The 57090-nt window shown below is 44.0% G+C and carries 59 protein-coding genes and 2 riboswitches (1 of these 61 only partly in view); of the genes, 21 read left to right on the forward strand and 38 right to left on the reverse strand.

What is annotated here, in order from left to right; all coding sequences use genetic code 11:
• Positions 1 to 218: 218 nt before the first annotated feature.
• Entirely contained in the window at positions 219 to 752 is a 534-nt protein-coding gene (locus NL646_RS00005; protein ID WP_193236591.1) for a dihydrofolate reductase family protein, read from the reverse strand.
• Positions 753 to 851: 99 nt separating this feature from the next.
• On the opposite strand from NL646_RS00005, the gene NL646_RS00010 reads away from it, so the two are divergent.
• From NL646_RS00010 to NL646_RS00025, 4 genes are all read left to right on the forward strand, one after another.
• Positions 852 to 1418, forward strand: coding sequence for a TetR/AcrR family transcriptional regulator (locus NL646_RS00010; RefSeq protein ID WP_029806399.1), 567 nt, complete (start codon positions 852 to 854; stop codon positions 1416 to 1418).
• A 212-nt stretch (positions 1419 to 1630) separates the two neighbouring features.
• A complete protein-coding gene (gene yghU / locus NL646_RS00015) occupies positions 1631 to 2488 on the forward strand; it encodes a glutathione-dependent disulfide-bond oxidoreductase (RefSeq protein WP_005477118.1) in 858 nt (285 codons plus the stop codon).
• Positions 2489 to 3908: 1420 nt separating this feature from the next.
• The gene (locus NL646_RS00020) at positions 3909 to 5078 is read left to right on the forward strand and encodes a D-alanyl-D-alanine carboxypeptidase family protein (protein WP_253663678.1); all 1170 of its coding nucleotides are present in this window, start codon (positions 3909 to 3911) and stop codon (positions 5076 to 5078) included.
• 286 nt (positions 5079 to 5364) lie between these two features.
• Positions 5365 to 5769 carry an SPOR domain-containing protein gene (locus NL646_RS00025; RefSeq protein WP_005499396.1) on the forward strand — a complete coding sequence of 135 codons (405 nt, stop codon included), beginning with the start codon at positions 5365 to 5367 and terminating at the stop codon, positions 5767 to 5769.
• A 44-nt stretch (positions 5770 to 5813) separates the two neighbouring features.
• Here NL646_RS00025 and NL646_RS00030 read toward each other — a convergent pair whose 3' ends face one another.
• The 5 genes from NL646_RS00030 to NL646_RS00050 form a co-directional block, all read right to left on the reverse strand.
• A complete protein-coding gene (locus tag NL646_RS00030) occupies positions 5814 to 6287 on the reverse strand; it encodes a peroxiredoxin (RefSeq protein WP_025637403.1) in 474 nt (157 codons plus the stop codon).
• A gap of 94 nt (positions 6288 to 6381) precedes the next feature.
• Entirely contained in the window at positions 6382 to 7395 is a 1014-nt protein-coding gene (locus NL646_RS00035; protein WP_025817682.1) for an adenosine deaminase, read from the reverse strand.
• A gap of 89 nt (positions 7396 to 7484) precedes the next feature.
• A riboswitch (purine riboswitch) is annotated at positions 7485 to 7584 on the reverse strand.
• Between the two features lie 297 nt (positions 7585 to 7881).
• Entirely contained in the window at positions 7882 to 8022 is a 141-nt protein-coding gene (locus tag NL646_RS00040) for a PA3496 family putative envelope integrity protein (RefSeq protein WP_005463370.1), read from the reverse strand.
• Between the two features lie 50 nt (positions 8023 to 8072).
• A complete protein-coding gene (locus NL646_RS00045) occupies positions 8073 to 8282 on the reverse strand; it encodes a hypothetical protein (protein WP_253663679.1) in 210 nt (69 codons plus the stop codon).
• 240 nt (positions 8283 to 8522) lie between these two features.
• Positions 8523 to 8735, reverse strand: a complete 213-nt coding sequence (locus NL646_RS00050) for a cold-shock protein (protein ID WP_005463371.1) — start codon at positions 8733 to 8735, stop codon at positions 8523 to 8525.
• 460 nt (positions 8736 to 9195) lie between these two features.
• On the opposite strand from NL646_RS00050, the gene NL646_RS00055 reads away from it, so the two are divergent.
• Positions 9196 to 10044: a pirin family protein gene (locus NL646_RS00055; RefSeq protein WP_005463372.1), complete on the forward strand. Its 849-nt coding sequence runs from the start codon at positions 9196 to 9198 to the stop codon at positions 10042 to 10044.
• Between the two features lie 166 nt (positions 10045 to 10210).
• On the opposite strand, the gene NL646_RS00060 is transcribed toward NL646_RS00055, so the two are convergent.
• On the reverse strand, positions 10211 to 11059 hold the full coding sequence (locus NL646_RS00060; protein ID WP_021821881.1) for a patatin family protein: 849 nt from the start codon (positions 11057 to 11059) through the stop codon (positions 10211 to 10213).
• Positions 11060 to 11294: 235 nt separating this feature from the next.
• Here NL646_RS00060 and dmeF point away from each other — a divergent pair, with 235 nt between their 5' ends.
• Both dmeF and NL646_RS00070 read left to right on the forward strand, forming a co-directional pair.
• The gene (gene dmeF / locus NL646_RS00065) at positions 11295 to 12209 is read left to right on the forward strand and encodes a CDF family Co(II)/Ni(II) efflux transporter DmeF (RefSeq protein ID WP_025534601.1); all 915 of its coding nucleotides are present in this window, start codon (positions 11295 to 11297) and stop codon (positions 12207 to 12209) included.
• Between the two features lie 2 nt (positions 12210 to 12211).
• Positions 12212 to 12628, forward strand: coding sequence for a MarR family winged helix-turn-helix transcriptional regulator (locus NL646_RS00070; protein WP_005463375.1), 417 nt, complete (start codon positions 12212 to 12214; stop codon positions 12626 to 12628).
• A 69-nt stretch (positions 12629 to 12697) separates the two neighbouring features.
• On the opposite strand, the gene NL646_RS23330 is transcribed toward NL646_RS00070, so the two are convergent.
• The 13 genes from NL646_RS23330 to NL646_RS00130 all read right to left on the reverse strand — a co-directional run bounded on the left by NL646_RS23330 (position 12698) and on the right by NL646_RS00130 (position 23266).
• Positions 12698 to 12826 carry a hypothetical protein gene (locus NL646_RS23330; RefSeq protein WP_005477316.1) on the reverse strand — a complete coding sequence of 43 codons (129 nt, stop codon included), beginning with the start codon at positions 12824 to 12826 and terminating at the stop codon, positions 12698 to 12700.
• Between the two features lie 36 nt (positions 12827 to 12862).
• Positions 12863 to 13204, reverse strand: a complete 342-nt coding sequence (locus NL646_RS00075) for a hypothetical protein (RefSeq protein WP_021451131.1) — start codon at positions 13202 to 13204, stop codon at positions 12863 to 12865.
• A 649-nt stretch (positions 13205 to 13853) separates the two neighbouring features.
• Positions 13854 to 14285: a YccF domain-containing protein gene (locus NL646_RS00080; protein ID WP_005463381.1), complete on the reverse strand. Its 432-nt coding sequence runs from the start codon at positions 14283 to 14285 to the stop codon at positions 13854 to 13856.
• A 187-nt stretch (positions 14286 to 14472) separates the two neighbouring features.
• Positions 14473 to 15687, reverse strand: coding sequence for an MFS transporter (locus tag NL646_RS00085; protein ID WP_253663680.1), 1215 nt, complete (start codon positions 15685 to 15687; stop codon positions 14473 to 14475).
• A gap of 12 nt (positions 15688 to 15699) precedes the next feature.
• The gene (locus NL646_RS00090; protein ID WP_005499370.1) at positions 15700 to 15849 is read right to left on the reverse strand and encodes a hypothetical protein; all 150 of its coding nucleotides are present in this window, start codon (positions 15847 to 15849) and stop codon (positions 15700 to 15702) included.
• Positions 15850 to 16003: 154 nt separating this feature from the next.
• Positions 16004 to 16939 carry a Gfo/Idh/MocA family protein gene (locus tag NL646_RS00095; RefSeq protein WP_253663681.1) on the reverse strand — a complete coding sequence of 312 codons (936 nt, stop codon included), beginning with the start codon at positions 16937 to 16939 and terminating at the stop codon, positions 16004 to 16006.
• Positions 16940 to 17060: 121 nt separating this feature from the next.
• Positions 17061 to 18716, reverse strand: a complete 1656-nt coding sequence (locus NL646_RS00100; protein WP_017447341.1) for a phosphoethanolamine transferase — start codon at positions 18714 to 18716, stop codon at positions 17061 to 17063.
• A gap of 21 nt (positions 18717 to 18737) precedes the next feature.
• Positions 18738 to 19094, reverse strand: a complete 357-nt coding sequence (locus NL646_RS00105) for a diacylglycerol kinase (RefSeq protein WP_005463392.1) — start codon at positions 19092 to 19094, stop codon at positions 18738 to 18740.
• Positions 19095 to 19271: 177 nt separating this feature from the next.
• Positions 19272 to 19661 (reverse strand): hypothetical protein, encoded by a 390-nt coding sequence (locus NL646_RS00110; protein WP_005463395.1) that lies wholly within the window; start codon positions 19659 to 19661, stop codon positions 19272 to 19274.
• Between the two features lie 172 nt (positions 19662 to 19833).
• Positions 19834 to 21120: an ATP-binding protein gene (locus NL646_RS00115; RefSeq protein ID WP_017447343.1), complete on the reverse strand. Its 1287-nt coding sequence runs from the start codon at positions 21118 to 21120 to the stop codon at positions 19834 to 19836.
• On the reverse strand, positions 21121 to 21834 hold the full coding sequence (locus NL646_RS00120) for a response regulator (protein ID WP_025542113.1): 714 nt from the start codon (positions 21832 to 21834) through the stop codon (positions 21121 to 21123). It lies immediately after the preceding gene.
• Positions 21835 to 22010: 176 nt separating this feature from the next.
• Positions 22011 to 22730, reverse strand: coding sequence for an SDR family oxidoreductase (locus tag NL646_RS00125; RefSeq protein WP_021449420.1), 720 nt, complete (start codon positions 22728 to 22730; stop codon positions 22011 to 22013).
• Between the two features lie 239 nt (positions 22731 to 22969).
• Positions 22970 to 23266: an isoamylase early set domain-containing protein gene (locus NL646_RS00130; protein ID WP_005477072.1), complete on the reverse strand. Its 297-nt coding sequence runs from the start codon at positions 23264 to 23266 to the stop codon at positions 22970 to 22972.
• Between the two features lie 182 nt (positions 23267 to 23448).
• Here NL646_RS00130 and NL646_RS00135 point away from each other — a divergent pair, with 182 nt between their 5' ends.
• Both NL646_RS00135 and NL646_RS00140 read left to right on the forward strand, forming a co-directional pair.
• Positions 23449 to 23823, forward strand: a complete 375-nt coding sequence (locus NL646_RS00135; protein ID WP_015313451.1) for a hypothetical protein — start codon at positions 23449 to 23451, stop codon at positions 23821 to 23823.
• Positions 23824 to 23905: 82 nt separating this feature from the next.
• Positions 23906 to 24505: a thiol:disulfide interchange protein DsbA/DsbL gene (locus NL646_RS00140; protein ID WP_005477286.1), complete on the forward strand. Its 600-nt coding sequence runs from the start codon at positions 23906 to 23908 to the stop codon at positions 24503 to 24505.
• Between the two features lie 52 nt (positions 24506 to 24557).
• Here the strand turns inward: NL646_RS00140 and NL646_RS00145 are convergent, their stop codons facing one another.
• The 8 genes from NL646_RS00145 to NL646_RS00180 all read right to left on the reverse strand — a co-directional run bounded on the left by NL646_RS00145 (position 24558) and on the right by NL646_RS00180 (position 31212).
• Positions 24558 to 24803, reverse strand: a complete 246-nt coding sequence (locus tag NL646_RS00145; RefSeq protein WP_005463406.1) for a hypothetical protein — start codon at positions 24801 to 24803, stop codon at positions 24558 to 24560.
• Positions 24804 to 24956: 153 nt separating this feature from the next.
• The gene (locus tag NL646_RS00150; protein WP_005477135.1) at positions 24957 to 25403 is read right to left on the reverse strand and encodes a DUF3429 domain-containing protein; all 447 of its coding nucleotides are present in this window, start codon (positions 25401 to 25403) and stop codon (positions 24957 to 24959) included.
• Between the two features lie 10 nt (positions 25404 to 25413).
• Positions 25414 to 25959 (reverse strand): glutathione peroxidase, encoded by a 546-nt coding sequence (locus tag NL646_RS00155; protein ID WP_140266172.1) that lies wholly within the window; start codon positions 25957 to 25959, stop codon positions 25414 to 25416.
• A gap of 105 nt (positions 25960 to 26064) precedes the next feature.
• Positions 26065 to 26721: a 3,4-dihydroxy-2-butanone-4-phosphate synthase gene (gene ribB, locus NL646_RS00160; RefSeq protein WP_005477276.1), complete on the reverse strand. Its 657-nt coding sequence runs from the start codon at positions 26719 to 26721 to the stop codon at positions 26065 to 26067.
• A gap of 113 nt (positions 26722 to 26834) precedes the next feature.
• A riboswitch (FMN riboswitch) is annotated at positions 26835 to 26975 on the reverse strand.
• A gap of 104 nt (positions 26976 to 27079) precedes the next feature.
• Complete coding sequence (locus NL646_RS00165) at positions 27080 to 27697, reverse strand: triacylglycerol lipase (RefSeq protein WP_253663682.1); 618 nt, start codon at positions 27695 to 27697, stop codon at positions 27080 to 27082.
• Between the two features lie 117 nt (positions 27698 to 27814).
• Positions 27815 to 29668 (reverse strand): MFS transporter, encoded by a 1854-nt coding sequence (locus NL646_RS00170; RefSeq protein ID WP_253663683.1) that lies wholly within the window; start codon positions 29666 to 29668, stop codon positions 27815 to 27817.
• A gap of 146 nt (positions 29669 to 29814) precedes the next feature.
• A complete protein-coding gene (locus NL646_RS00175) occupies positions 29815 to 30573 on the reverse strand; it encodes a helix-turn-helix transcriptional regulator (RefSeq protein WP_005463422.1) in 759 nt (252 codons plus the stop codon).
• Positions 30574 to 31212, reverse strand: a complete 639-nt coding sequence (locus tag NL646_RS00180) for an HD domain-containing protein (RefSeq protein ID WP_020838071.1) — start codon at positions 31210 to 31212, stop codon at positions 30574 to 30576.
• 434 nt (positions 31213 to 31646) lie between these two features.
• Here NL646_RS00180 and NL646_RS00185 point away from each other — a divergent pair, with 434 nt between their 5' ends.
• Complete coding sequence (locus tag NL646_RS00185; protein WP_005463425.1) at positions 31647 to 31829, forward strand: hypothetical protein; 183 nt, start codon at positions 31647 to 31649, stop codon at positions 31827 to 31829.
• A 59-nt stretch (positions 31830 to 31888) separates the two neighbouring features.
• Here the strand turns inward: NL646_RS00185 and NL646_RS00190 are convergent, their stop codons facing one another.
• The 5 genes from NL646_RS00190 to NL646_RS00210 form a co-directional block, all read right to left on the reverse strand.
• Positions 31889 to 33166 carry a cytosine deaminase gene (locus NL646_RS00190; RefSeq protein ID WP_025542104.1) on the reverse strand — a complete coding sequence of 426 codons (1278 nt, stop codon included), beginning with the start codon at positions 33164 to 33166 and terminating at the stop codon, positions 31889 to 31891.
• A 9-nt stretch (positions 33167 to 33175) separates the two neighbouring features.
• Positions 33176 to 34414, reverse strand: coding sequence for a cytosine permease (gene codB / locus NL646_RS00195; protein WP_020838069.1), 1239 nt, complete (start codon positions 34412 to 34414; stop codon positions 33176 to 33178).
• A gap of 806 nt (positions 34415 to 35220) precedes the next feature.
• On the reverse strand, positions 35221 to 36567 hold the full coding sequence (locus NL646_RS00200; protein WP_253663684.1) for a magnesium transporter: 1347 nt from the start codon (positions 36565 to 36567) through the stop codon (positions 35221 to 35223).
• A 186-nt stretch (positions 36568 to 36753) separates the two neighbouring features.
• The gene (locus tag NL646_RS00205) at positions 36754 to 38076 is read right to left on the reverse strand and encodes an AarF/ABC1/UbiB kinase family protein (RefSeq protein WP_005463432.1); all 1323 of its coding nucleotides are present in this window, start codon (positions 38074 to 38076) and stop codon (positions 36754 to 36756) included.
• A 159-nt stretch (positions 38077 to 38235) separates the two neighbouring features.
• Positions 38236 to 38907 carry a pyridoxamine 5'-phosphate oxidase family protein gene (locus tag NL646_RS00210; RefSeq protein WP_253663685.1) on the reverse strand — a complete coding sequence of 224 codons (672 nt, stop codon included), beginning with the start codon at positions 38905 to 38907 and terminating at the stop codon, positions 38236 to 38238.
• Between the two features lie 110 nt (positions 38908 to 39017).
• Between NL646_RS00210 and NL646_RS00215 the strand changes: the two genes are divergently transcribed.
• Positions 39018 to 40454, forward strand: a complete 1437-nt coding sequence (locus tag NL646_RS00215) for a PLP-dependent aminotransferase family protein (protein ID WP_062866831.1) — start codon at positions 39018 to 39020, stop codon at positions 40452 to 40454.
• Between the two features lie 2 nt (positions 40455 to 40456).
• Here NL646_RS00215 and yjeH read toward each other — a convergent pair whose 3' ends face one another.
• A complete protein-coding gene (yjeH, locus tag NL646_RS00220; RefSeq protein WP_253663686.1) occupies positions 40457 to 41719 on the reverse strand; it encodes an L-methionine/branched-chain amino acid transporter in 1263 nt (420 codons plus the stop codon).
• A 212-nt stretch (positions 41720 to 41931) separates the two neighbouring features.
• Here yjeH and NL646_RS00225 point away from each other — a divergent pair, with 212 nt between their 5' ends.
• From NL646_RS00225 to NL646_RS00235, 3 genes are all read left to right on the forward strand, one after another.
• Positions 41932 to 42387: an Lrp/AsnC family transcriptional regulator gene (locus NL646_RS00225; protein ID WP_005463448.1), complete on the forward strand. Its 456-nt coding sequence runs from the start codon at positions 41932 to 41934 to the stop codon at positions 42385 to 42387.
• Positions 42388 to 42406: 19 nt separating this feature from the next.
• Positions 42407 to 43321, forward strand: a complete 915-nt coding sequence (locus tag NL646_RS00230) for a LysR family transcriptional regulator (protein ID WP_086484876.1) — start codon at positions 42407 to 42409, stop codon at positions 43319 to 43321.
• A gap of 93 nt (positions 43322 to 43414) precedes the next feature.
• Entirely contained in the window at positions 43415 to 44029 is a 615-nt protein-coding gene (locus tag NL646_RS00235; RefSeq protein ID WP_005463452.1) for a LysE family translocator, read from the forward strand.
• A 161-nt stretch (positions 44030 to 44190) separates the two neighbouring features.
• Here NL646_RS00235 and NL646_RS00240 read toward each other — a convergent pair whose 3' ends face one another.
• Together NL646_RS00240 and NL646_RS00245 are read right to left on the reverse strand one after the other, a co-directional pair.
• On the reverse strand, positions 44191 to 44412 hold the full coding sequence (locus NL646_RS00240) for a hypothetical protein (protein WP_005463454.1): 222 nt from the start codon (positions 44410 to 44412) through the stop codon (positions 44191 to 44193).
• A 241-nt stretch (positions 44413 to 44653) separates the two neighbouring features.
• Positions 44654 to 46087: a glyceraldehyde-3-phosphate dehydrogenase gene (locus NL646_RS00245; protein ID WP_005463456.1), complete on the reverse strand. Its 1434-nt coding sequence runs from the start codon at positions 46085 to 46087 to the stop codon at positions 44654 to 44656.
• Positions 46088 to 46700: 613 nt separating this feature from the next.
• Here NL646_RS00245 and NL646_RS00250 point away from each other — a divergent pair.
• Both NL646_RS00250 and NL646_RS00255 read left to right on the forward strand, forming a co-directional pair.
• On the forward strand, positions 46701 to 49337 hold the full coding sequence (locus NL646_RS00250; protein ID WP_253663687.1) for an ATP-binding protein: 2637 nt from the start codon (positions 46701 to 46703) through the stop codon (positions 49335 to 49337).
• A gap of 58 nt (positions 49338 to 49395) precedes the next feature.
• Positions 49396 to 50373 carry a Gfo/Idh/MocA family protein gene (locus NL646_RS00255; RefSeq protein WP_029809894.1) on the forward strand — a complete coding sequence of 326 codons (978 nt, stop codon included), beginning with the start codon at positions 49396 to 49398 and terminating at the stop codon, positions 50371 to 50373.
• A 73-nt stretch (positions 50374 to 50446) separates the two neighbouring features.
• Here the strand turns inward: NL646_RS00255 and NL646_RS00260 are convergent, their stop codons facing one another.
• The gene (locus NL646_RS00260; RefSeq protein WP_253663931.1) at positions 50447 to 51784 is read right to left on the reverse strand and encodes an MATE family efflux transporter; all 1338 of its coding nucleotides are present in this window, start codon (positions 51782 to 51784) and stop codon (positions 50447 to 50449) included.
• 122 nt (positions 51785 to 51906) lie between these two features.
• Complete coding sequence (locus NL646_RS00265; protein ID WP_005453573.1) at positions 51907 to 52221, reverse strand: DUF496 family protein; 315 nt, start codon at positions 52219 to 52221, stop codon at positions 51907 to 51909.
• A gap of 327 nt (positions 52222 to 52548) precedes the next feature.
• On the opposite strand from NL646_RS00265, the gene NL646_RS00270 reads away from it, so the two are divergent.
• The 5 genes from NL646_RS00270 to luxQ all read left to right on the forward strand — a co-directional run.
• Positions 52549 to 52764, forward strand: a complete 216-nt coding sequence (locus NL646_RS00270) for a hypothetical protein (RefSeq protein ID WP_025637880.1) — start codon at positions 52549 to 52551, stop codon at positions 52762 to 52764.
• 176 nt (positions 52765 to 52940) lie between these two features.
• Positions 52941 to 53591, forward strand: coding sequence for a YceH family protein (locus tag NL646_RS00275; protein ID WP_253663688.1), 651 nt, complete (start codon positions 52941 to 52943; stop codon positions 53589 to 53591).
• A complete protein-coding gene (locus NL646_RS00280; RefSeq protein ID WP_025547865.1) occupies positions 53588 to 53908 on the forward strand; it encodes a GIY-YIG nuclease family protein in 321 nt (106 codons plus the stop codon). The genes NL646_RS00275 and NL646_RS00280 overlap by 4 nt, the downstream gene beginning before the upstream one ends.
• Before the next feature lie 350 nt (positions 53909 to 54258).
• Positions 54259 to 55356, forward strand: a complete 1098-nt coding sequence (locus tag NL646_RS00285; protein WP_253663689.1) for an autoinducer 2-binding periplasmic protein LuxP — start codon at positions 54259 to 54261, stop codon at positions 55354 to 55356.
• Positions 55356 to 57090, forward strand: partial view of a quorum-sensing autoinducer 2 sensor kinase/phosphatase LuxQ gene (gene luxQ / locus NL646_RS00290; RefSeq protein ID WP_025521028.1) — the 5' portion only. 842 nt of this gene lie beyond the right edge of the window; 1735 of the gene's 2577 nt are visible here — the first part of the coding sequence; its start codon is at positions 55356 to 55358; its stop codon lies beyond the right edge, outside the window. The genes NL646_RS00285 and luxQ overlap by 1 nt, the downstream gene beginning before the upstream one ends.

Genomic DNA, 57090 nt, shown 5'->3' on the forward strand with positions numbered 1-57090 from the left:
CGGATCTCATCGTAGAGCTGGGGCTAAAGTAAATTGGTCTCAATTAGACTCTGAATACATTAGCGCAAACCAACTCCGTTTTTTTGGATTTTCACTTGCAAAACGGGGCGTACCATACATTTTGTCCAAAAATGAGCTCCGCCAAGTTAAAACGTTTAAAAACGCCCCTCCTATCTCTAGGAAGGGCGTTTTTCTTTTGTTTAAATTATCTAGGTAGATTACCTTTCACGCACGTAAGTCGTTTGAACTAAGGTGCCTAGCACCACTTCGCTCTTGATCACTTTAAAATTGAGTGGTTGTTCCACATCACCAAACAAAGGTGCGCCGCCGCCAAGTAGGATAGGGAAGCGAGTGATCACCATTTCATCGATAAGATCTTCTTTGAGGAAGTTTTGAATCGTCACGCCGCCGTCGATGTAAAGCTCGTTAAAGCCTTTTGTATTTAGGTCAGCAAGTACATCTTTTAGCTCGCCTTTGACTAAAAAAACTTTGTCTTCGTAGCCTTGTGGAACTTCTGTCATGGTATTGCTGAGTACGAACACGGGCTTGCTGTACGGCCAATCGCAACCAAAACTCAGTACGACATCTAATGTATTACGACCCATTACCAAGCCATCTATACGCTCCATTAGTGGGACGAAGCCAGTATCAATGTTGTCTGGATTTGGTACGGATTGTAGCCAGTCGAGTTTGCCTTGTTTATCTGCGATGTAACCGTCCAGACTGGTTGCAATAAATACGATATTTGCCATTAGTACCTCATCAAAATGGTGATGCTTGAGCCAAGTTAAAGGTTGGTTTAAAATTAATTCTACAATGTAGAATAATTCTGAGTTTATCGAGAAGATCAAATGTCTGTCAACGAAAAAAAACGCGGAAGACCGACCGCAAAGCAGTCACAACTGAGTGCAGAAAGCATCCTGGAGTCGGCTAAATTATTGATGAAAAAGGACGGAAAGATACCAAGTGTTCGTCTGCTAGCGACCCAATTGGATGTGGATCCTATGGCGATCTATTACTACTTCAAAAACAAAAATGCTTTGCTTGAAGCGTTAACGACATCACTGGTGGAAGACATTTATCAACCGCAAGCGAATGAAGATTGGCAAAGCGAACTCAAACACCTGTGCGCTAGTTATATTGAGCTGCTGCGTGAGTATAACGGGCTGTTGCAAACTATGTTGAGCATGACATCCCACGGACCTGCTCAAGTGTTTACTGAGCGCTATCAATTGATTGTTCAACCTTTGGGTTTATCCCAGCAAGTAGAGCAAGACAGTTTGGATCTATTGGCAGATTACCTACACGGTTTTGCGCTGTCGATTAGCTGTTGCCACGATGCAAGCTTGATTAAGACTGATATGTTGGATGGGCCTCTAAACCTTATCTGTTCCTCATTGTTGGCATCTCGAACCTAGTTCACATTACCGCGACGTTTTTCCTTATATCGTGAAAGAAATTTCCATAACCAAAGGTTCTAATTAATCGAGAGGGAAGGACTTTTATTTGAAGATTCCGACCTAATATCTTGATTATGCCCAGCCAATTTAAGGTGGGGATTTTTAAGCATTGCTGCTGGTAGCGATTTGAACCAGCCTACAGGTGCATTCAAACACGATAAGGAATAACAATGGCTAACGAATACACACCACCAAGAGTTTGGACTAACGACAGTGAAAATGGCGGCCAATGGGCGAGCATTAATCGTCCCGATTCTGGTGCACGTCACGAGCAAGAGTTGCCAGTTGGAGAGCACCCATTCCAGCTTTACTCAATGGGGACTCCTAATGGTCAGAAAGTGACGATCATGTTTGAGGAGCTTTTGGCGGCAGGCGTAAAGGAAGCCGAATACGACGCGTATTTGATCAAGATTGGCGATGGTGACCAATTTGGTTCTGGCTTTGTAGCTGTAAACCCAAACTCTAAAATTCCGGCGCTGGTTGATCGCTCAGGTGATGAACCTATCAACGTGTTTGAATCGGGTAACATTCTTTTCTACTTGGCAGAAAAGTTTGGTCACTTCTTACCAACAGAAGGCGCGAAGCGTGCCGAGGTAATGAACTGGCTATTTTGGCTGCAAGGTTCTGCACCATACCTAGGAGGCGGTTTTGGTCACTTCTACGCGTACGCGCCTGAGAAATTCGAGTACCCAATCAACCGCTTTACGATGGAAGTTAAGCGTCAACTGGATGTACTGGACAAACGTCTGGCAAACAACGCCTTTTTAGGTGGTGATGAGTACAGCATTGCCGATATCGCAACTTGGCCTTGGTACGGTAACTTGGTGTTGGGCCGCGCATACGATGCAGCCGAGTTTTTAGATGTGGAGAGCTACAAAAACGTTGTGCGTTGGGCGAAAGCGATTGATGAGCGAGAAGGTGTTAAACGTGGTCGTATTGTTAACCGCTCTTGGGGTGAAGAGTGGGAGCAACTAGCTGAGCGCCACAGTGCTTTAGACATTGATAATGTTTTGAAGCTGAAACCTTAAACGAAAAGATGTTAAGCGCACCATTAAAGGTGCGCTTTTTCGTTCCTCAATATTCTCTACTAAGACCTAAATATCATTAATAGATAGGTCGTATGTTTATTGGTTATGTATTTTTCAATAATAGTAAACTGCGTATGTTGATATCATCTAAATCTATAAATGGTAAAGTCGATATTATTTATTTTTGTCTTTATTGATAATAGCCCGTTATGAATTTTAGTTTTGAGTTTTATAACTGATTAATTGCTAATTAACCTTTGACATATCCTTTGTTTTTGTATGGAATATGCACAATTTCGTCTTACGCTTTTCTAATTAATAGTCATAAAGTGTTAACTATATGCATCTCAATACATTATGAGATGAAAGCGTATTTCTTAAATGAAAAAGAGCCAAACCATATCTAAGTAGGGGCTATTAATTCCTGTTATTAATTTTTATATGGAATAATGACCAGCTTCGTCGTGACGGAATAAAGCTCAAGTGTATGTTATTCATGTCATTAAAGAGGATGTTTATGATGTCGTCGTTTAAGGCGTATTGGGTAGGAGTACGCGATCGAATTGCCACCCAAATTAAGGATAACCATTGTTTGGAATCCCTAGTGGTAAAGAAACAGCGTGTCAATCTAAACAACAGTGGTTTATCGTTTAGAGCGAAAAGTGGGTGTTTAGTCCCTCATTGCTATACTCAATTTATTGATCCAGAAAGTAAAAGTTCCAAAAAAACACGTAAGACATCATTGAGTTTTAAGAAAGGGAAGTTGTACTTTTCTTCGCTTTCTGACTGAATGAAAGAAAATGAAAATTAAAAATCTCACGATGTTTATTTAAGGTAAAAATATCCGAAATCATAAATTTGATTTAGGGTTATTATAAATATAATTAACCAGTACCGAGTTTTCTCTTCGATATTTTTTATTTTATTCGTCGTCAATAGAATCAATCCCAATTTTTGTGTATCACGTCTCTATTACTCTGGTATTGACGCGAAGCTAACAAGATAAAACGTAAGGTGAGTAATATAAGCGCAACTGAAGATCTTGGATTATCCGATTTTCATTACCCCTAGTTTTTCAGCTCTGTAATTATTGGGTTGAATTGTCCTTTTAAGCCCGCACAGGTACTCTCCCTGACATCACCGTTTGTGCGGGTGCTTTTTCATATTTTGAACGATTTGTTTTAGAGATCTGCTTATCTAAAAATGTGGATTCTCGCTGCCATTGACATGGGGCCGTTCTTTCGTGATCTCGTTTGGGCATCACATGTGTGGACGGAAAATTTCTACTCATCTCTCATTCTTCTCGACAAACATTGAGTAAAGGTAACGAATCGTAACATTGCTGCTGTAACTGTATGGCGTTTCAATATACTCGACTTAGTTTGTAAGCCACAGATTGCTAATAAGATTAGATGTCACTATGAGAAAAAATACCTTATTCAACACGACTTTCCTTACCGGCCTTGCTACCTTCTATCACTTTGCCTTTGCTGCACCAACAGTTGTCCCTAATGCACCTGAATTAAGCTCTCGCGGTTATGTACTGATGGACTATCACACAGGTAAAGTGTTGGTAGAGCGCGATGCAGACAAGCGATTAAACCCTGCGAGCTTAACTAAGCTGATGACTGCTTATGTTGCAGGACAAGAAGTAAACGCTGGCAATATCAGTCTCGATGATCAAGTTGTCATTAGTCGCAACGCTTGGGCGAAAAACTTCCCAGATTCTTCCAAAATGTTCATCGAAGTAAACACATCTGTGTCTCTGTCTGATTTATATCGAGGATTGGTGGTTCAGTCAGGAAACGATGCTAGTGTTGCCATTGCAGAACACGTCGCTGGCAGCGAAGCAGGCTTTGTTAGCTTAATGAATAGTTGGGCGAGTCAACTTGGTTTGACGAATTCCTCATTTACTAACCCTCACGGTTTAGATAGCGATGGTTTGTATTCAACACCGCATGATATAGCTAAGTTGGGTCAAGCAATCATTCGTGATCTGCCAGATATTTATCCGATGTACAGCGAAACGTCTTTTACGTACAACGGCATTACTCAATACAACCGGAATGGTTTACTTCGTGATCGCAGCATGAACGTTGACGGGATGAAAACAGGCTATACCAGTGGTGCAGGTTACAGTTTGGCTACGTCAGCCACCAATGGCGACATGCGCCTTATCGCAGTTGTCATGGGGGCGAAGAGCCAAAGTGTGCGTGAATCAGAAAGTAAGCAACTTCTTAGTTACGGTTTTCGATTCTACGATACCTTGATGCCAACGGCCGCAGGAACTGATATCGCAAACGCTCGCGTTTGGATGGGGCAAAAGGATGAGTTAAAAGTTGGTGTGAACCGCGATGTTTATCTCACTCTGCCTAAAAGTGACGTAAACAAACTTAAAGCGGAAGTGGAATACAGCGGTGATTTACTTGCGCCAATTGCTCAAGATCAGGTAGTTGGCAAGGTGCTATACAAAGTGGATGGAAAAGTCGTGAAAGAGACCGAGCTAGTTGCACTCGAACCAGTGGAAGAAGGCGGGATTTTTAAACGTATTCTGGATTGGTTTAAGCGACTGGTAGCAAGCTGGTTTTAAAGGTTTTTTATAAAATCAATTTACTAAGGCGGCCTAAATGGTCGCCTTAGTTTTTTGAACAACTCGTAATGTCCAAAGAAGCTAAAACGTGTTGTTATTCTTGCTCTCCCATCGCTTTTTATTAAAAACGACGTCAAAGAATAACGATGCCGTAGCTTTCGATATTGGATGTGATCCCAATCCTCACAAATCGTTGTTAGTCCAAGCCTTCAGTGATGTTTTTGCACAACCATTTGTGCGTGATGGGTATGAGAGAAAACAAACCAGAACAAAAATGGAGTGACACGTGCACAAGATTTTATCTTTGACATTGATTTTTTCGCTCATGGGCTGCGCTATGCCTCATCAACCTATCGATAATGGGCAGTGTGTGGGTGTGATGTCGTCTCAAGATGCATACGGCTACCTGAATCCCAACCACTACACCATGCAGGTACTAGCACTGAAGAAAGAAAAAGATGTGAAAGAATACATTCGCTATATCGACCCTAAACACCCTGTATGGGTTAACTGGAAAAATAGCCGAGGTACACGTTGGTATACGGTGACAGCTGGTGATTTTAAATCGAAGCAAGAAGCCTACAATGCGCTTTCGTCGCTGCCAAGCCACGTGAAGCAGTCATCTCCGTTTGTACTGACTTTTGCAGAGATGCAACGTAAGCAACAAACTAGTGTCGTGAGAATGCGCTAATCGCCTGAAAAAAACGGAAGCTTGAGCTTCCGTTTTGTGTTTTCTTAAAGTGCTGCAAGAATAGTTTCTGCATTACTTACTTCAAATTCACTTGGCTTTTCAACGTTAAGTGTTGTTACTACGCCGTTTTCAATGATCATCGCGTAACGTTGTGAGCGAACGCCGCCAAAGCCGCCAGTATCCATTTCCAAGCCTAGCGCTTTAGTAAAGCTAGCATCACCGTCACCTAGCATCAAAATCTCAGAAGCGTTTTGAGCTTCACCCCATGCGTTCATTACGAATGCATCGTTCACCGCCACACAAGCAAGTAAATCAACGCCTTTGGCTTTTAATTGATCTGCGAGTACTACGTAGCCTGGTAGGTGAGCTTCTGAGCAAGTTGGAGTGAATGCGCCAGGAACCGCGAATAGCACCACTTTCTTGTTCGCGAACAGTTCGGTCACATCGTGGTTGACCATGCCATCGGCAGTCAGTTCACTTACGGTTGCAGAAGGTAGTGCTTGGCCTTGTTGAATCATGATTTTCTTCCTTTATTAAGTGCTTTGTTGAGCTTTTTCAGTCTAGCGCTTAAGTCCCGTTTTAACCACAGAGGGTTTGTAAGGGTATACCGCATTACATCGATGAATGTTGTGCAACATATTGTTCGACTTTATGACGATATTGAGCCTTCAACTCGTTGTCGATGAAGCTTGCATCGATAGCGTTGAGCGTGAATTTCGCCAGTTCTTCTTTGCTCATGGGATGTGCTTGATTCACTGCAAGGAAGTTATCGGTCATGTAGCCACCAAAGTAAACGGGGTCATCAGAGTTAATGGTTACCGCCACGCCTTTACGCAGAAGTTCTACGATGTTGTGTTGTCCCATTTCATCAAACACGCAAAGTTTGATGTTAGACAGCGGGCAAACGGTCAGTGGCATTTTGGTTTCAATTAGAGATCCCACTAGAGCTTCATCTTCTACGCAGCGAACGCCGTGATCAACGCGGCTCACTTCCAACATTTCAATCGCGTCGGTAATATTTTGCGCTGGTCCTTCTTCTCCGGCATGTGCCACGGTAAGCAAGCCTGCCTCTTTCGCTTTCTGGAAGACACGTAAAAACTTAGCTGGTGGATGGCCTTTTTCTGATGAATCTAGCCCCACTCCAATGATTTTATCGCGATGCTTTAAAACAGATTGCAGTGTTTCCATCGCGCTTTCTTCTGACAAATGACGAAGGAAACAAGCGATGATTTGCGATGTGATGCCTAATTTTTCGCGGCCATCTGTCAGCGCTCTAGAAATGCCGTTGAGTACGGTGTCGAAGTCAATGCCACGTTCAGTGTGAGTTTGCGGGTCGAAGAATATCTCGGTATGAATCACATTGTCTGCTGTGCAATGCTCCAAGTATTCCCACGTTAGGTCATAAAAATCTTGCTCTGTGCGTAAAACATTTGCGCCTTGATAATAGAGGTCGAGAAAAGATTGCAGATCTTCAAATTGGTATGCCTCTCTCAATTCGCTTGGTGACGAATAAGGAATATCTATGCCATTGCGCTTGGCAAGTTTAAACATGAGTTCTGGTTCGAGTGAACCTTCGATATGTAAGTGCAGCTCTACTTTTGGAAGACCTTGAATAAATGCGTTCATATTCCACCTTATGTGTATTGTGGATGCAGTTACTCTAAGAATAGGTATAGATAGGAATAAATCGAACGCTATCACAAAGAGTAAGATCCACAGTGATCTCAACTCTTCGTAATCAGCACTTTGCGGGAACTGGTAGAGACCCCCAAACCATATCATTGGGGTTATACGAAGCAAACGCTTGCGATTATACGTAAATTTATCAATATATCTAGACCCGTCAGAAAATGAGAGTGCGATACGTTTTTAGAGTTTGATAGATATCGAGTGGATGTTCGAACTTGGATTGTTTTTCAGCGCACACTAAAGTTGGCTTACAGTGATGAAGCAAAGCGTGAAGCTTAAGATGAAGAAAAATTTGGGTGTGGAGAAGGTTATTTTAAGAAGTGTATTTTTTGGCTAAGAGATAGCAAACTGATTGGAAAGCGGAGTGGAAAGGTAGGTGGCGGTTACCTTTGCACAATAAGCTTGAAGAGGTAGGAATCAGAGTTAAAGATCAAACATTTTATCAAACGCTCTTTGCTCCATAATATCTTCGATACGGCGACGCGTTCGTTGTTTTACAGCGGCAGCATTTTCCTCAGATTCTTTCTTTTCCTTATCAATTTGCTTTTTACTTTTTCTAGCCATTGGATATCTTCCAAAATATTGATGAGAATTATTAATGCCTTAAAAAAGCACTATTGGATAATAAAACTTCCTAACTTTGAACCTGAGTCACACAGAATAGTGCCTAAGCAGGTTTTTTCACAATATTGGAAGTCAATCAGATGACTACGATATTGAAGTTTTGGCAATATATGTCGCTTCAGTATATCGCTATTCAGTTGATATATTTTAGCTCTCCAAGTGGTTTTAGGTTGATGTAAATTAAATTCAATTTCTAACATTTATTCTCCTGTTTTTTGACAATTTTTTCTTTGTTAAGTAATTGATACCAATGCCTTTGACGGCCTGTTCTTCTTGAGGACATGATTTTTCCTTTAAATAATAAGTTAAGCGGTACTGACCCATTTATTTTGGGTAGCACTAAGCAATGCCTGAAATTAGGCTGAGTTTATGTTGAGAGGATATTTTTGAAGGAGAGAGATTTGGTGCAGCATGGGCATGCTGCACCAAGAAAAGCAGTCTTATAGAGGAGTAACTTCAGTCGCTTGAGGACCTTTTTTACCTTGCTCTACGTTGAAGCTTACTTTCTGACCTTCAGTCAGTGTTTTGAAACCGTCAGCAACGATAGCGTTGAAGTGTACGAATACATCTTGGCCGCCGTTGTCTTGAGATAGGAAACCAAAACCTTTAGTTTCGTTGAACCATTTTACTGAACCAGTTACTTTAGCAGACATAAAAACCTCTGAATTAAAAACATTAATGATAAATTATTGGTGGATCTTTTTTTAAGCTATTGAATGTCAATCAAGAGGAAGTTGTACGCAGGTGTCTGAATGGGGATTCAAGATTTTACTGAGAAGGAACTTAAACTAAATGTAGCATTAACAGCTCTCTTCGAAGAGCCAAGCGCCACTATACACCTTGTTTAAGAAATAGCTACATTTATTTTCAAATAAATTCAAAAACGTTTATGTGATAAGAGAGAACTTATCATCAATCGCCGGGCACTTGGTCTGGTTTAAAAATGACCAATGGTGTTTGTTACCGATTTCCTATTGTTCGAAAAACTTGAATAAGTAGCTCGAATCGCTCTGCTCATGATTATTTTTCTCCAAACTAAAATAAAACCATGTCGATAGCGTGAGCTGAAACGCGATTTGCAGACAGCTACCAAGGCGAACGAGGAGAAGAAGTATGAGCACATTCAGAGAGATTCGTCAGTTGATTCCATCGCAACCTACCGCTGACGGAGATGGTGTTAAAATTCGTCGAGTTGCAGGTTTTAACAACACGAGCTTTTCACCATTTTTAATGATGGATGAGCTGAAATCCGATCAACGTTCTGACTACATTGGTGGCTTTCCTCCTCATCCTCATCGTGGGATTGAAACGCTGACTTATATGCTGAAAGGTCATTTTCAACATCGTGATCACATGAACAATGTCGGCGAATTGCGTTCTGGTGGCGCACAATGGATGGCGGCAGGTCGCGGAGTAATACACAGTGAAATGCCAATTATGCAAGATGGTGAGCTGCATGGTTTTCAGATATGGATTAATCAACCAGCCAAAGACAAAATGAAACCCGCTCAATACCACGATTTTCAACCAGAGACGATCACGGAATTTGACACTGCAAAGACAGGGCTTGTTCGTGTCATTGCTGGTGAGTTGATGATTGCGGGAGAACGAATTGTTGGGCCGTTGACTCAAACTGGTGTTGTAGCAACTGTTGCTGATTGGCGGCCTCATAGAGGAGCCACGCTTGAGCTAGCTTTGGACGCTGACCATAACATGATGATTTATGCGTACCAAGGCAGTGTCGAGATAAATCAACGCACTGTAAAGCAAGGTGAGATGGCGCTGTTATCAAAAGGAGAGGCCGCAAAGTTTACTGCGGCAGACAACAGTGGGGTCCTGCTCTTTATAGGTGAACCAATCAATGAACCGGTGGTTCACTATGGCCCATTTGTCATGAACAGTATCGAAGAAATTGAACAAGCGATTCAAGACTACAACTCAGGGCTGTTCGAAACCTATTAAAGCGAACGACAGCGAACAGCCAATTTTGACCGATGTCTTAGTATTACGCTGAATGTATTTGAGCCTGCTTATTGGGCTCGTAGCGAAGCAAATCGATAATCCACTGCCATCGAGTTTGCGTTAGCCACCTAGATTAACTTGCGTTTAATCGAGGTGGCTTTTTTCTTTACATTGAATTCCAACGTTCTATGGCTTGTTTGCCAGCCTCAATTCCCAGTTCATATGCTTCTCGCAAAGGTTCTGGTGAGCGGCTTAAGCGTTTTAACTTAAACGTTTCTGGTGGACACACTTGGATTATCTCAACGCCTGGTGGCGGGTTGTTTATCAGTTCCAATGTTTGGTTGTAACGAACGTCACGTGTCAGCATAGGCTCAATCAGAGCTGGAGTTTCCTTCAGCATACGTTTTGTGATGGCACTGAACTTTGATCTTGGTTTCCGGTAACTGGCGATCTGGCTGCGTAGGACCATGATTTTCGTCGCTCCTCTCTTGATGGCTTCGGCAATTGGCAGGGCATCTGCAACGCCGCCATCCACATATCGAGTGCCATTAAGAAGTACGCCATTACGATAGAGTACGGGCAGGGCGCTGCTGGCCTTCATGGTCTCCGCTAACATATCTACGTCCGGAGAGAGGTATTCTGCCTGTCCAGTATCTTGACGAGTGACGACAAGGAAAAAAGGACGCGGATCAGCAGCAAGCACTTCTTTATCAATGCCTAACTCTTCAAGTGTTACTTGCCACATCCAATCCAAATCCATGACATCACCACCGCGTATGAGCTGGCTGGGGGTGATGAACTCATTTCTTAGGCTGTAATCGAGATAGATTTTTAGGTTTCTGCCCGGCATTTTTGCCAAATAAGCGGCAAGATTACTTGCGCCAGCCGATACACCCCAAAAGCTGTCGAAGGGAGAAAAGTCCGCAGCTAAAAAATGGTCGAGTATTCCGCAAGAAAATACCCCTCGCATTGCGCCGCCTTCAACAATCAGTGCACGAGAACCTACATGTTCCATCTGCCTATCCGCTTTCTATCTTTTAGTTGAGTAACGGCAGCTTAACGTATAAGCGGCTGATTCCCAAACAACGCCGCATATGTTCATGCGGGAAGGCATCAGATTGGCCAATCTTGAGTGCAGTGATGAACGCCTTTCTTAGTTTTCTATGTTGACTTTGTTTGATGATCAAACTAAATTTGAATCAAATATTTTGACTATCAAACAAACCAAGCAATAGGGATATGATTTATCTATGGCAATAGCACAACACACGCACGATTTTGTTTCTCATAACCATAAAGGTGAAAAGCGAACTTTTTATGTTCTGATTCTGACGCTTGTCACTATGGTGGTTGAGATTGCTGCGGGCACGCTTTTTGGTTCTATGGCCTTACTCGCCGATGGATGGCACATGGGCACTCATGCAGCGGCATTTTGCATCACCTTATTCGCTTATCGCTATGCTAAGCAAAATGCGAACAATGAGCGTTTTTCGTTTGGTACCGGGAAGGTCAGTGTTTTAGGTGGTTTTACGAGCGCGATTGCTTTGGGCATGGTGGCGCTAATGATGATGGTGGAATCCGTTCACCGTTTGTTTAACCCTGAGAGTATTCAATTCAACGAAGCGATTATGGTCGCAGTGATTGGTTTGGTGGTTAACTTAGCAAGTATGTTGCTGCTGCATGATCACCATCATCATGATCACGACCACCCACATGATCATAACCATTCGCATGGACACTCGCACGAGCACCAGGACCACAATCTTGCCGCCGCGTATTTTCATGTCTTGGCAGATACCTTAACGTCACTGTTAGCGATCGTTGCACTTATTATTGGTAAGTTTTACGGATGGATTTGGTTAGATGCCATTATGGGGATCGTTGGGGCTTTGGTGATTGGTAAGTGGACTCTCGGTTTGATGAAGCAAACCGCACCAGTCTTATTAGATGAGAATATTAATCACGAGTACCTACAGGCAATCAGAGAGACGATTGAGCCATACGCAGACGTGCTGGATCTGCATGTTTGGAAGGTGAGCGGACATCATTACTCGGCTGCGATTGTGTTACATAATCGCAGTGATAAAACGTTGAGTGAATTTAAGCAATTATTGAGTAAGTTTGATAAGATTCATCACCTTACTCTAGAGTTACAAAATAGCTGACGATGAGCGAACTAGAAAAGTTGAATCAAATGCTGACCGAGTTCTATGACAAGATGTCTTCTTGGGAACAGTCAGTCGTAAAAGAAACCGGCTACTCTTTGGCCCAAGTCCATACCATTGAAGTGCTGGGCGGCCATGGTGCGCTGCGCATGAAAGAACTGGCGGAAAAGTTAGGCATCACGACCGGAACGTTAACGGTACAAATCGAAAAGTTAGTGAATGCGAACTTGATAGAACGTTGCCCTCATCCGGAAGATCGCCGTGCTATCGTTGTGAGGCTCACACCAGAAGGTGAGAAAATTCATCGCCATCATAACCAGTTGCACCTTGATCTTGTGCGTGATCTTACTCGTCATATTGAGCCAGAGCAGCAATCAACCTTTCTATCGTGTTTGGAAAAAATGAACCGGGAATTCTAGGTTTCATCCGAGTTACGGCCAAATAAACAATGAAAAGCAGAACTCCCATCGAGTTCTGCTTTTTTGTATTTATGGGTTTAGAAACCAGCTTTCTAACGGTAACTGAGTAAATGCGTAAGTCACACCAACACAAAATGCAGCGCCGGTAATGCCAATACCAATTGTAGTGGCCAGCAGAAGTAACGTTATCTTAGGCATGATGATTCTCATCCCTCTTGGAGTGTATTTGCGTGCTTAGTTCGAAACAGAGCACACAAACACAATCCAAGCGGTGGCAAGCATAATTAATGGCGTAAAGACTTTTTGAATGGCTGCGCCATCGGTCAAGTTATAGATCTCAATGGATTCGTTGTAGAAGGCGCGTTTGAAGGCTTTAAACGAAATGTCGTTTTTTACATTGGATTGCTCGTAACGCTGACGCGCAACATCGGCCATCTGATATTCAAGATCTTGAAGTTCAAACTCTTGGTTAAAAAACGAGTCCCAAGCGCAAAGGCGAGCTATTGCCTTAGGTGAACTGTTATCACTTTTTAGTTTTGAGAGACGCTTTGCGTAAGCCGCTTGATATTTATCCACGATATATTCCTGCATGAATAGATGCTGAGTCATTGAATGACTCAGAACGTTCTGGTCGGTTGTAAAAGCAAAATTGTGGGATGAAAAGGCGTACTTTTACGTCGGTGGCAGAACTACAAATAAAAATATCAAAGAGCGTTTGTGGTGGGGATGATATGGGGTGGTAGGGGAAGAGGACAAACAAAATAAATTAGTCTACGTCACAATCAATGTTTGTTGATTTATTCAATCCTTAGTGTTCTTTGCCTTTTGATGTGCACATTTTGTGGTTAAAAAAAGATACGACCATAAGTTGTTCTTGGGCCTGAAAAAGTAAGATTCCTGACCAATATTCTTCCGTTTACCGCGTAGATCTCTCCTCAAAGTCGATTACTTTTGGCTACGCTTATAGTTCGGCTTTAAAAATTTGTAAGAGGGAAGTTGAGTTGAGATGTTTGTAGTTGAAGTGTTGAACAACTCAAGTGATGGGCTACAAATATAATTGATTATAAAGGATAAATTGGAAGCAGTGCAGAGCTAGGTAAGATATAAACCTAAAGGTGACGGTATGAGCATACAATCAACCATTATCGAATACGCTGTAGCAATAATAGGCTTACTTTTAACAGGCGTTGCCCTCTGAGCCCGAAAGCTCAGAGGATACATAACCTTAACGATTAATGTTGTAACGAGCGATTGCCGCTTCTTCTGACGTTACAACAGTTTTACCGATAGGCGCGAGGGAAATTACGGCCAGTTTCAGGTGTTGAAGTGCAAACGGAATACCAATAATGGTAACGAAACACGCTGCGGCGGATAGGATATGACCGATTGCCAGCCACAAACCTGCAAACACAAACCAAAGTACGTTGCCGATGACGCCTAGCGGACTCGTGCCAATATCCATTTCATTGGTTAGTTCATCACGCGAAATGGCTTCTTTGCCGAATGGGAAAAACGAAAAGTTACCCATGACGAAACAAGCTCGCCCCCACGGAATCCCGATTATGCTGATGAACGCAAGAATACCGAATAGCCACCACAGCAATCCCATGAATACGCCACCGAATAAAAACCAGATGATGTTGCCAAGTGTTCTCATCTAAAACCCTTTTTGATTTATAACTTTCTACAAAGTATGTCACACAAATCTTAACAGAGGATGAATGGGTGTGCTTTATCTTAAATAAGAAATCATTGATGAGAATACTCATTTGATAAAGGAAAGCGGAGATCATTGGGCTGTTGACAAAAAGGCTCTCAACGGTAGACGTTAAGAGCCTTTCTGGTTAGGTGGTTGCCAAATTCAAGCGTGATACCGGCTTGTCATTGATCGGTAAGTGAATCAAAGCGGCGAGGAGTGCCAGAACGACGGTTGACCACCAGATTGGATCGTATGAACCGTAGTAATCGTAGATGCGACCACCGACCCAAGCCCCCAAGAAGCTTCCTACTTGGTGAGTAAAGAATACCAAGCCATAAAGTGTTGATAGGTAACGAGCACCAAAAATCTGGCGGACTAATCCAGATGTGAGAGGTACGGTGCCTAACCAACAGAATCCGATTGCACCACCAAAGATGACTGCGGTGTGCTTGGTGACAGGTAGAGTCACAAAAGCACCAATCACTACCGTGCGGATTAAATACAGCGCAGACATAACATGGCGTTTATTGAAGCGGTCCGCCATAACACCCCAGAAGTACGAACCAAAAATGTTGAAGATGCCAACATACGCCAGTGCCATTGCGGCGGTTGAGGCTGGTAAATCTTTATCTGCCAGATAACTTGGTAAGTGAGTTGCAATAAACATCACGTGAAAGCCGCACACAAAGAAACCTGCGTGGATCAGCCAATAACCTCTGTGAGAGAAAGCTTCTTTTAATGCTTCTTTTAGGGTTTGTGTGTCTTCCTGAACATTTGCATGGTTACTTGCTTGTGGCTTCGCAGTTCTCATGAACAATGCAAACATCACCATAAAGCTACACAGTACAGCGAATGCTTGAAGTGCGCCTTGCCAGCCAAAATCACTCAAAAGCACTTGTGCTCCAGGGATCATGGCGAACATACCGAACGATCCCGCAGCGGTAGTTAAACCAAATGCTTTAGCTGCATGTTGTGCAGGGACAACCTTTGCGACCGCCCCTAACACAATGACGTAGCTGGTTGCGCTCAAACCAAAACCGACCAAAACGCCAAGCGATAGATACATCATGATTGGCTCAACGGCGATAGAAGTAAGGTAAAGACCTAAAGCGTAAGAAAAGGCACCTAAAATGATAATACGCTTCGCGCCCCAACGGTCTGACGCCATGCCGACAAAAGGTTGGAATACGCCAAACAACAAGTTTTGCAAGGCAATAGCAAAGCTAAAGAACTCGCGCCCGGTCTGAAAGTAGTCTGAAATTGGCATCATAAAAATACCGAAAGATTGTCTGATCCCTAGACAAATAATCAAAATCCCTATTCCAAGCCAAACAAGAACTGGAAATCGGAAAATACTCATAGTTTGCTCTTATTAATGATGGTGGTGATGAGAATGATCATGGTGTTCGTTGTCACCCGTTGTTTGGTGACAACCGCTGTTGATGGCTTGTTCTGCTAATATTTCCAGCAACTTCGGAGAGTTATGGACGATGATTAGAGATAGCCCCAACATGATGGACATTCTCAACACCTGAGCGAAAATGGATTGAGAAAAAAGCATGCATTGTGCGCTCATGTAGAAAAATGAGCGCGAAGTTTAGTGACGATTAGTCAATGAAACAAATGACAAAAAGTGAATTAATGTATGCGTTTCATGCATAGATTGGTTCTAGGGATTAATTGCAATGCACGGCTTGTTCTATGCGTTGACAGATCTGCTCTGCAAGCTGGTGGCTCGCTATGTTGCGTTGCACTGTGCTTGTAGCCAGCTTGCCTGATTCAACAACCTTAAACCAATCGAATAGCATAGCGTGAAAACCTTTACTCGTGAGCATTGGTGTCCAATCTTTTAAGTTCAACTTACGTTCTTGATTGTCCTGCCACAAATTACCTTCCACAAACGAATCAAACTCAAATGCTTGGTTGGCATAACATGCCTGAACGCGTTCGTTTGTGATGCCAAAATGACGATTCATTGAAGCGTGTAGTAGGGTATCACCATGTTGCCATTGCACATCCAGACGTGCGAGTTGTTGGCCGTCAAATTGGTGAGTGATGTAGACGTCTTGCAAATCGGCTTTTGCTACAACATTTACGCTGTCTAGCGGGTGAATAAAATCGTCAAAGATGAACGTTCGGAGTTCTCCCGGCAGATTGTGGCGATTTTTCTCCCAACGCAGTGACTTCAAATTAGCGACATCGCCTTTTTGTACGTTTGGCAAATAGTCGTTGTAGAGCGGAATGTGTCGGCGATTAAAGCCAACATAAAGTGGTTGATTGGCGATAGCTGCAATCTCATAGAGTTGCTCTACCTGTTGGGCACTGTCCGCCAGAGGTTTGTCGACAAAAGTAGGAATGCTTTGTTTTAGAAAATATTCAGCGATTTGAAAGTGAACATGAGTTGCGGCATGAATCATCACCGCATCTACACCAAACGCAGGAAGCTGTCGGTAGTCCTGACAGCTTTCCTTAATGCGATATTGCTGAGCTAGTGAAGAGAGGGTTTTGGCGTCTCGGGTACAAAAGACCAGCTCAACATTAGGAAGTTGAGTAATGACAGGAAGGTAAGCCTTTTGTGCAATGTCGCCTAAACCAATAATACCGATTTTCATGTTGTTCGCTCTGTTTCGATTTCATTAGGCGTTGATTATAACGAGCGAAAAAGAGGTTGGCAGAAACGGCTTGTCATAAAAAAGCCTGACTCACATTTTGAATCAGGCTTTCTCTAACTACTTAGGATACGGTTCGACAGGTTTTGAAGATATCTAACTGGCCGTCGTAGGCTTGGGTTTTTACATCCATAATACCAAGCAAAGAGTGGAACACATTGTCATGCGAGTACTTACCTGCATTTTGTGCTTCTTTGGACAAGCAATCCGTGTTGATGTGTTTTGCTTGCTTAAAGCTTGGCGACATCCACATGATAAGCGGTACTCGTTTTTGGAAATCCGGAGCAAGTCCGTAAGGCATACCATGTAAGAACATGCCGCTTTCACCAAGCGATTCACCGTGGTCAGAGACATAAATCAACGCAGTGTTGTATTTGTCTTCTAACGTCTTAAGTTTGTTGATGGTTTGTTCCAAGACAAAGTCTGTGTAACGAATGGTATTGTCGTAGGTGTTTACGATCTCTTCGACGCTACAGTTTTCAATGTCTGCACGTGGGCAATCTGGTTGGAAAAATGCTTTCTCTTTCGGGTAACGTTGGAAGTAAGTTGGGCCATGGCTGCCAATAAGGTGCATGGCTACAACTCGGTTACCGTTCATGCTCGACACTTCTTGGTCAAAGTCACTCAGTAGTGCCATGTCGTAACAAGTTTGACCGTTGCACAGTGCGTTTTGTTGCTTTCTGTCTACTTCGATTTTTTTGATCTTATGCGCGACTTCTTTATCGCCACCGTCGTTTTCTTTCCACAGTAGGTCGATACCTGCACGTTGCATGATATCTAACGCGTTGTCTTGGTTATCAGCTTGTTTACGGTCAAATTGATTGCGCGTTAACTGAGAAAACATACATGGTACAGATACTGCTGTCGCAGTGCCGCATGACGCCACATCTTTAAAAGAAATAACATCTAATTGGCTGGTGTAGGGGTTAGTTTCACGCTCGTAACCATTCAGTTGATAGTTTTGAGTACGTGCGGTTTCACCTACTACAAAAACGAGTAACGTCGGTTTGTCCTGCGCTTGCTGTAAAGCGGTCGGAGATTGCTGTGCATCAGTACCGATTTCACGATATGGCTGTGGCGTAGTTAAGTAATTTTCTTTTACGTAACTTGTCGCGCTGTAGACATATTGCGTTGGGATGATCATTTTTTTCAGGTAGCTGTTATTGCGACCCACAGATGCGTAATCTTGATAGTACAACCCCGCAATCACGGCAATAACTGCTAACGAAGCGAGCATCGCGACCAGTTTTGTAAGCACAAAGCGTAGCCATTGTCCGCGTTGTGGTTGCAGCTTTACTTTGAACACAATCAGGGCAGGAATCACACCCATTAACGTCGTCCAAACGACCGAATACGTGCTGAGATAAGAGCTTGCTTCACTCGAGTCGGTCTCGACGATGTTGGCGATCATCCCAGAGTCAAACAGCGTTCCGTAGTTATAGCCTGCGTAGCTTACTAAGCTAGAGACCACTAGCAGCAAGATAAAGAACGGCTTTCCAACCCATGGCCAGCTAAATAGGTTGAATAAGAAATTAAGCGCGGCAAAAAAGAAAATCGGAATAGTGATAATGAAACCGATTTTGACTTCGTCTAACTTAGAGAAAATCCCAATGAGTTCTTTATAGATTGGGATGTTCACCACGAGAGCGAAATACAGCGCGAGTAGAACAGTAAAGGCAACGTATGGGATACCTTTCTTTGGAGAATCAACAGTCTTCATAAGTTACTTTCTTGAATAAAACTAAAGCAAGAACGACGCCCAAACAAATAGGGCAAGAAATAGCGCAACAAATACTGCTGCAGAGCCAATGTCTTTGGCTCGACCACTGAGTTCATGCCAGTCATCGCTGACACGGTCGACAACCGCTTCTACGGCGGAATTAATAAGTTCGACGATTAAAATCAGCAATAGGCTGCTGATCATCAATACACGTTCAAGCGTGGTAACTGGCAGAAAAAATGCGCTGATAGAAAGAACCAAAGTCAGTACGAGTTCTTGTCTGAAAGCGGCTTCATGAGTCCACGCGGCTTTTAGTCCTTTAATTGAGTAACCGGTCGCATCCATGACTCGGCGAATTCCTGTTTTACCTGGCTTCAAAATTGGGCCTTAATTCTTATTATTGGTTGATTGATGTGTGTTAGTACCGAAATGCACCAAATTGCGATCTGAGACTAATCGGTTAGACGTGAAACATTTGTGAATATGGGTGCAAGCAAAAAACGTCACGTTTGATTTGATGAGTAAGTACTTTGGTTGTGTGGTTTAGACTAATGCTTAATCAAGGTCGTAAACGGTGTAACCTTTATTTTGTAGGCATTTGCGTAGCACGAGAGCTTGTGTTTTGGTGGAATCATTCGCGCCACCTAAAGCGCCTGCACCAGCACCGACTGCGCTACCAGCTACTGCGCCAACAGCTGCACCGCCAATACCATCTTCAAGAGCACCTGCCGCGGCACCGATTAATGCGCCAGTCATTGCACCATTGGTTGCGTCAGATTTAGCGGCTTCTGTTTTGTCGACTTTCTCTGCGTAACCTTGGCAGTAGGCAAAATCTTGTTCGTATTGCGCTTGGTCAACATTCGTCATGTCTACAACAGGCTTTTGGTTGTATGCACATGCTGCAAGTGAGGAAGAAAGGACAACGAGTAAAAGTGGTTTATACATGGGGTGAATCCATTATCTCTGTGAATTGATGGATTAAATGTACACTGTTTTATTACTTGTCTCTGTCTATGGATTGTATCGAAATGTCGTCTTATGTAATAAGAGCGGATGAGGAAGAAAATAGCGCAGAAACTAAGCGAACTGCGCTTTAACTTTTATCGTTGTTCGCCCGTTATTTAGGCAGAGATACGGTGAAGCAGGCGCCACCAAGAGGACTGTGTGAAATAGAAACATCGCCGCGTTGCAATTCCATAATTTGTCTTACGATGGCAAGTCCTAAACCAAAGCCGCTGGTGCTTTTATTACGAGATTTGTCGGCGCTGTAAAATGCCTCAAACAGGTGAGGCCAGTCTTTTTCATCAATACCGTTTCCATCGTCATGAATACTTATCATGCAGTGTTCTTCATCTTCGGTCACTTCTAACATGATTTGGCTATCGGCATAACGCATGGCATTGCGAAGTAGGTTGTCTAACGCGCGCTTGAGCAGTTTGGGGTCGGTCTTAATTGGGGCTTCTTTGCAATCCGTATCTTTAACGGTGATTGGCAATGGAGTCTCTTGCTGCCATTTGTCTTTTAGGTCAGAAAGCAGGGAGTTAAGCTCAAGACTTTCGGTCCGAAGCTCTGTTTCTGGGCGTTCCATTTTTGCGTAGTAAAGGAGTTCTTCGACCATTTCTTCCATCTCATCAATGTCTTCAACGATGCTATTGACGTACTTTGTCTGTTGTTCATTTAGAGAGGAGTCGGCGAGTAAATCAGCCTGCCATTGCAAGCGAAAAATTGGTGTGCGTAGCTCGTGAGCAACCGCATTGGTGAGCATTTTATTGCTGGTAATGAGTCGAGAGACTTTATCGGCCATGTTATTGAAGCTTTTGTTCAATGTGCCAACCGATTTGGCGCTGGCCGTGCTTGCGCGTGCTTTGAAATTACCAGACGCAAATTCGACGGTGACTCTTTCTAGTTCACGAATTCTGCGGCTTAAAAACCAGATCAGCAAAACACAGTAAAGCGCGAAACCAGCGATGAAGAATATCCATACCATGTTGTCGTCGAAATTGACGGCTTGAATGATAGGACTATTCGGGTTATCGCTAATTTTGAAAAAGGGAGTGCTCTCGTCGAAGCGAAACCAAAAATCCCGTTCATCATCAAAGGCGATGTTAGCGGTAGGATCTTCATCGAACACTTCCTTCACCTCAGGAGGGAGCTCATCCATGGTGTGCGGTTGCAACAATCGATGGCTTGCCGTGGCAAACTTTTCTAGCTCGCTTTTGGTGTATTCAAGCCCTTTTTCTTCATAGATAGGGGAGAGTAAATCGTAGAAAGCTTGCGAACTGTGTTCTTGAAGTAGGTAGTCATAATCAGTATTGAGCTCATACACGATGAGCTCATAACCTTTCAGACTGGCGAGAAAAAGAATGATCAGACCTAAAAAGCTCTCTAGGTATATCCTTCTCATTTATGCGTTCCATGCATCCGGCATTAGTAGGTAGCCTTTGCCGCGTACCGTAATGATTTTTTGAGGTGAGCAGGACGCGTCACCCAATTTCTTTCTAAGCGTTACGATGCGGTTGTCAATGGTTCTATCTGTACCGTCGTACTCAATCCCGCGTAACGTTTTGGTGAGCCATTCACGCGACAAGGTTTTCTCGGCATGAGTGGCGAGTACCCACAGCAAGTCAAACTCACCGTCGGTTAATGCGACAGGTTGTTGGTTCATAGTACAAGATTTACGTAGTCGGTTTAAACACAACACGCCGATTTGTAAGCCGTTTTCTGGCGCTGGAGCGGCGCTTTCTTTCCTGCGCAATAACATACGGATACGAGCAAGTAACACGCGCGGTTTGATAGGTTTCGTGACAAAGTCATCGGCGCCAATTTCAAGCGCAGCGACGTGATCAAAATCGTCATCGCTTGCGGTAAGCATCAGAACTTTGCCTTTGTAACATTCACGGATTTGACGACAAACGCTCAAACCGTCTTGGCCCGGCAGCATCAAATCTAACAAAACCAAATCGGGTTGAGTGTCTAAAATGGCGTTCGGCGCGTCGGTGCCGTTATCAATACAGCAGACGTCGAAGCCTTGTTCTACAAAGTACTCACCGAGCATATCTTGTAGTTTTGGATCGTCTTCGACAATGATAAGGGATGGCTTGATTTCTTGTTCGTTCATGTAAGTGATGTGTGCTGTATTTGATATCACTGAAAGTTAAACAAATTTGCGAGTTATTTCAAATAAAGCTTGTAAAGAATAAGGTTATCCGATGAGTTAATAATATAAAAAAAGCAAACGTTTTGATATAGAACAAATCGTTTGCTTAGTATATGGGAAACTAAGTTGTCACCAGATTATGGTTGCTGCTTGGTCGGCGCGAGCGCAATTTCTCGGATACAGACATTTTGTGGTTGTTGGTAAGCGAACATTACTGCACGCGCGACATCGTCTGCGGCGAGTACACCACCCATATCCACTTTCCAAGCATCGTATCCATCTTTAATGTCTTGGGAGGTGGTGTGAGAAAGGAGTTCCGTCTCTACTGCGCCCGGTGCAATAGTCGTAACACGCACATTTGATGCGGCTACTTCTTCGCGCACATTTTCTGAAATTGCATGAACTGCGAACTTAGTCCCACAATATGCCGCGTGGTCAGGGAACGTCTTTTTACCTGCAATAGAGCTGATGTTGATTATTGTGCCACTATTGCGCGCTTTCATTGATGTAAGTACGGAGTGAATACCATTAAGCAAACCAAGCACGTTAACGTCGAACATACGCTTCCATTCAGCGGCGTCCTGCGTGTCGATCTGACCAAGCAACATTACACCCGCATTGTTGACTAGCACGTCAGCTGGACCAAATTGAGCTTCTGCTTTTTCAATCGCTGTTATCAAACTCGCTTGGTCAGTGACATCGACTTTTTCACATAAGGTGTTTGGTAAATTGAGTGCTTCTAAACGTTCTACGCGACGAGCCACAAGAAGGAGAGGGTGGCCTTCTTCACTAAAACGACGTGCGATAGCTTCACCAATACCTGAACTTGCACCAGTAATAACAACCAGTTTTTTCATTTGTTACTTCCTCAGTTTTCGTTGAAAGCAGCGGTCTGCTGCGATGAACTCATACTAAGGAAATAACTTTTGTTGATATATATCACTTTAGGTAAAACACTGTTGTTCACTGGCAACAATAATTGCTACTTGAGTTTGTCTTATTGGTAGGAAAAAGGCGCAACTCGTGCGCCTTAAGTGAAAAGAATGTATTGTTACTACGGTGAAATCCGCACTAATCAACCCATCAAAGTTACAACTTATTCAACGGTGCAAACAACGCTGTTGTCGCTACCAAAGCCATTTGGAACGTAAGCATCTGCTTGAGGATCGTTTTCCCATTCAACTTCATCGAGGAGATAACGAAATTGGATGTGTTGCTCTTTGGGTAGACGTGTTTTGAACTTAAATTGGCCGCTTTTTTTCACCAGTTTCATTGGCTCTGGTTGCCAGTCATTAAAATCTCCAGCGATTTTAATGGATTCCCATTGGTTTTTATCGAGTTCAAAAGTGACTTCAACTTCATCTTTAGTTTTGAAAAATCTCTTTTTAAGCATGAATCTTTCCTTGTTAGTACAAAAACTGCTCTAACTATTACTCGTGTTTCATAAGTATTTCAAGCGTTATCGGATTCATGCTGGTATAGCTAGTGAAATAACCGTGTACTCTTCGTGCTTCAAACTTGTATGAATATGATCTTTCTGTATGATGAAAATCAGTGTGTTGTGAAGAAATTGATATGTTGAAGTTGAATCGTACATTGATGACTACTCTGGTTTGTTTGGTGGCTATGCTGCTAACCAGTGTTTCATCGAGCGTTCAAGCATCGACAGCATCAATAGAAGCACAAAGCTTTCCCATGCAGCAAACTGCACTTCAAGAAAAACTCGGCGTAAATACAGATTGTGTTGAGCCGCACCACAAAGAACACATGATGGAAAAAGGGCAAAAGTCGCACACCAGTTGCAGCTCTTCTTGCATTGTGAAAATTCCCACGACTTTGTCGCAAAATGGATTGATGCTACTGCCTTACAGCTTGGCGCTCATTGATAAGCTTCCTACTGAAAAAGCCGTGGTTGTGATTTATAAACCTTACCGACCTCCGATTGTTTGATTTCTTCTTTATTTATCTCCAGCACTAGCTGGCTCTTAGCTATATTTAAAACGGCACTGTTGTGCCCGAAGGAAAACAAACAATGAAGAAATTACTTGCACTATGCAGCACACTTTTACTGGCTTTCAGCGCTCACGCTGCTCAATTTGAAGAAGGTAAACACTACAAAGTGTTGGACGTTGAGAAAGCGACTAAACCAACCGTTACAGAGTTTTTTTCGTTTTACTGCCCACACTGTTATAAGTTTGAATCTGTGATTGAAAACTTAAAACCGGCTTTGCCAAAAGAAGCACGCTTTGAAAAAGTGCACGTGGCGTTTATGGGCGCAGACATGGCAGTGCCAATGGCAAAATCTTACGCAGCCATGGTATCGCTAGGTGTTGAAGACAAAATGGTGCCTGCGATGTTCGCGCAAATTCATCAAAAGCGCCAAGCACCGAAAAACGAAGATGAGTTAAAGAAAGTCTTCACGGACAACGGTGTCGATGGCAACAAATTTGACGCGGCGTACAACAGCTTTGCGGTTAGTTCGATGCAAAAGCGTTTCGATAAGCAGTTCAAAGAGAGCACTCTGACCGGCGTTCCTGGCGTCGTTGTGAATAACAAGTACATCGTTATTCCTAATGAAGTCCGTAGCTATGCCGAGTACAGCGAATTGGTGAACTATCTGCTAACGCTATAAATTAAAAGAAATGAAAAATGGCGGCCAAGTGGTCGCCATTTTTTTGAATTCGTTATCTCAGTACGGTTGTACAAGCTTGAGTTGGTACGCTAGTCATGAATATCGCGTGCGGATAAAACAAGCTAGCAACGGTGATAGCGACATTGCACGGTTGTGCGATGGTGTTTTTCACCACATTGGTGAGAACAATGCCCGTGTTGTTTACTGTTTGAGTGGCAGCTTGTTGCGCTTGGTAAGAAACGCAGCCAGAAGTCGCATTGATAATTGCAGTACTAAACAGTAGTTTGCGGAAAAACATATTCATATCCTTTGTGAATGTTTACGGACATATATATGTAGGTTTGCGCTACTTTAAAACAAAACGGTGTTCAAAATGTATGTGTATTCACGAAATGAACAGTGTTTTATATGGGTTGATTGGTTTTGTGATCTGAGTACTGGACAGACCAGATTATGCAATCAAAACCAATCCATGCATCAAAATGACGCCGCAGGTGAGCTTATTCCTCATGCCTTGATAGCCTTTGGGATCAACTTCCAGTTCGACATTCCGTATCAGCTTTTCTGCATACCAAACGGCAGCGTATCCGGTTGCGAGCAACAATATTGCCGCGATGTAATGTGTATTCCCTTGTAACAAGGCACCCCACGCAAGCAAAACAAACAAATTACTGAGAACTAGGATATTACGGCTCAAGCGGTGGTAGTAATGGTCGATACCATTTCCCCAGAGCACTCCCGATAGAAAGCTCAAGATAACGGCGCTGTAGGCAATAAAAAATTGTTGGCCGCTTAGGTTAAACAAGGTGGTGTCAGACACGATAAGCAGCAAGCTGAACAGAAAAGGCACTAAGCCCAAGTACCCAAGGCGTAACATGGTTAAACGTGTCGTGACCATAACTGCACTCCTACAGTTGTTGCTCAATCATATTAGTAAGCGTAGTACTCGTCGGAGAGGTTGAGCTTGGAAATGTGGCGATGACTTTGCCTTCTTTACTGATGAGAAACTTGTAAAAGTTCCACTTCGGAGTCACACCGGCTTGAGTGCTGATTTCAGAAAAGACAGGGTTGACATCGTTGCCCAGTACGGAGCTGCGAGCCATCATAGGGAACGTCACGCCGTAGTCGAGATAGCAGATCTTTGCGGTATTTTCTTCGCTTCCTTTGTCTTGTCGAAAATCGTTACTGGGAAAACCGATGACTGCAAAGTTTTTATCTTTGTAAGTTTGGTATAGCGTTTCTAGTTGCTCATATTGAGGTGTAAAACCGCATTGGCTGGCAGTGTTTACGACGAGCAATGTTTTCCCTTTGAATACTTCACAAAGCTCAATTTCTTCTGTTGAATTTAACATGCGCTGTTTGCCTTGCAGAATGTCGGGGCACTCAGACGCAAGAGCAAACGAACTCATGGAGATAAAGCCAAGGTACGCGGCGAGTTTCAGTAATCCTTTCATGATATCGTTCCTTTTGTTTTGAAGTAAGTATAACTACTCAAACGTAAAGGGAATCGATCAAAAAAAGCCGCACAAATGCGCGGCTTTTTAATGTGCTTTGAATTTTTATGCCAGCTTCAAATCGAACTGATTACGATACGCGACCATGTCTTCGATAGTCAGTACAGGCATGTTGTGCAGGTGACCAAATGCAACGATCTCCGGTGCTTTTGCCATCGTACCATCTGGATTGGTCACTTCACACAGTACGCCAGCAGGTTGAAGCCCTGCCATTTGCATCAGATCAATCGTACCTTCCGTATGACCACGGCGAGTCATTACACCACCTGGACGTGCGCGCAGAGGGAATACGTGACCCGGGCGAGCAAGATCTTCAGGTTTCGCATGCGGGTTTGCCGCCGTTTTAATGGTCGTCACGCGATCTGCTGCTGAAACCCCCGTTGTTACGCCAACTTTCGCTTCAATAGAAACCGTAAATGCAGTTTGGTTCGCGCTGTTGTTGTTTACCACCATTGGAGGCAGTTCCAGTTTGTCTGCTTGAGCGTCTGTTAAACATAAACAAACGATGCCGCTACATTCGCGGATCATCAACGCCATTTGCTCGTTGGTGAGGTGCTCGACTGAATAAATGATATCGCCTTCGTTTTCGCGATCTTCATCATCAAGAAGAAGTACGCCACGGCCTTCTTTTAGAGCGATAAGTGCGTTTTCAACGCGAGTAATTGGGTCGCCGAATTCGGCAAGTAGTGATGACTGATTCATGGTTAACTCCTAAATATCACCAGAATCAGGGCGGTATGAGAGATCGTCGTAAAATACGATCAAAAAGAAGCGCACCAGCATTCAACGCGATCTTACTCGCGATACTGGTGTATTCTTATTCTCTTTCATCCGGACTATAACCGTCGGCTCTGGCATCTCACCAGATCTGCTGACCTCGACGAATCGAGCGCTCGCGGGCTCACTTGAAAAAGTATACCGCCGGTGGGGAATTTCGCCCCGCCCTGAGAACAATTAAAAATGTGCCACTTCATTCAAGTTGTGAAGAAGTGGAGCTAGGATAGTACTGCGAACTGAATAGCTTGGAAAGTCGATTCCATCTGTATGATGGAAAAGTGTGCTATCGACGGAAATAATCTGTGCGAATAAAGTGATCAATCTGCTGCGGCACGAAGGTGTTGTAAATCAGACTCGTATGCGTTTGCTTCACTTCGATATGATCTTGCATACCTTCCAGTCTTGTCTCTTCTACGGTAACCGTACCGTCCGACATGGTGTTGTCATTACGGATCAACAATGGGCGGGCACCAATCGGTACCGTTCCTGCGATACTGCCGAGTTTTTGCGGAAAAGCCCACGCATCATCATGTTTGTTTAATCCGTGGTGTGGCGAATTGCCTAAAATTGCACCCAACCCGAGATCTTGAATCCGACCTACTATGGACGCGCCTTTAAGAGGTGAACCGATAGCGACAACATGAGAGATTAAGCTGGTGGTTGGCTTTCTGTTGGCGAGATAGCGCTTAATCATCAAGCCTCCCAAGCTGTGCCCCACGAGTACGTTTGCGGTCAGTGGATTAAGCGAATGGTCAATAGAATCAAACAGTGAAGACTCATCGATAGCAACAGTGTTATAGCTGATCACTTGCGTTTCGTATCCGAGCTTTCGCAGCTTTTGGCTAAGAGGTTGCATGACCAGCCCATGCATATAAAGACCATGTAAGATGATGATTTTCATAATACCTCCTAGATTTATGACGTCGTAGATATCCTACTCTAATTAACAAAGAACTACTTGTGCTTTGTGGTGCATATTTACGTTTTGCTGCAAAGTTTGATCGGTATAGCAAGCGTATCAGCCCAGTAAATCCTGTACTTGTTGTTGCAATTGATGACGATTTAAAGTGCCTGGGCTTAACACTTCACCGATTACAACATCCACTTTTGACCAAAAACGAGTCGGTCGTTTTGTGAGAGCATGTCCGCCTTTGTGGCTGAAAAAAGAACCCCAAAGCCCTTTTAACGCCATAGGGATGACAGGAACAGGGTTACGTTCAAGGATTTTTTCCACACCAGGGCGAAACTCACCCAATTCACCGTTAGACGTTAAACGACCCTCAGGGAAGATACAGACAACCTCACCGTCGTTAAGCGCTTGTTCAATCTGTTCAAATGCTCGACGGTAAGTGTCGGCACACTTACGTGGAGAACAGATCGGGATAACACCGGCATGACGGAAAACATATTTAAGAACAGGCAGCTCACTGATGGACTTGTCCATCACAAAACGAACCGGGCGAGTAGAGGTTCCCATCAAAATCAACGCATCGACATAGCTAACATGGTTAGCCACGATTAATGCAGCACCTTGTTCAGGAATATGTTGGCGCCCCTTTACTGACACACGATACATACAATGGCTGAGTAAATAACTGATAAAGCGTTGTGTAAATTCTGGTACTTGACGATAGACATAGATTGCCACGAAGAAGTTACCTATTGCCATCATGGCAAACAGTTCCACAATAGAAAGCTCTAGTACGCTGAGTACAACGATCGAAACCAAAGCAGACACCACCATAAACAACGCATTCATGATGTTGTTAGCTGCAATGGCACGTGCACATTCCCCTTTGTTTGAGCGCGATTGGATGAACGCATAAAGAGGAACAATAAAGACACCGCCGCTTACACCAACAAGGAACAGGTCAATCATGACGCGCAGATGTTTGGACTCAGCAACGAAGTTTTGCACATCATAAAAGTGCTCCGGAAGTGATGGATAACTTGGGACTGCCCATAGCAAGTCGACGCCAAAGACTGTCAGACCAAGGATACCGAATGGCAAAATACCAAGCTCAACGTGGTTGAAAGAAAGTTTTTCACACAACCAAGAGCCTGTCGCGATACCAATGGAAAATAATGCCAACAGTAAAGAAACGACAGTACTGTCTGCAAACAAATGTTCACGCGCAAAGTTAGGGAATTGAGTCAGGTAAGTCGCACCCATGAACCAAAACCAACTGATGGCTAGAATAGACATCCAAATGCCTCTCTGTTTTTTTGCCACTTTTAACGTGTTCTTTAAACCAGAAATTGGTTCAAATTTCGCTTTGTCATTCGATTGGCTAGGCATCGTTGGAATATTCACACTGCTCATAAAACCAAGCAAAGACAAGGCAATCACGACACAAGAAGCAATCAAGGTACCATTAGGAATGGCTAACAGCAGGCCTGCGCTAAGCGTACCTATAAGAATCGAAAGGAACGTGCCCATTTCAACCCAAGCATTTCCTTTAACAAGCTCATTTGGTTTGAGTGCTTGTGGTAGTAAGGCGTATTTGACGGGACCAAAATAGGCCGATTGAGTACCTGTCATAAACAGCAGAACCAGCATCAGCATAGCACTTTGGGTCGCAATAGCGGTTGCTGCGCAAGACATGATAGCCAGTTCGATGAGCTTTAGACGTCGGATTAATTTGGCTTTGTCCATGCTGTCAGCGACGGCACCAGCATGCGCAGAGAATAGAAAGAAAGGTAGGATGAATAAGCCTGCTGCCAAATTAACAAATAGATTAACGGATATTGGTAAGTTATCAATTTGGCTGTATGTCACCATCAATAACAGAACGTTTTTGTAGATGTTGTCATTGAGTGCGCCAAGACACTGCGTCACAAAGTAAGGAAAAAAGCGTTTTGAGAAAAACATGCTGGCTCCGATTAAACAAAGTCGAATGAGATGGGAGCACTTTATGCTCAATGAACGATTAAACCAGCTTTCTCTTTCAAGTGACGTTGTATGCCACCAAAAGTAACCAAATGCGTTACTTTTATCTCCATTTATTTATTGAGTTACTAATTTCGAGACTTCTGTGTAGGTTTTCTTTCCCATGGTTCAAACAGAGGGAACGTCCAACGACGCATCGCAATAATCAGAGAGGTGCCGTGCTTTTCGTCCATATCGAGAGAGCTATCACTTTGGCAAGCCTGATAAAACTCATCGATGACCTTTTGCAGTTTCTGTTGCAGCTTCTTGTTGGTTGGTACGCTCATCAATCCTGTTGCCATGGACAACTGTTCATCTTCACCCGAAAAGTAGCTTTGGAAAAAGGCGTCTTGAACTTGCTGTTGGAAGAACCGTTGAATAGGGCCGCCCATCTGCCACTTAAATGTCGGAGATATACGCAAACGAATTTTGTTATTTGGCTGCAAGTCGATGATGTTCAGCCGATCCAAATGAGCAAGCTTTTGCACCAGTTCCAACTCATTGAAGGTGTATTGCTGAACGATTTGTTCAAACTGATAGCCATTTACAACACAGATCGCCACGAGTAGCAGGGCTTTATCGTCAACCAGCTGCTTTTCTTGCTCTAACGTTAGCGACTCTAGACCTTTATTGTGCGCAGCCGCGAGCTTAAACAGTTCCGCCATTTCTAAACCAATCAATTGGCAAATTCGTTCTAAGCGCTCAAGGCTAATGTGCTGACCTTCAGCAAGTAAACGTTTGACGCTTCCTTCACTTAAATCAAGGTGTTGTGCAACATCGACATAATGCAGCCCTGCTGACTTTAGCTGGCGTTTAAGCTCTTTAATTAACGTATAGCTTTCAGACATTTACGCGGTCACCTCATCGTATAACTGTTTTAGGTACGTTTGCATAAAGGCTTTCCGTTTATTGGCTTCAAGTTTTGCAGACTCCGTGTTCATGGTGTCGACAATTTTAAACAACTTGGTTTGGAAATGATCTACGGTGAATTGCTTGTCGTTGAGTTCGCGCTCTTTAGCAAACATGTCGTTATCGTTGTAAAGCTGAGCGTTGAAATGAGTGCTGACTTGAATGCATCGCGTAACACCAATGGCGCCTAAAGCGTCCAGACGATCAGCATCTTGGACGATTTGTGCTTCCAACGTGTTTGGCCTGATGTTGGCGCTAAAGCTGTGCGCCTCTATCGCATGAGCGATGGCATCATGGTAGTGCTGAGGGTATTGAATACTCTCTAAATACGCGATGGCTTTTTTGGCTGCAATTGCAGAGCTTTGCTTGCGATTTGGATGATCTTTCGGGTAGGTGAAACAGTCATGCAAATAAGCTGCTGGTAACACAATGGCTATGTCTGCATTTTCTTCGTCGCAGAGCTGTTTCGCTGTTTTGACCACGCGTTTTACGTGTTCAATATCATGGGCCGCATCAACTTGCATCTCTTGCTGCATAAATTCCAAAAACAGCGGCTCAAACTGGCTTAATGACGTCATGGTTAATATCTACAACTAAAATGAAGCCAGAAGTATGCCCAACGCTAAGAAGAATTTCCAAATGCGATGGTGTAATTGAGAATTAGCCACCAGATTGTTGAATACCTGAGTGATGTCAAGAAGTGGGATTAAGAGCGCTGTCACTGATTCCATTTGAAATGGTTAATACGCAGTGAAATGACTGAACTTTTCGAAGGTTTCTCTCCAGACAAGACTATTTCAAACAGACATTTTTATCAGTGTTTCTATGAGTTATTAATTTTATAAATGTGACTCAGTGGCACAGAAAACTTGGGTTTATAGATTGCATTTTTGAGTGATCTCAATTCCATTTTTATAGTTGTTTAGTGTGGTTTTTGTGATCTTGATCATGATATTTTTGCTTTCAGAGCGATAGGATTCCGCGCAAATGGTGAGTTAACTGAGTCGATGATATGCAGGATTTATATGAGCTAGAGCGTAAACTGGTCGAAAATGGCGCAGATATGAAAGGCTTAAAAGTGGTACCCGCGGTCGTTGATGAAGAAGGGCATGTTGTTTATCTGGGTAATAGTCCATCCATGATCAGAAACATCATTAGTTGTCGAAGACAATTAACGCAACGTACTAAAAAATAGTAAAAGGGTCTGACTAAATAGTCAGACCCTTTTCGTTTCGGTTGGTCTTTTTAAGAACTTTAGCGCTTGAACGTCACTTGTTCTGATTGTTCAAGATGAATACGAGTTGTCGCAGGTTGCGTTTCTGCAATGACTTTACCGTGACGAACCGAGTAACGAACAGGTACTTGGCGACGTACTGCATCAAAGCCATTTTCAGCAGGAAGAATCAGTAGGCTACCTGGTTTGCCTTCTTCAATTCCGTACTTGTCTTGAATGTTCAATGTACGCGCTGAGTTGGTGCTGATGAGATCGAGCGAGTGATTAATTTGTTCGTAACCCATGACCTGACATACATGCAGGCCCATGTGCAGCACTTGCAGCATGTTTGCTGTACCAAGTGGATACCATGGGTCGAATACGTCATCGTGTCCAAAGCAAACGTTGATGTTTGCATTTAGCATCTCTTTCACTCGTGTTACGCCGCGACGTTTTGGGTAATCATCAAAGCGGCCTTGTAAGTGAATGTTCACCAATGGATTTGCCACGAAGTTGATACCGGACATGCGTAATAAACGGAACAGGCGAGATGCATACGCACCGTTGTAGGAACCCATTGCCGTTGTGTGGCTTGCCGTGACTTTATTCCCTATATCAAACTTGTGCGCTAATGCTGCCAGTGTTTCAACGAAGCGAGATTGCTCGTCATCGATTTCATCACAATGTACGTCGATCAGACGGTCGTATTTTTGCGCCAATTCGAACACGTAGTGCAGCGATTCAATGCCATATTCGCGTGTGAATTCAAAGTGGGGAATCGCGCCAATCACGTCCGCCCCCAATTTGACGGCTTCTTCTAGCAGCTCTTTGCCATTTGGGTAAGAGAGAATGCCTTCCTGCGGGAAGGCGACGATTTGGATGTCTACCCATTCTTTCATCTCTTCACGTACTTCTAGCATCGCTTTGAGAGCGATAAGCGTTGGATCAGAAACATCGACGTGAGTACGAACGTGTTGTACGCCGTTTGCGATCTGCCATTTTAAGGTTTGTTTTGCGCGCGCTTTCACGTCTTCAATCGACAGCATTTCTTTGCGCTCAGCCCAACGTTCAATACCCTCAAACAATGTGCCAGAGATGTTCCAGCTTGGCTCGCCAGCGGTTTGCGTTGTATCTAGGTGAATGTGTGGCTCGCAGAAAGGTGCAACCGCCATGCCGCCTTCAGCATCGATGGTGTCACCGTTGTGATTAAGCTCCACATCGTTGCTTTCAATGCGCTTGAATTGACCATCTTCAATCAAAATTTGCTGCAGACCTTCTTGTCCTTTTAGCGTTACGTTTTTGATCAGTAGTGTTGTCATGATGGTTCCTTACGCTGGCTGTGTAGCCAGTGCCTTTTTGTTGAGAATAGGATTAAGAATTAGGAAGCTAATTGCGCCGCCAAGTACAGCGTTAATCGGTACTACGCCAGGAAGGAAGTGTCCCGCACCAACGCCAATCGCTACAGCGATAATGCCAGCCCAGTTTACGCTTTGGAACTGGGCGGCTTCAAAGTTTGCGTAGCGTTTACGGTTTGTGAAGAAGTCAGCGATGATCACGCCGCCAATCGGTGGAATTGCCAACGATAAGAAGGTCAGCCAGCCAACAAAGTTATTGTAGAGCCAGAGAGCGCAAAGTGTGCCAACAAGACCGTTCGCCATCGAGATGTATTTACTTGGTAAGCCTGTGATGTTGGAAAATCCAAGACCTGATGCGTAGAGCGCGTTGTCGTTGGTCGTCCAAATGTTTAACCCAAGTACGATGATGGCAGGAATCAATAAACCTTGCGCAATCATCACTTCAGAGATGTCTGATTGACCAGTCACCGACGCACCTGCCGCGCCAAAGATAAACATTAACGAGTTACCGATGAAAAATGCCACCATGGTGATCATCACGGCGCTGCGCGGCTTTTTGCCAAAGCGTACGAAATCTGCCGTTAATGTGCCTGCACTAACAAAAGAGCCTACAACCATCGCGAGAGCCATTGAAAAGTCGAGTGGTTCGGTTGGTTGAACTTGTTGTAGTTCGCTAATACCGCCAACGCTATTTACTGCTTCTACGACAGAGTAACCGCCAAGTAGCGCAATAGCAGGAACGGCGATTGCTGACAGCACCATCAGTGCTGAGATTCCAAAGTAAACGGTCGCGGTCATGAGCAAACCGGAGACAAGGATCAAAGTATTGGTATCGATGCCCGTTGCTTTATGCACCGGAATCGCAAACATCGCGACACCAACTCCAAACCACCCAACTTGAGTACCGCCAAGAAGAGCAGAAGGAAGCCAAGAGCCTTTAGAACCAAAAGAGAAACGAGCAAGAAGGTGAGTAGAGAGACCAGTAGAAGCGCCGATGTAACCGAGGAAAGAAGTGTAAATACCGAGGATTAGGTTACCGATGAGAACAGCGAGGAAAAAATCATTAAAGGAGAGCCCAGTACCGAGAGAACCACCTGTCCACATACTTGCGGAGAAAAAAGTGAGTCCTAACATCACCATGGTTAGTGACGCCACGCCTTTTCTGGCCGTGTTGGGAACTGGTCCAAGACTGTAGTTATTGTCTCCAGCCATTATTACCTCCGCAAAGTAAAAGATTAAATTATAGCACCTGATTTTCAAGTAAACGGCGCGTATTATCGTGATGTAAATTCGATAGTCAATGATAAAATTGAAATTTAAACGTTTACTTGGTTTTGTTTGTATTTTTTATTGTTAAATAACAATAATTTGGATGGCTTTTTATAAAAATGAAAAATGTATTTTTACGTATGTTTTTATGATTTCTCGATGAGTTTTCTGTGTGAAATGAATGTTTTTTACTACTATTTGTGTTTATGGATAAAATTTATCTATAACTCTAGGTTGTTCAGTCGATTTCTATGAAAAGAAAACGATTTCGTGATGAGTTTTTTGGTTTGGGCGTTATTTATTCTTTTTTTGGTATGTTTTCTTGGTTTTATTTGGGTTAGATAGTTTATTTTTGTTGAAGTTGGTATTTTTGAAGGGTTAGCGAGGGGGTGTTTGAATTTTATAAACAGTAAACAGTCGGTTGAGGGCAAGAAAAGTACAATAGAGCTCTGTCAGAGGATAAAGGAGAGCAGTAGCCGCATAAAAAAATAGCCAACCGCAAAGAGTGCGATTGGCTTATATACATGTGAACAAAATCAAGTTCACTAACAACGTCAGTTGGCTAGGTGACCCTCGGCTTAAGAAGGGTCAATTTATATAATGCAGTTACTGTGCCAACTTTTATATGCCCGAAAATCGTGGTTTCTGTGACATACGTTGCTTAAACTTTGAATGTTTTTGCAATTTGCAAGTGCGTTATGCAATTTGTCTCTATTATGCTAATGATTGATTAATAAACAGTGGACTTTTTAGAGCATGACTAAACTCGCCGTTCCCAAAAAGGCGAAAAAACCAACCACATCTGTCACTGTCGTTAGAATAACCGAGCCTGCTAAGGCTGGATCCAATTTGAACTTATCCAGAATAATGGGTATCAACACGCCAAACAAAGCAGCGGTAATAATGTTGACGATAATGGCCAGAGCGATGGTTCCGCCTAAAACTAGCGATTGGAACCACAATCCGGCTAACCCGCCGATAATCAGTGCCCAAGCAATGCCGTTCAGAGAGCCAATACCCAGTTCATTTTTCAATAGCTTGAAACGGTTACCTGGAGTGATCTGATTAAGCGCCATCGCACGAACCATCAGAGTGAGCGTTTGGCTGCCCGCGATGCCACCCATCGATGCAACGATTGGCATGAGCACGGCCAAAGCCACCACTTGAGCAATCACATCTTCAAACAGTCCGATAGTGACAGAGGCTAAAATTGCAGTCAGCAAATTGATGCCCAACCACACGCCACGTTTTTGTGAGCTTTTTAGTACTGGCGCAAATAAGTCATCGCCTTCATCCATACCAGTACCGGCCATTAAGCGCGCTTCGTAGATTTCTCGTTGCGTACTTAATGCAAATTGCCAATCGACCTCACCAATGAGAGTTTGGTCAGCATCTGTTACGGGGAGCGCGGGTAGGGCGCTATGCTCTAACGCCTCTACCGCCTCTGGCAGTGTCATTTTGCTGTCCAACACGGTAACGGTTTCAATCTCAAGTGTTTTCAAACGCACGCCTAAATCACTTCTTAAGATCTCGTAATAGTTTACTGCGCCACGGAACTGTTTGTTTCGGTTAATCAGGTACACTTGCTGCGGCGTATCGTAGCTGTAGCGTTCCATCAACTGCTTTGCGGTTCCGACCGTAATATTGAACGGCAGCGTAATGATTTTACGCTCCGCCCAGCGACCTAGCTCATCGTCTTCATATTCATTCGCTTGGTCGTACAGCTCAAGCTCGTCTTTTTCAATTAAAGCGAGCGCTTCATTGATGATGGCCTCTGGTAACGAGTCTGCCCATTCGATCAACGATAAGTTGTCGAGTTTAGCGAGGGTGAGTTTGAGTTCGACTTCAGATAACGCATTGATGATAGAGAAACGTACATCGGCACGCATCTCTGTCAAAACGTCGATATGAAGTTCTAACGGCAATGCTCTCCATAACCGAACACGGTCTTCGATAGGGAAAGCTTCGAGGATCAGCGCAACCGCGCCGGGTTCGAGACCCGCTTCGATAGATTCATTGAGCGTTGCGACTTGATCCGATTCTTCGGCTTGGCCAATTTGTTGGATTAGAGTGGAGAGATCTTGAAACTTGCTCACCGAGCCCCCGATAGTTAATTCGTTTTCATGGATAAAGTTGTGGCGTCATACGTGACACATTAGCCAGCTAACTTTGCTTATTGACCTTATGTTCATTAACCATAGTCAATAAATCTCAATAAAGTGGGCTGTTGATGACGCAGAATAACTGCTCAAGGTACTTGAAAGTGACAGAAAAACAATAGGCTATCCACTATTGATCTTGAGATATGGTTGCACTAATCGACGAATGTTTACTTTTGCACCGATTCGAGCGGCGAGCAAATACATGCCACCAATTTTTCGGTGCAAGAATATGGCATCGGCTGGTGGGGTATGCCAATAATCTTGCTCCATACTCAGAATTGTTCCAGCTTCTCGCAGTTTTTGCGCCAGTCCGCTGGCTTTAAAGTCATAAGCTTCATCAATTAGCATGGGTTCGCATGCCATTTTGACCAAATCTAAAATCGCCATTCTCTGTTCTGGTTTGATGCTTTGGGCGAAAAAGCCTATTTGCTCTAAAGCATCGTTGAGCCCTTGTTCGTCATCGTTCACGACAGATGAAAAGGCTTGGCGATAACCGGAACTAAAACGTTCACTGTATTCGCGAGTTGCGCCAAAATCTAACAGCCCGATTTGTTTACTTTGTTCAAGATAGAGATAGTTTGCGAAGTTTGGATCGGTTTGCACCATTTTGAATTCGAACAGTTCTTTAAACAGCAGTTCCAACAAATTGTGCATTACAAAGTCGCGAGTTTCTTGGTCGTAGTTTGCAATTTTCTCTATGGGCGTCCCTTGAATGAACGCCATAGCCAGAACGGATTGGGATGACATTTCCGGGTAGATTTTTGGCACCACAAAATGCGGATGGTCTTGTAGAGCCTTTTGATATCTATAGGCAAACTGAGCTTCTCGCTCATAATTGGCTTCGTCGTGCAGCTGTTTTTTCGCCTCTTCCAACAGTCCTTTATAGTCAACAGACTCAGGGATAAGGCCAACAATTTTCAAAAGCGTACCGACATTATCGACGTCGCTGTCGATGCTCTTTCTGATACCGGGATATTGCACTTTTACTGCCAAATTATCGCCAGCATCGCTGTAGGCTTGGTGAACTTGCCCTATAGATGCACTCGCAATAGGTTTGAAGTTGAAAGCAAGAAACGCGGATTTCCACTGTTCACCAAGTGCATTTACCATCACGCTGTTGAGCTGCTTTGATGGCATTGGATCGGCGTTTGAACGCAATCTGGCTAAAATCTCGGCCAACTCCGGTTCAAGAATATCTCCGGCATCCATCGACAGCATTTGACCAAGTTTCATCGCTGCGCCGCGTAAGTGCGCCAGTTGATCGGTCAGCCGTGCAATATTTTGAGGGGTGAGCAAAAGGTCTTTCGCTTTCGGTCGGTTGCCTTTGGCGATTTGCTTGGTGCCTTCAGCAATAACATTGCCCGCGACTCTTGTTGCAAGCGAGGCAAATTTGCTGAATCTAGAAATACGGTGTGTTGGTAGGTTTCTTTCCTTTCCCGACATAACTCTCTCCTATTGCTCATGGTTTGTTATACGGGAAATTGAAGCTTTTGGATACAAAGTTACGAGCACCGCTGGCAGGACCAGCGATGATTTAGGAGATTGGATGAAAGTTGCTATTGAGAGCGTTAGCAAAAATGAGAGTGTTAGCAACAGGAGCTCTTAGCTGAGTTTCTCCGAAGCGTACCAGCGGTTAGGATAGGCGCTGCTGTAGTCGGGTTCTTCGATGCCTTCATACAAATCCGAACATGGTTCAAGAGGCCCCACGACGGTTCGATATGGCAGTACCCCCGCCCAAACCGGAATATCCATATCTTGCGCGTCGTCGTTGACACCAAAACGACTGATTTTTACCGATGCTTCCTCTAAAGAAATACGCAGAAGCATGGTGGCGCTGAGCTCTTTCTCGTTACTCAAACGGACATGCTCTGTTCTTCCCGGCGCGATTTGTTCGAGAAAGTGATTCAGTAAACGATCTTTTTCCTGATTGTCTTCAACAGTTTCAAACTGACCAAACACAACCGCACTGTGATAATGCGCGCTGTGGTGAAATGCGGAACGCGCCAATACCCAACCATCAAACAAGGTGAAGGTGAGACATGTCGGTTGGCCTTGTTTGAGGGAGCGTAACAGTCGGCTGTTATTTGCGCCGTGGATGTATACAAAATCATCGACGCGCCAAGCTAACATAGGGATAACCACTGGCCCTGACTCGTTGGTGATTGCAATATGGGCAATTAGGCTTTCATCAATAATCATGTGCAGCTTTTCAACTTCAGTCACCGCTTTATGAGCGCCTTTTTTGATTTCTGTTCTTTTTGTATTCGATAGCATGGTGGTCTCCCTAACCAACTCACAGTAATGAGAAATAGTCATTTTTTTCCTAAGCGTGTCGTTGCAATGTAGCGTTTAACTGGTAGCTTAGAGAGAGCCACTTTTAAACTATGGATGGATCCAATTTGTCGTTAATCGATGTGGGTGATTTGTGCGTAAAAACAGGCAGCGGTACGCGCCAGCAGTCTGTATTTTTTGCAATAAGGGATAAGATTGTTCGAGGGCTTTGGCCCAAGAACGGCAAGCTACCGTCGACTCGTAAACTGGCACAAGAGTTGAACCTTAGCCGCAACACGGTGATTTCTGCCTACGAACAGTTAGTTGCTGAAGGGTACTTGGTCAGCCAGCGTGGTTCAGGCTTTTTTGTTGCTGTTGAGTTGCCAGAACAATACTTACCTGAAAAGTTGCCAACTCAAGCTGCCAACCTTCCGCCAGCAGCGTTGGATGTGAATGCCAGTTTCGCGCCTGGTGTACCCGATTTATCGCTTTTTCCAACCGCTTTATGGCAAAAATATCTCAATCGTCACTTATCCCGTACGTGTCTGCTAGGCAATCAAGACATTCAAGGTAGCTGGGAGCTTCGATGCGCTTTGTCGGATTACTTAGCGTCGAGCCGTTCAGTGAACTGCACGCCTAGTCGAATCATCATCACGTCAGGCGCGCAGCAAGCGTTGTGTATCGCCACCATGGCAACATTAACGTCAGGAAGTAGAGTGCTAATGGAACAGCCAGGTTATGCGCAGATGCGCAAGTTGATCCTGTTTCAGCAATATCAATTTGAACCGTTGTTCGTAAGACAAAAAGTGGGTTTTGATATTGATTCCGTCACGCAAAGTACTGCAGATGCACTCTATATCACGCCAAGTAACCAATATCCGATGGGGACGACTTTAAACACTGAGCGGCGAGCACAAATCATTGAGTGGGCATCGAACCAAGAGGCTTGGATTCTTGAAGATGACTACGACAGTGAATTCCAATTTGCACATCGTCCATACACCAGTTTGCAAGGGTTAGCCGCACAAATGGGCCGAGACGAGCGAGTGTTATACATCGGCTCTTTTAGTAAAGTCATGTTTAATGGTTTGAGGCTTGGCTATCTCGTTGTGCCTGAATCGCTGGTAGATAAATGTTTGATGGTGAAAGACGCACTTAGTGGTGACACACCAAGTCATATTCAAGCCGCGATGGCAGACTTTATCTCAGAAGGAAGCTTGCTGCGACATATTCGTAAAATGAGGCGAGTGTACAAGTCGAAGCACGAACAAGTCTGTTTCTCTATTCAGCATTATTTTGGTGACAAAGTTCGAGTTATTAGCCAAGCGGCGGGGTTGCACGTTACGTTGAGCTGGCAACAAGGGATTGATGAAAACACGTGGACGCAACGAGCCAAAAAGGCGGGCATCGTGATGCGCCCAGTCAGTTTTTATGAGCATCCCGATTTTAAAGCACGAGATTGGCAGGGTGTCGTGATCGGATATGGGAATGTTCGTCTTGATAACATTGACCCGTTGATTAAACGCCTCTTTGAGCTATTTGACGTCTGAAGTTATTCGACAATGCTCGAGTGTCGTTTTTGTCGCCATTGTTTCCACGGCAGAGAGAGCAGCGCAAAAATGCCAATGGCGTAAAGCATAGACCAACCTAAACAGATGAACACGCCTGTACATAACACTAAAGAAATCGCCGCGAGGGCTTTTCCTAGTCCGTGCAGCAATTTGTATGCAGCTAGCATTGCCAATAGATAAACCAAAACAAAAATACTGTTGGCCAGCTTTAGGAAAAACTCTAAATCGAGTTTGGATAACGACCCAATCACACAAGACGCAAGTAGCACCGCACCGACTAAAACCGTTGCTGACGAAGGTACGCCTCTACGCGAAATTTTAGCCAGTGGACTGTTTGGACGATGTTCGCGCGCTTGAGCCAAAACCATTCTTGATAGGCTTTGGGTGTATAAGTTAACGCTGGCAAAGCACGCAGAAAATCCAATGATACTGATGAGCCACTTTGCGCTATCTCCCAATAAATGGGCGCTTAACCAAGGGATGGAAGCATTATCGAATTGTGCGCTGCCATAAGCACCAAACTTTAAGATGACAACAGAACAAGCCCAGTAAGTTGCACCAGCAACAAAACAGCCGACGATAATCGCGATTGGGAAGTCTCGTTGCGGATTCTTGAACTCTTCGCCCATGTGAGCGAAGGCTTCGATGCCAACAAAGCACCAGAACATCACACCAAGTGCTGCGGTGATCGGCCAAATGGACTCTGTTGTGAGAGTCGGCATTGAAAGATCTGCGCTATTGATTTCGCCTTTAAACAAAAATGCACCAACCAAAGCAAAAACACTCAATGCGATGATGGTTTGCAAGCGCCCTGATGATTTGGTGCCCAATAGGTTGACCAAGATGAGCAGAAAAACCGTCAATACTTGCGCAAATAAGTGGTTGTTGATTGGAGTAGGAAGCAGTTGTTGAAGAAAACCTGCTGCAAGAGCAATCGCGGCAGGCACGCCAACGGGAATCACACTGACAAATAGCCAAGCCACGCTGCTTTCCAATCTCGAGTTAAAAGCTTGACGCACAAAAAATGCCGTGCCGCCAGCATTCGGGTAGCGCTTACCAAGTTGGGCAAAAGTCAGCGCAATTGGACAAATCGCGATGAATAAAAGGACCCAAGCCCACAAAGAAAAATGGCCAGCGATTCCTGCCGCGATAGCGGGAATCATAAACAAGCCTGTTCCCATCAAGGTTGTGGACAACTGGGCGATACCGGAGATAAGAGAGATGTCTTTTTTTAGCTGTTCCATGCGTTTCTCGGAGGTTTTATTTAAGTGCGCGTTCCATGCTGCGCCTTAATTGGACTTTGGGTTGAAGATAGAATATCTGAACTCCAAAAAACAAAATGCGCTTGTTCACCGTCAATATGACGGTTGTTTTAAATAAATCCAACAAAATGTTGGTTTCTTATGCATTTAGAATCGGTATAGAATAAGAAAATTAAGGGACGCTTGGTATATTTATGGACAAATTTGATCACAAGATCATTGATATCCTCCGGCATAACGCGCGGTTGTCGGTCACCGAGATTGCGGAGAAGGTCAATTTATCTCGCTCAGCCGTCACGGCTCGTATTCGCAAGTTAGAAAATGACAAAGTCATCTTAGGTTATCACGCTGAAATTGCGCCTCCAGAGGGGGATTCGATCTGTGCCTACTTCGCATTGAAATTCGACACATCCATATCATCTTACTACTGTGAATCCTATGCTGATGAGTTGTATAAAATTGATGGTGTGAAATGGTGCCATGCAATCAGCGGTGAAACTGACATGATGGTATTTGTGGAAGTCCCTAACATGAATCGGCTCAATGAAATCCGAGATCAAATTCAACGCTTTCCTGAACTGCGTCATTTGATGACGCATACGGTTCTGACCGAGTTTTTTAATACGACCGGAAACAAGTTCGTAAAGTGAAGCATCAAGTGGGTCGAGTATGTTAAACAACGTCAATTTAAATCTGCTGAGGTCGTTGCATGTGCTGCTTGAGGAATGTCATGTAAGCCGCACTGCTGAGCGCTTGCACGTGACTCAATCTGCGGTCAGCCGCCAATTAGCCCAGCTTAGAGAGCTTTGTGGCGATCCGTTGCTTGTCCGTCAGGGGAACTTGCTCATACCCACACCTCGAGCGTTAGCGTTAAAAGCTAAACTTGATGATTTGCTGTCTGAGTTTGATCATCTGCTTGATGATAAACCGTTCGAACCGGCAGATTGGCAAGGTGAGTTAGTTGTCGCGTCTAGTGACTATGTTGCTCAGTACGTTCTTCCAGATATCGCTTCCCATTTAAGCCAACTCGCGCCGCAACTGGATATGGCTTATCGCTTATGGCAACCAGATTTTCTCGATAAGTTGCATGAACTGGGTATCCACATCGCATCGTCCATGTACCCTTCAAAACCAGAAGGCGTTTCAAGCGTGAACATTGGTTCTGATACCTCGGTGTGTTTGATGAAAGCGTCACACCCGCTAGCGAGTTATAAAGAGCTGACGGTGGATGCTTTACTCAGTTATTCGCACATAAAAGTTACGGGTGGCGGCGATAAAGATTCAAGCACCGACACGGTTTTAAAAGAGATGGGGTTGGCGCGACATATCACATTTAAAGTCCCATTTTTCTCGGCGGCGGTTAATCGTCTAGTCTCAAGTGAACATTTGATGGTCGTCCCTGAGCATATCGCGGTGAACCTCGCTAAGCATTGGAGTTTGGCACATAAACCTCTGCCATTTGATACTCAAATCCATCAATACTGGCTGATGTGGCATCCAAAGTACGATAACGATCCTGCGCATCGTTGGATACGGGAAACGATGCAAAGCGTTATGCAGCAATCAGAATACTCTATTCACTAGGATATGAGTTTCAATCATGACTTTCATGATTAACTTTGATTTCAGTTTATATCACCTCTATTGATAAATTAACGTCAAAGAGGGGAGATTTTTATGACACTAACAGTTTGGTTATCACTTTTTACAGTCTGTTTATTAGGGGCTATGTCGCCAGGGCCTAGCTTAGCGATCGTTGCTAAACATGCTTTGGCTGGTGGACGAATGAATGGTTTGGCAACGGCATGGGCGCATGCTTTTGGGATCGGGATTTATGCGTTTATCACGTTGATCGGTCTTGCGGTTGTGCTGCAGCAGAGCCCAATGCTGTTCAAAACCATCAGTTTAGCGGGCGCAGCTTATTTGGCTTACTTAGGTTTTAACGCGCTGCGATCCAAAGGTGGAGTGGCCGCCAAGTTGGAATCTGGTGAGGAAACGACCGTACTTCAATCTGCTAGAGAAGGTTTCCTTATCTCTATTCTAAGTCCTAAAATCGCACTGTTCTTTATTGCTTTGTTTAGCCAGTTTGTCGCGCTTGGAAATGATCTGAGTAACCAAATGATCATTGTTGCGACACCTTTTGTTGTCGATGGCTTGTGGTACACCTTTATCACGTTGGTGTTATCAAGCTCCAGAGTGGTCGATAAAATTCGCTCCAAAGCAGTTCTCATTGACCGACTATCTGGCGTTGTACTTATGCTCTTAGCACTAAGAGTGGTGGTTACGGTTTAGGACTTTCAAGACGCTCGATATAACAAACCCAAAGGCAGCCAATGAGCTGCCTTTTTTGCAAACGCACTTCGCAAAAAAAACACCCAGCTTGTGGGGCAAGTCTGGGTGTAAGCAAGAAGTTTCTCAGGAACATTAGGGGGAAGAGAAACACAGTAATTTCGTTATCGGCGAACCTCTTCAAATTCACCTTCGATGGCATCGGCTTTGCCAGTATTAAACTCATACTCTTCATGCATTTCTTTTTGCATTTTCCGTACGCGTTTTTCAATTCGTTTACCTGTGATCAGGGCTGCGATGGTCAATGGAATCGCCATGATTAGGCTAAATACTAATGCGAAAAAGCCAGTAATCAGTGCCAGTGCAGTAACAATAATTCGATTCATATTCATGACCTCTTTTCAATCTATGTGTTCAGATTAACGCTGCGAACATGAACAAAACATGAATGGTTCTGTTTGCTTTGTCCGGAGATTGTCAAATGATACGAACGAAAAAGCGCCTGAGGGTCATCAGGCGCATAAACGGGGAATCAATATTAGTACTGCGCAAAGCGCTTATTATCAGAACAAATGTTGGGTTATTGCTCGTTACCCATTGTGGTTAACGTTGTGGAGCAAAGTTCACCTATCGAGGGAATGTTTGATAACGAACGCCCATCATTTGTTCCATACAGTGCACAACTTGGCAGCTGTATCCGAATTCGTTGTCGTACCAAATGTACAGTACGCAACGCTTGTCTTGTGCGATAGTCGCTTGACCATCTACAACGCCAGCATGGCGAGAGCCCACTAAGTCTGTAGAAACGATTTCAGTTGAATCTGTGTAATCAATCTGCGCTGAAAGCTCAGAGTTGAGAGCCATTTCGCGTAGGTAATCGTTCAGAGAGTCGCGATCAACATCTGTGCCTAGGTTAAGGTTTGCAACCGCCATTGATACGTTTGGCGTAGGTACACGAATTGCGTTACCTGTTAGCTTACCAGCTAGCTCTGGCAGTGCTTTTGCTACTGCTTTAGCTGCGCCAGTTGAAGTTAGAACCATATTCAAAGATGCACTGCGACCGCGACGGTCACCTGAGTGGAAGTTATCGATCAGGTTTTGGTCATTCGTGTAAGAGTGAACGGTTTCAATATGGCCCGAAAGTACGCCGTATTTGTCGTTTAATGCTTTTAGAACTGGTGTGATTGCGTTGGTGGTACAGCTCGCTGCAGAGATGATGGTGTCATCTTCTTGAATCACAGATTCGTTAACGCCGAATACAACGTTCTTGATGTCGCCTTTACCCGGAGCCGTTAGTAGTACTTTCTCTGCGCCTTTACATGCTAAGTGTTGGCTCAGACCTTCAGAATCACGCCACACACCTGTGTTATCAACAACAAGTGCATTGTTGATGCCGTACACAGAGTAATCTACATCACTAGGATTGTTTGCGTAGATGATTTGAATGTAGTTTCCGTTAACGATAAGCGCTTTGCGCTCTTCATCAATCACGATGCTGCCGTTAAATTGACCGTGTACAGAATCACGACGAAGTAGGCTAGCTCGTTTTTCTAAATCACCTTTCTTACCGCCACGAACAACAATTGCGCGCAGTCGAAGTGGGTAACCTGGGCCACTCTTTTCAATAAGAAGACGAGTCAGTAGGCGACCAATACGACCAAAACCGTAAAGCACAACATCGCGAGCGGCTAGAGAAGAGTCGGCATCACGCGCACCTTGAAGTGCAGTTTGTAGGAAATCGTTTAGTGCTGCTGTATCTTCGTGCTCATTCCAATACTTAGTTGCCAGTTGACCAACATCAACGCGGCATGAAGAAATGCTCATTTCGCACAATGCTTGGATGATCGGCATTGTGTGCTCTAGAGAAAGAGGGTTTCCAGTGTATCGTCTTGCTACGCGGTGAGTTTTGAGAATGTCGATAGTAGTGGCGTTGATAAGCGTCTTACCAAACAGAACCACTTCGATTCCTTTTTGACGATATAGCTTACCAATAAGAGGGGAGATAGATTCAGCAATCGTTTGGCTCGTTTGCCAGTCTTGGAGATATTTCTCTGGACTCATTGTTGTATTGGACCTTTCACGTTTTGAGGGCTAACCATACTCTCTACTGTTACCTCAACGGTAGAGTGTGGAGTTTGGTGGGTTATGTAATCGGGTTGTAATAATTATGTGTGCGAATTCTAAGGTGAGAGTTCTTATTCTGCTAGGAAAATTAATACCAGTTAAAACTGCTAAGTAGGGCATTATTTCTGGTTGATTAATGTGACTAAAGCGGGGTGTTTGTACTATTGACTTTTAATAACTTGCTGACTTTTTTTGTAACGATAACGAATAGCTTCAAAATCTAAATGTAAATAGCCTCGATTCTTTTCTAGATTAATGTGATCTCACTCGATAAGACAACGGGAGTGGTAAACATTCAAATGATAAATGTCTGTTTTACATTTTGCTGCTTAGGTATGACTTGGATTTGAGCGTTTAGGTCATTTTTTGATGATCAAAAAACTTGCTTTGAATCACAGTTTAAAACAGGCACCTAAACCCGCCGTAACCCTATATCCCTAGTGTTACTAGGTGAAATGAGGGTGTTTTTTAACTCATCAATATCCATTATTAATGTGTGAAACTAGTCTAGTATTAAATCAGTAGGCGTTCGTAACACATGGAAAGATGGATGCTGAGATTATCAATCAAAACACGTTTAGCGTTGTTAGCGTTATTACCCGCAGTGGTGATCGTTGCTTTTGCGATCCACCAGTTTTATGCCAATTCGGTGCGAGTCGATCACCTCAATCAAACCGTAAGCAACATACAGGGATTCCAGCTGATATCTCAGGCTTCGCACTTTATCTACAGCATGGAAAAAGACAGACGCCAATACGGTCAGGAAACGCCTTTAAGCATCGAAGTGGATGTCCAAAATAATGTGGTGCTCTCCATGCATCATAAATTTTCCACTAATCCACACACTTCCGAGTACGCCGATGATTTAAAAGAAGCGATGCTTGGTATGGTGTCTGGGGATCTTACCAACACGGATGAAGTGGGTGATTGGGCGTTTCAGTTGCTGCAAGAAATGTCGCTTTCTTTGCTACAAAACTATCAGCTGTATGGAAATAGCGATGGGCACGCTATGCAGAACTTTATTGCTTACCTTGCTCAATTATCTTATTGGACGCAAAAAGAGGCTTGGCTGACCTACCGTTTAGTGATGGATCCAGATGCGAAGCTGAACCAAAGCGTTTTTTTTCAAACCATTGATCGTCAGCAGCAAAATCTAGATGCATTTTTGCATTTGGGGGCATCTTATGCGCATGTCGATAAACTGCTTGGCCTTTTCAGCTCCCCCCGCTATCAACGTAATTTGGAATCAAGAGCGAGGCTGATGAATGGCGACATGCCACGCAGCGATTATGCGGCTTACCTTGACGAACTCGATTTTCGGGTTCAGCGATTGCAAATGATGATTGAAGGATTTACTCGTCAAGCTGAGCAATCCCTACTTACTCAAGTCAATGAGCAAAAACGAAATGTATTGCTCATTACCTGTGGTGTTGCGGTAGTTCTTCTCTTGCTTGGCTGGCTGGGGGTTGCCACTTGGTATCGTGTTAACAGCAAGATTGGCGCGATCATTCATGCTCTTAATGCCCTTGTTAATGAGGAAGAAAAAGAGAAAAAAGTCGCAGTCGATGGTAGTGACGAGTTCACTCTCTTTGCGCAGCAAGTCAATCGTGTGGTGGAAGAAAAGCAAAGGCAAACTCACGAAATACTGCACGCCAAAGAGTCGGCAGTGGCAGCCAATAGAGCAAAATCTGTATTTCTTGCCAACATGTCCCATGAGATTCGAACGCCGTTGAATGGCATCATGGGGATGACTGAAATTTTGTCGCAAAGTGAGCTATCACCTCATCAGCAAGAAGTCGTGGATGACATCGATACCTCTTCTCAAACTTTGCTTGCACTGCTAAATGATATTCTAGATCTGTCTAAGATCGAGTCGGGGCGCCTCGAATTGTCGTTGGTTGAAGCTGACATTCGCGAAGTCGTTTATCAATCGGTGATTTTGTTTCAATCTAAAGCTACGTCTAAAAAGCTTGAGCTCGATATTTCATTGGATGAAAACATTCCGGCTCGCGTGATGGTCGATGATCATCGCATCAAACAGATCATTACTAATCTGGTTTCCAATGCCGTTAAGTTTACTGAACAAGGCTATATCTCAGTCGACGTTAGCTACGAAGAAGCGTTAGAGCAAGGGCGAGGTTCGCTAACATTTCTTATCAAGGATTCGGGCATCGGTATCGAAAGGGACAAACTGGCGACCATTTTTGAGCCGTTTACTCAGGAAGACGAAGGCGTTTCGAGACAGTTTGGCGGAACAGGGCTAGGGCTTGCGATTTGTCGCCAACTAGTGTCGATGATGGGAGGCAAGCTAGTGGCAACCTCGACCAAGGGGGTGGGCACATGCTTTGGTTTTTCAATAGAAGTAGAGGCGTTACCTCTCTTTGGTTGGCATTCCGATGTGGTCAAAAGAGGGCTCTTTATATGTGATAACTATGCTTATGCAGAGCAAATTGTCCAAGAGTGTCGTTTAGCTCAAATTAAGCTGGTAGGCGTTAACTCACTTTCGGAAGCAAAAGCGCTAGATGAAGATTTCGATGTCATTTTCTTATGTAATGACGGTCAGATGGATATCGATGGCTGTTTGAGTGAACTGGCTGAAGTTTATGATGTTCGTCGAGTAGTAGTGTGCCAGCACCATTTGACGAGTTCTTACACAAACGCGGAAAACGTGCATGCCGTGTTGACTCAACCATTCTTGGGTAATCGATTCAAACATGCCATCGAAGAGCTAGCTAAGCTCGAAAAGAATACATTGCGTGACAATGTCACAAATATTGCATCTCGCGCTGAATCTAAAATATCTCGAACTCATCGAAGAATATTGATTGCTGAAGACAATCTAATGAACCAAAAAATCGCAAGCTTTTTCTTAGATAAAGCAGGGTACGACTACTTAATTACGAGTAACGGGCAAGAAGCGCTGGATGCCATCACCAAAGGTGAGCAGTTTGACGCCATTTTGATGGATTGTATGATGCCGGTGATGGACGGCCTAACCGCGACAAAAGAGATTCGCCGTTGGGAAAAGAAAGTGGGCTGCAAGAAAACAACCATCATTGCTTTGACCGCGAGTGTGTTGGAAGAGGACATTCACAATTGTTTTGCTGCGGGTATGGATGCGTATTTGCCAAAGCCGTATAAATCTAACCAGTTATTTGAGTTGTTTAATGAACTAAAGCTTGCTTAAATCGCACTGATAAGCCGAATTCATTACGGCTTTTTAGAACGAATATAAAGGAAGTGACATGTTTAAACTCGCTGTTATCGGGACTAACTGGATTTCGCAACAATTTGTTGAAGCGGCAATCCAAACCAAGCAGTTTTGCCTTAAAGCTGTGTATTCGAGAGATATAGAAAAAGCACGTTTGTTTGGCACGCCTTATGATGCAGATACTTATTACGACAGCCTAGAAGCATTAGGTCAGGATGCAGACATTGATGCGGTGTACATCGCCAGTCCGAATTCGCTTCATGCTCCTCAAGCCATTCAAATGTTAAAAGCGGGCAAGCACGTCATTTGTGAAAAGCCAATGGCTTCGAACTATGCATTGGCACAACAGATGTTTGCCTGTGCTGAGGAAAACAACGTTGTGTTGTTTGAAGCGTTTATGTCGCCTTACACACCAAACTTCCAAGTATTGAAAGAGAGCTTACCGTCTATCGCTCCGTTACGACATGCGACGATCAGCTATTGCCAGTATTCATCGAGATACCAAAAATACCTAAATGGAGAAAATCCAAACACATTCAATCCTGCGTTCTCCAATGGCTCCATCATGGACATCGGTTATTACTGCGTGGGTTCTGCGATTGAGTTGTTTGGTGAGCCGAACTCCGTTCAAGCCAGTGCGCATGTGCTTCCATCTGGCGTTGACGGATGCGGCAGCGTAACGCTGGCTTATGATGGCTTTAACGTAAATCTTCTGCACTCGAAAGTCAGTGATTCTCTTATCCCAAGCGAGTTTCAAGGTGAGCAAGGCAGTGTGTTGGTCGATATGATCGCCACAGGCCGTGGTGTAGAGCGTATTCTTCGTGGTGAAGAAAAAGAGACCCTAACTTTGCCTCAAACCGAGAATCATATGTTCTACGAAGCAGAAGCATTTGCGAAGCAGTTAAAGCTTGGTGTGATGGATGAACAAATGAAACAACGTTCGTTGACCGTTGCAAAAGTATTGACTGAAGTACGCAAACAAACTGGCGTAGTATTCCCTGCTGACCAGTAAACTTGTGCATGGTATAGCCAAAAGCTGATAGTAAGAAGCCCTCAGTTGAGGGCTTCTTTGTTAATACTAAAACTTAGGCTGTAGCTTGCTTTATCGCAAGTTTGTGTATGGTTTTACGGTAAGTAAGGTAAGCAGAAATACCCGCCATAATATTACCCACACACGCACCAAACAGCAGACCTCTGATACCGCCCAGTTGTGCACCCAGCCATAGGCAAGGTAGGAAGAAAACAAACAAGCGTAATGCCGAAATGGTTAATGCTGTGTACGATTTCCCTAGCGCATTGCAAATCGACACCATCAGCATACAAACGCCAAGAGAGCCCAAACTTATCGGCACAATCATTAGATGCATGTGGAGCACTTGTTCTACTTGGGTATCACTTGTCATTAACAATGCGAGCGGGTTTGCAAGCAAGAAGGTAATCGCTGCAATCAAAAGCTGGAAGCCAAGAATGAACTTAACCGCTATTCCAACCAGAGATTGAATGTCTCGATAGTTCTTTGCGCCTAACAAGCGCCCCACCATTGGAGGCATCGACATGGTCAGTGCCAATACAGACACAATGGCAAAAAACTCGTAACGTGAGCCTAGCGCCCAAGCAGCGACTGCGGCAGTTCCAAAGCTGGCAAGCAACTTGGTCGCTAACATTGAAGAGAGCGGCGGCAGCAATTGACTGACCATGGCTGGCCCCATGATGTTACCTATCGAAGAGACGCTTTTCATCACATTCAGATCTTGCCATTGCGTTGTAGCCCAGTGGTTGCGCTTCACTCTTGGCGCAACGACAAGGATACCAAACCCAAATGCAACTAAAGTTGCCAACGCTGCACCATTAATGCCGAGATCGAGCGTGAAAATGAACAGCGGGTCTAATACCAAGTTCACACCACTTGTCACCATCATCATCGTGCCCGGAAGCATAGTGTTGCCATTGGCACGACAAATACTGTAGTAAAAATAAAGGACTGCACCAGCCCATGAACTCAGCAGCCACCAAGGCCAGTAACTATCTGTGATAGGCATAACAGTTTCTGGCGCGCTGAGCAGAGATAAAATCGGGTAACGCAGCAGCCAAATTAAGAGGCCGAATACCGCAACACCGATTGAACCAATCATTAAGACCAATCCGCCAAGTTGTTTGGCATAGTGAGCATCATTCGCGCCCAAGGCTTTAGAGATCACTGCGGTAGTCGCGATGCCTAAGCCTACTTGAATGCCGATAATGACCATTTGAAGCGGTAGGGTGAAACCTTGAGCGGCAAGCGGCAAAACGCCAAGCTGACCGATAAATGCACTGTCGACAAGCTGAAAACTCATTAAAGACAACACACCAAACAGCATTGGCCATGTCATCGTAAACAGTTGTTTTGCTAACGTAGGTTGTGCGTTAGTAGAAGTTGAAGGCATAGAAATTAGAGTGTGTTGGGATTCGAGAATGGTTTTATTGTACACACTGGACTACAAAGTGACAAAAAGAAACCCCGAGTAAGGAATGCTCACTCGGGGTTTAAAACTTGAACTAATTGGGCTTATTTTTTGCCGCTAGTTTGCTTGTCTTCTTCAGTCAGTTCGCGAATGCGACGGCTGATGTCACGACGTGCTTTAGAAATCTCTGCACTTTTGATGATGTGATCATCAACGCGGTCTTCGTAGTCAGCTTTCATGTTTTTGATGATAGCGACGATTTCATCGTGAGACATTTCTGGTTTGATGTAGTCTAGTAGGTTTTCTAGAAGGTCTACACGTTTACGGTTATCACGAACTTTCTTTTCGTTATCAAGTAGCTCACGTTTTAGTTTGTTTTTACGACGAGCTTGGTTAACGATTTCAAATACGCTACTCATGGTTCCCTTTCCTAATTTGTGAATATCTGCCTCGATTAAAGCACAACATCCCGTGGCATAACAGTCTTTAGATCAATCACAATGCAGAGTTGACCAAATCTCAACCAATTCTCATATCTCGCTGACAAACTGCCCTTTGGTGGGAGCACTAGAGGGCAGTGAAGATGAAAAAATTTGCACCATGAACGGGTTATTGAGGGGGTACGGATGCGTCTTTCTGCGACGGTTATTGTCGATAAGTGGATAGCATTTTGCATTTATGAACAAATCGATACGTTGTCATGGCGAGATCTTCGCTATATCATCAGCGTCATTAAATGAAAAATGATGAAACTTGATATGGACTCTGGTAACACTGCGGAGCAAGCCGACAGTCAAGATAATGAGAAAGTCACCAGCTCTTTGGCTGAAAAGTTAAAAGCGGCGTACATTGAAGAGAGAAGCCAACTTGAAATCACGGAAGTCGAACTGAATCGTTCGAAAATCATGATGATTGATGAAGACGGCAATATGAGAAAAGTGCCGATTCTCTCGGAGCATTGAGACCGACCCCGATTCGCGATGGGTGCTAGGTCTTTGCGCTATGCTTTAGCCTGGCACCTATACCTAAACAGCTTCAAGTCGTGCAGCGTTTTGAATCGACGGTGCAAAGTAGACTTAAAAGACTTAGATGCGGTTTAGGTATAAATTCAAATGCAAAAATAATAAGGAAATGCATTATGAAAGTTGAGCTAACGGCAATTGAAGCACGAGTAATTGGTTGCTTGATTGAAAAAGAAGTGACCACCCCCGACCAATATCCCCTCAGTTTGAACGCGTTGACCAACGCATGTAACCAAAAAAGCAACCGTGAGCCTGTGATGGCATTGTCAGAATCTGACGTCCTTGATGCTGTTGATGCGTTGATTGAGCGTCGACTTGTCAGCGATGAGAGCGCTTTCAATAGCCGTGTTAGCAAGTACCAACATCGTTTTTGCAACACCGAGTTTGGCGATCTTAAATTGTCGGATCAAGAGAAGGGCATCATCTGTTGCATGTTACTGCGCGGAGCGCAAACGCCAGGCGAGATCCGCACTCGAACCAACCGCCTTGCCACTTTCCACGATGTAAAAGAAGTAGAAGCTGTACTTGAGCATCTTGCTAGCGAAGAGAAAGGCCCGTTTGTGGTGAAGTTACCTCGTGAAGCTGGTAAGCGTGAATCTCGTTACATGCACTTGTTCTGTGGTGAAGTCGATGTGTCAGCAATGGCTGTGGCAGTTCCGGCTACTTCATCAAGCTCAGAACGTGTCGCTCAGTTAGAGCAAGAAGTTGCCGAGTTAAGAGAAGAACTCGATGCATTGAAAGCGCAGGTAGAATCTCTACTTTCATGAGTGAAAGTGTTGAGCAGTACTGGAGCGTTTATCTGATCCGCAATAACCGTAATGCACTGTATTGCGGTGTTACCAATGACATCGAAAGGCGATTTAAACAGCACCAACTTGGCAAAGGCGCTAAAGCGCTCAAGGGTAAAGGGCCTCTTGTTTTAGAGTGGTCGACTAGTTTCGACTCAAAAGTAACAGCAATGCGCGCTGAGTATTTCATCAAACAACTAACCAAGAGCAAGAAAGAGCAGTTGGTTGAACTCAAAGCTTTGATTGCCGTGGATGACAATCAGCAAGTGATGTTTGAGTCTTGCTCTCAAAGTTAACGGTTCATCGTGACCGTTTGAGTGCCTGTTTTTCGGATTCTTAAATTTCAATTGTCTTTTATAAGCCGCCAACATTGGCGGCTTATTTATATTTATTGATACAGCTGACTAATACGGCCGAGCCCGATACATCCAAGCTTCTTGAGATAAAAGCAGAATACCATATGGACTTTGGGTATATCATGTATGGCTATTCTGACGCATAATGGCCCGATGTTCTGTTCCAAGTAGACAAATTTACTATTGAAACAAACACTCAGTGGAAGGTAGATTACAAGAGTAAAGGATGACTCGGCTAGGTCAAAAACAGAGCTGAAGTAGGCTCAATAAAAAAGCTAAAAGAGCAATAAATGAATAAAGCGTTAGTATTGTCCCTGATTTCAATTGCCAGCATGTCTCCGGCTTCACAAGCCTCTCAGGTTCTTAACGGCTACTGGGCGTATCAAGAATTCTTAAATGAATTTCCAGAACAGAAACACTTAACGGATGCTCTGGCTGCGGCCGTGAGAGACGATCCTGTGCCTATTGCCCCTGAAAAAAGACACCCATTAAAAATCTCCGTTGTTTATCCAGGGCAGCAGATTTCTGATTACTGGATAAGAAACATCGACGCGTTTGAGAAGCGCTTAGATAAACTCAATATTGATTACCAAATCAATCAAGTGTTTACGCGACCGAACGCCGATATCAAACAACAAAGCCTTTCTTTGATGGAAGCACTAAAAAGCAATTCCGACTACTTAATTTTTACACTCGATACGACCCGACATCGTAAGTTTGTTGAACATGTTTTAGATTCCACCAAAACCAAACTTATCCTGCAAAATATCACGACGCCAGTTCGTGAATGGGAAACTCGACAGCCTTTTATGTACGTCGGCTTCGATCACGCTGAAGGCAGTCGCGAACTCGCTGTGGAGTTTGGCAAGCAGTTCCCGAAAAATACCCATTACAGCGTTTTGTACTTCTCTGAAGGCTACATTAGCGATATCCGTGGTAACACATTCATTCATCAAGTGAACCAAGACAGTCAGTTTGAACTACAATCTGCTTACTATACAAAAGCGACAAAACAGTCCGGGTATGAAGCAGCAAAAGCCAGCTTGAAAAAGTACCCAGATGTCGAGTTCATTTATGCTTGTTCTACCGACGTTGCGTTAGGTGCCGTCGAAGCACTGTCTGAACTTGGCCGTGAAGACGTTATGATTAATGGCTGGGGCGGTGGTTCTGCTGAGCTAGACGCTATCTTAAAAGGGGAGTTAGATATCACCGTCATGCGTATGAATGATGATACTGGCATTGCGATGGCAGAGGCGATCAAATGGGATTTGGAAGGTAAACCTGTACCAACGGTGTACTCTGGGGACTTCGAAGTTGTGACCAAATCAGATTCCCCTGAGCGAATTGAAGCTCTCAGAAAACGTGCATTTAGATACTCAGATAATTGATGACAATTACATCAAAGCTAAAAAAGCGTCGCTCGCTGTCGACGCTTATAACTAAAATTATTATTCTCGTTCTTGCTCCGATCATTTTAGGCATTTTCGTTCAGAGTTATTACTTCTCCAAACAGATCATTTGGCAGGAGGTCGACCGAACCAAGCAGCAAACGTCTGCGTTGATTCTGAATATTTTTGAAAGTCATTTTGCAGCGATTCAGATCCATCACGACAGCAATTCGAAAAGTGATGTGATTTTGGATTTTTACTCGGAGCGAAATGAAGAAGCCTTAAATTACTTCTTTCTCAGCATTGATCAGAGTGATCCTTCGCACACACCTGAATTTCGTTTTCTCACCGACCATCAAGGTATTATTTGGGACGATGGGAACGCGCATTTTTATGGCATCAACGATTCAATGCTGGACGGCCTGACTAGCAAAGTTACGTTCAGTAATAATTGGTATTACGTCACATCAATCACGTCAATGGGTGCTCGTCACTTGTTGCTACGCCGTGTTCCTGTGTTAGAGCCGAAAACGGGCGAAGTGATGGGGTATTCGTACAACGCGGTCGTCTTGGATAATAACTTCGCCTTGATGGAAAAGTTAAAAAACGAAGGCAACGTCGACAATGTTGTGCTGGTGGCGAACGACATTCCTGTAGCAAGTTCACTGGCGGGGGATGAGTCATACAAAATCTTCGATGTGTTGAAACGCAAAGAGACCCAGAAGAAGTTAGATCAGTTGTTGATCATCCAAACACCGATTGAAGTGAACGCAGCCATCACCAACTTGAAGTTACTTACCGTGCAAGACAACCAGAGTGTTGTTACGCTGCAAATTCAACACTTTTTGGCGATGTTAGCATCTGTTATTGGCATGATTATGATTGCGCTGATGACCAAAGAGTGGATTGAAAACCGAGTTGTGGAAGAGCTGGGTTCGCTCATGTCTTACACGCGTTCTGCTCGCGAAGAAAAAGGCTTTGAGCGTTTTGGTGGGTCGGATATTGAAGAGTTTGACCACATTGGTTCGACGCTGGAAAGCACGTTTGAAGAATTAGAAGCTCAGAAGCGATCGTTTCGAGACCTGTTTAACTTCGCGTTATCGCCAATCATGGTGTGGTCAGAAGCGGGCGTGCTGATCCAAATCAACCCCGCAGCTCGCAAAGAACTGGTTATCGAAAATGACATCGAAACCATGCATCCTGTATTTAAAGGATTCAAAGACAAACTGGTACCACATTTAAGAATGGCAGCGCAGGGCGCGACACTGACGGGAGTGAACGTGCCGATTGGTGACAAAGTCTTTCGTTGGAACTTATCGCCAATTCGTGTCGATGGTGATATCAGCGGCATCATTGTCCAAGGGCAAGATATTACAACGCTGATCGAAGCTGAAAAGCAAAGTAACTTAGCACGCAGAGAAGCCGAAAAGTCCGCGCAAGCGCGAGCTGACTTCTTGGCTAAAATGAGCCATGAAATTCGCACACCAATTAATGGTATTTTGGGTGTTGCGCAGCTACTCAAAGATTCCGTGGAAGCGGAAGAGCAGAAGAACCAAATCGATGTTCTTCGCCACAGTGGTGAGCACTTACTTGCTGTATTGAATGATATTTTGGACTTCTCAAAGATTGAACAAGGCAAGTTCAATATCCAAAAACATCCTTTCTCCTTCGCTGATACCATGCGAACGCTAGAAAACATCTATCGCCCTATTTGTAAAAACAAAGGGGTTGAAC

The sequence above is a fragment of the Vibrio sp. Y20_XG_PY13 genome, from assembly GCF_024181925.1.
Classification (GTDB): domain Bacteria; phylum Pseudomonadota; class Gammaproteobacteria; order Enterobacterales; family Vibrionaceae; genus Vibrio; species Vibrio parahaemolyticus.

Excerpts from the sequence above, each read along its gene's own strand:
- NL646_RS00190 (WP_025542104.1), bottom strand. The coding sequence starts at position 33,166 with ATGACAACACTACTGATCAAAAACGTAACGCTAAAAGGACAAGAAGGT.
- yghU (WP_005477118.1), top strand. The coding sequence starts at position 1,631 with ATGGCTAACGAATACACACCACCAAGAGTTTGGACTAACGACAGTGAA.
- NL646_RS00210 (WP_253663685.1), bottom strand. The coding sequence starts at position 38,907 with ATGCTATCGAATACAAAAAGAACAGAAATCAAAAAAGGCGCTCATAAA.
- NL646_RS00135 (WP_015313451.1), top strand. The coding sequence starts at position 23,449 with ATGTTGAAGTTGAATCGTACATTGATGACTACTCTGGTTTGTTTGGTG.
- NL646_RS00005 (WP_193236591.1), bottom strand. The coding sequence starts at position 752 with ATGGCAAATATCGTATTTATTGCAACCAGTCTGGACGGTTACATCGCA.
- NL646_RS00040 (WP_005463370.1), bottom strand. The coding sequence starts at position 8,022 with ATGGCTAGAAAAAGTAAAAAGCAAATTGATAAGGAAAAGAAAGAATCT.
- NL646_RS00020 (WP_253663678.1), top strand. The coding sequence starts at position 3,909 with ATGAGAAAAAATACCTTATTCAACACGACTTTCCTTACCGGCCTTGCT.
- NL646_RS23330 (WP_005477316.1), bottom strand. The coding sequence starts at position 12,826 with ATGCCTAAGATAACGTTACTTCTGCTGGCCACTACAATTGGTATTGGC.
- NL646_RS00235 (WP_005463452.1), top strand. The coding sequence starts at position 43,415 with ATGACACTAACAGTTTGGTTATCACTTTTTACAGTCTGTTTATTAGGG.
- NL646_RS00260 (WP_253663931.1), bottom strand. The coding sequence starts at position 51,784 with ATGCCTTCAACTTCTACTAACGCACAACCTACGTTAGCAAAACAACTG.
- NL646_RS00130 (WP_005477072.1), bottom strand. The coding sequence starts at position 23,266 with ATGCTTAAAAAGAGATTTTTCAAAACTAAAGATGAAGTTGAAGTCACT.
- NL646_RS00115 (WP_017447343.1), bottom strand. The coding sequence starts at position 21,120 with ATGAGAAGGATATACCTAGAGAGCTTTTTAGGTCTGATCATTCTTTTT.
- NL646_RS00245 (WP_005463456.1), bottom strand. The coding sequence starts at position 46,087 with ATGAGTCCAGAGAAATATCTCCAAGACTGGCAAACGAGCCAAACGATT.
- NL646_RS00085 (WP_253663680.1), bottom strand. The coding sequence starts at position 15,687 with ATGAGTATTTTCCGATTTCCAGTTCTTGTTTGGCTTGGAATAGGGATT.
- NL646_RS00055 (WP_005463372.1), top strand. The coding sequence starts at position 9,196 with ATGAGCACATTCAGAGAGATTCGTCAGTTGATTCCATCGCAACCTACC.
- NL646_RS00180 (WP_020838071.1), bottom strand. The coding sequence starts at position 31,212 with ATGACGTCATTAAGCCAGTTTGAGCCGCTGTTTTTGGAATTTATGCAG.
- NL646_RS00140 (WP_005477286.1), top strand. The coding sequence starts at position 23,906 with ATGAAGAAATTACTTGCACTATGCAGCACACTTTTACTGGCTTTCAGC.
- NL646_RS00275 (WP_253663688.1), top strand. The coding sequence starts at position 52,941 with ATGAAAGTTGAGCTAACGGCAATTGAAGCACGAGTAATTGGTTGCTTG.
- NL646_RS00100 (WP_017447341.1), bottom strand. The coding sequence starts at position 18,716 with ATGAAGACTGTTGATTCTCCAAAGAAAGGTATCCCATACGTTGCCTTT.
- ribB (WP_005477276.1), bottom strand. The coding sequence starts at position 26,721 with ATGAATCAGTCATCACTACTTGCCGAATTCGGCGACCCAATTACTCGC.
- NL646_RS00035 (WP_025817682.1), bottom strand. The coding sequence starts at position 7,395 with ATGAACGCATTTATTCAAGGTCTTCCAAAAGTAGAGCTGCACTTACAT.
- NL646_RS00145 (WP_005463406.1), bottom strand. The coding sequence starts at position 24,803 with ATGTTTTTCCGCAAACTACTGTTTAGTACTGCAATTATCAATGCGACT.
- NL646_RS00185 (WP_005463425.1), top strand. The coding sequence starts at position 31,647 with ATGCAGGATTTATATGAGCTAGAGCGTAAACTGGTCGAAAATGGCGCA.
- NL646_RS00230 (WP_086484876.1), top strand. The coding sequence starts at position 42,407 with ATGTTAAACAACGTCAATTTAAATCTGCTGAGGTCGTTGCATGTGCTG.
- NL646_RS00150 (WP_005477135.1), bottom strand. The coding sequence starts at position 25,403 with ATGGTCACGACACGTTTAACCATGTTACGCCTTGGGTACTTGGGCTTA.
- NL646_RS00285 (WP_253663689.1), top strand. The coding sequence starts at position 54,259 with ATGAATAAAGCGTTAGTATTGTCCCTGATTTCAATTGCCAGCATGTCT.
- NL646_RS00095 (WP_253663681.1), bottom strand. The coding sequence starts at position 16,939 with ATGAAAATCGGTATTATTGGTTTAGGCGACATTGCACAAAAGGCTTAC.
- yjeH (WP_253663686.1), bottom strand. The coding sequence starts at position 41,719 with ATGGAACAGCTAAAAAAAGACATCTCTCTTATCTCCGGTATCGCCCAG.
- NL646_RS00215 (WP_062866831.1), top strand. The coding sequence starts at position 39,018 with ATGGATGGATCCAATTTGTCGTTAATCGATGTGGGTGATTTGTGCGTA.
- NL646_RS00080 (WP_005463381.1), bottom strand. The coding sequence starts at position 14,285 with ATGAGAACACTTGGCAACATCATCTGGTTTTTATTCGGTGGCGTATTC.
- NL646_RS00270 (WP_025637880.1), top strand. The coding sequence starts at position 52,549 with ATGAAACTTGATATGGACTCTGGTAACACTGCGGAGCAAGCCGACAGT.
- codB (WP_020838069.1), bottom strand. The coding sequence starts at position 34,414 with ATGGCTGGAGACAATAACTACAGTCTTGGACCAGTTCCCAACACGGCC.
- NL646_RS00090 (WP_005499370.1), bottom strand. The coding sequence starts at position 15,849 with ATGTCCATCATGTTGGGGCTATCTCTAATCATCGTCCATAACTCTCCG.
- NL646_RS00120 (WP_025542113.1), bottom strand. The coding sequence starts at position 21,834 with ATGAACGAACAAGAAATCAAGCCATCCCTTATCATTGTCGAAGACGAT.
- NL646_RS00255 (WP_029809894.1), top strand. The coding sequence starts at position 49,396 with ATGTTTAAACTCGCTGTTATCGGGACTAACTGGATTTCGCAACAATTT.
- NL646_RS00280 (WP_025547865.1), top strand. The coding sequence starts at position 53,588 with ATGAGTGAAAGTGTTGAGCAGTACTGGAGCGTTTATCTGATCCGCAAT.
- NL646_RS00265 (WP_005453573.1), bottom strand. The coding sequence starts at position 52,221 with ATGAGTAGCGTATTTGAAATCGTTAACCAAGCTCGTCGTAAAAACAAA.
- NL646_RS00070 (WP_005463375.1), top strand. The coding sequence starts at position 12,212 with ATGAGCGAACTAGAAAAGTTGAATCAAATGCTGACCGAGTTCTATGAC.
- NL646_RS00240 (WP_005463454.1), bottom strand. The coding sequence starts at position 44,412 with ATGAATCGAATTATTGTTACTGCACTGGCACTGATTACTGGCTTTTTC.
- NL646_RS00060 (WP_021821881.1), bottom strand. The coding sequence starts at position 11,059 with ATGGAACATGTAGGTTCTCGTGCACTGATTGTTGAAGGCGGCGCAATG.
- NL646_RS00175 (WP_005463422.1), bottom strand. The coding sequence starts at position 30,573 with ATGTCTGAAAGCTATACGTTAATTAAAGAGCTTAAACGCCAGCTAAAG.
- NL646_RS00225 (WP_005463448.1), top strand. The coding sequence starts at position 41,932 with ATGGACAAATTTGATCACAAGATCATTGATATCCTCCGGCATAACGCG.
- NL646_RS00125 (WP_021449420.1), bottom strand. The coding sequence starts at position 22,730 with ATGAAAAAACTGGTTGTTATTACTGGTGCAAGTTCAGGTATTGGTGAA.
- NL646_RS00030 (WP_025637403.1), bottom strand. The coding sequence starts at position 6,287 with ATGATTCAACAAGGCCAAGCACTACCTTCTGCAACCGTAAGTGAACTG.
- NL646_RS00045 (WP_253663679.1), bottom strand. The coding sequence starts at position 8,282 with ATGTTAGAAATTGAATTTAATTTACATCAACCTAAAACCACTTGGAGA.
- NL646_RS00165 (WP_253663682.1), bottom strand. The coding sequence starts at position 27,697 with ATGAAAATCATCATCTTACATGGTCTTTATATGCATGGGCTGGTCATG.
- NL646_RS00155 (WP_140266172.1), bottom strand. The coding sequence starts at position 25,959 with ATGAAAGGATTACTGAAACTCGCCGCGTACCTTGGCTTTATCTCCATG.
- NL646_RS00110 (WP_005463395.1), bottom strand. The coding sequence starts at position 19,661 with ATGTATAAACCACTTTTACTCGTTGTCCTTTCTTCCTCACTTGCAGCA.
- NL646_RS00205 (WP_005463432.1), bottom strand. The coding sequence starts at position 38,076 with ATGTCGGGAAAGGAAAGAAACCTACCAACACACCGTATTTCTAGATTC.
- NL646_RS00010 (WP_029806399.1), top strand. The coding sequence starts at position 852 with ATGTCTGTCAACGAAAAAAAACGCGGAAGACCGACCGCAAAGCAGTCA.
- NL646_RS00250 (WP_253663687.1), top strand. The coding sequence starts at position 46,701 with ATGCTGAGATTATCAATCAAAACACGTTTAGCGTTGTTAGCGTTATTA.
- dmeF (WP_025534601.1), top strand. The coding sequence starts at position 11,295 with ATGGCAATAGCACAACACACGCACGATTTTGTTTCTCATAACCATAAA.
- NL646_RS00170 (WP_253663683.1), bottom strand. The coding sequence starts at position 29,668 with ATGTTTTTCTCAAAACGCTTTTTTCCTTACTTTGTGACGCAGTGTCTT.
- NL646_RS00050 (WP_005463371.1), bottom strand. The coding sequence starts at position 8,735 with ATGTCTGCTAAAGTAACTGGTTCAGTAAAATGGTTCAACGAAACTAAA.